Raw genomic sequence first — 56,912 nt, forward strand, 5'->3', positions numbered from 1 at the left:
CAGTCGGTCACGGGCCTGCCACACCCGCCAATAGGCCAGACGCAGCAGGAGGATGCCAGCCGCAGCAAGTGCCGGCAGTGCCGCCAGCACCGGTGGCACGGGAGTCAGATCAAGCAGGCCGGCCAGGACCAATGCCGCCAGGCCCAGGGATTCCAGCTGTCCCTGGGCTGCGGGACGTGGCAGGTCTTTGCGCTGTAACAGGCCCGAGGTGGCCGCCGCCGTGATGCGCCCGCCCATCAGGAACAGCATCAGGATGATCAGCCAGGCGACGGCACCCAGGGCGGTTTCGCTGAGCTGCGGCATGGCCAGCAGGCGCCCGGCCTGGAAGATGGCTTCCGCCACCAGCAAGAGGGCCAGGACGATGCCGGGAATGGCGGAACGTATACGCTTGGCCGCGCGCAGGAAGGGCAACCCGGCCTCGATGAACAGCAGGATCATGAGCGCGATGTTGGCCGTGGCCGAGAGCAACAGGCCTGCCAGGTCCGGAACGAGGACGGAGCAACGGGCGAGCAGCCAGAGGCCGGCGAACACACGGATTCGGCTGGGGCCGGCCCGGGTCATCAGGTATCCGCCCAGAATGGCCTGGGAATAGCCCAGCAGCATTTCGTGTCCGTGCCAGTAAGGTGCCCTCGGAAGTATGCCTCCCACCATATCCGCTACGCCGGGCAGGTAGACCGCGGCCTTCAAGGGCACGAAGACCAGGGCCCCAAGGGCGCCGAGCAGGAAGAGCAGCAGGAAATCAGTTCTGATGGGGCGCATAGCGAGAGGGGGCTGTTCCGCTGAAGGTGGCAAGCCCAGTGAGTATCAGGAAACGCCCAGAGGGGGACAAGGGCAGCTGATTGTCCACGGGCATCGTTTCAGGATAGGCAAGCCCTTCATTCGCAGGGGGACGTGCTGGATCACGCTGTGGTAGCTACTGAGCTTCCAGGACTTCAAGGATATGAAAAGGGGACCGCGCATGATGGAAACAGCGAAGGCGCTTGGACTTGGTTTGGCGGGATTGGCGCTGGGCTCTACCGTTTTCCTGGTCTCCGGAAAAGAGGCGCTGGCGGAGGCCAGCGGACCGGATGCCTGGCGTGTCGTGGATGTCGCGCCTGGCGATACGCTCAATGCCCGTATGGGGCCGGGCACGGACTATGACGTGATCGGCGAATTCGCCCATGATGCACGCGGCCTGCAGCAGGTGACCTGCGTGCCCCTGGTGCCGCCGGGGCTGTTCTTTGAAATGAGCGAGGCCGAACGCGCCGCCCTGCCGCCGCGCTGGTGCCTGATGGAGAATGAAGATTACAGCACACGCGGCTGGGTGGCCCAGCGTTACCTTGCGGAGGATTCTGCGGTCATCGATGAAGAGGCGGCGGACCAGGCGCCCGATCCGACTCAGGAGGCCGAACGCCTCGTCCAGCGGCTCTACCGCGATCATCTGGAGTCCTTATCCGGAAATATGACCAGCCCGCTGGCCCCGTCGCGCGCCGATCAGTTCTTCACGGCACCACTCGCGGATCGCATTGCCAACGAGGGCCTTCAGGCCGACCCGCTGTTCGACGCCCAGGACAGCGATATCACAGACCTCAGCATTGCCCTCGACGAGGACCGCCCCATGTTCCGCGGCCTCATCACCGTCAACGCCGACTTCCGCAATTTTGGCGAACAGCGCCGAGCGGTCGTGCGCCTGCGTTATGAGGACGGTGCCCCACGTGTCATTCGCATCGAGCATGAGAAATGGGCGTTCGAGTAGGAACTGCAGATAATCTGAGAGTGTCCACTCTCTCGACCTTTAAGGCCGCGCGACCGGCATAGTTCCCAACCAAACGGCGTATCACCAATGAGTGCATTCATTGGCAATTGACAGCCGTTAAATAGGTTGATATCAACCTTATAAATTGAAGCAGAGAGGCTGCTGGTATGCGGGGACGCAAGCTTTTGGCCGTCGTGGCTGTGGACCTGGCGCTATCCTTCGGGGCGGCGCCGGTGTTTGCCGAAGGGCCGGAGCCCGGGCGCACGGGGCAGATCGCCGTTAACGGCGTCGAATACTACTATGAAACTCACGGCGAGGGCGAGCCCCTGTTGCTGCTGCACGGTGGGCTGGGGACCTTCGAGATGTTCACGCCGATCCTGCCGGAGCTGACCGAGAGCCGGCAGGTCATCGGGGTCGACCTCTATGGCCACGGCCGTACGCAGCTGGTGGACGGACGGCCCATGGACCTGACGGAAATGGGTCGGGACATGGCCGCGCTGGTAGAAGGCCTGGGCTACGAGCGCGTCGACGTCATGGGCTATTCCCTGGGCGGCGGTGTGGCAGGGCAGATGGCGGCCCAGCAGCCCGAGCGTGTGCGGCGCCTGGTGGTGCTGTCCGCGCCCTTCGAGCGGGCCGGCTTCCACGACGGCATCCAGGCCCAGATGGAGCAGATCGGCGCCCACCAGGCCGAGGCCATGAAGGGCACGCCCATGTACCAGGCCTATGCCAACGTGGCGCCGGACGTGACGGCCTTCCCCGACCTGCTGGATGCAGTGGGCGATCTGCTGAGCCAGCCGGATTCCTTCACGCTGGATGTCGAGGCGCTGGAGCCGCCGGTGATGTTGGTCTACGGCGACGGCGACATGATCCGCCTGGAGCACATGGTCGAATTTTACAAGCGCCTGGGCGGCGGGCAGCGCGATGCCGGCTGGGAGCGTGCACACATGCCGGAAAACAGCCTGGCCATCCTGCCGAACCTGACCCACTACGAGCTGTTCGGCGCGCCCGCCATGGTCCGCACCGTCCTACCGTTCCTGAATGGCGAGAAACCTGATCTGAGCTGGGCAAACGCGCAGGAGGCCGCACAATGAATGCGGTCGGGCGCCTCTGTCTTCCACGGCACGGCCAAATCAAAAAGCACGGTCACCTAAAAGGGCATGGCCATCCCCAAACGAAGAGGAAAAGCAAATGAGCTATATCGACGGATTCGTCCTGGCTGTGCCCACGGCCAACCGCGAGACCTTTCGCGAGCATGCCGAGACCGCCGGGCATGTCTTCAAGGAATATGGCGCGCTGAAGGTCATGGAGTGCTGGGGCGATGACGTTCCGGATGGTGAAGTCACCTCGTTCCCCATGGCCGTGAAACGCAAGGAAGACGAGACGGTGGTCTTTGGCTGGATTATCTGGCCCTCGCAGGCCGTGCGCGACGAGGCGATGCCCAAGGTCATGGAGGACTCGCGCCTGCAGATGGATGCGAACCCCATGCCCTTCGATGGCAAGCGCATGATCTACGGCGGCTTCACGCCGGTGGTCGACCTGTGATCCGGACGCCATACCTGCAAGAGAGGAAACGCCATGGCTGACATCGATTCAAAGACCTGTTCCGAGGAGAACGCAGGTGCCGTTCCCGGCGCCATCTATCTCAACCTGCCGGTCGCCGACCTGGGGCGCAGCCGCCGCTTCTTCGAGGCGCTGGGCTATCGCTTCAACGAGCCCTTCAGCAACGACGAGGTGGCCTGCCTGATCCTCTCGGACCAGATCCGCGCCATGTTGCACCTGCCGGCCAGCCTGAAGCGCTTCACGAAGAAGGACATCGCCGACGCACACAGCGCGACCGAAGTTCTGCTGGCTCTGCAGCTGGACAGCAGGGCGGCGGTGGATGCCCTGATGGACAGGGCGCTGGCGGCCGGCGCAGCGGAACCCCGTGCCCCCGAGGAGCACGGCTACATGTACGGCCGCACCTTCGAGGATCCCGACGGACACATCTGGGAAGCCTTCTGGATGGACCCGGCGCATAGCCCGCGGTGAACGAGGACAGGAAAAGGACCAGCCCATGACACCACAGCAGACAATCGTGCCCTGCCTCTGGTTCGACGACCAGGCCGAAGCGGCGGCAGAGTTCTACACCTCGCTGTTTCCCGACTCCGCCATCGAGGAAACCACCCGCTACAACCGCACGGTGGCCGAGATCGCCGGACGTCCGGAAGGCTCGGTCATGACCGTGGGTTTCCGCCTGGCCGGCTGCGCCTTCACCGGGCTGAACGGCGGGCCGATGTTTCGCTTCACGCCGGCCATCTCGCTGTTCGTCAGCTGTGCGGATGTGGAGCAGGCTCGGTCCCTGTTTGACCGGCTGTCGGAGGGCGGCACGGTCCTGATGCCCTTCCAGGCCTATCCTTTCAGCGAGGGCTATGGCTGGGTGGCGGACCGCTTCGGCCTGACCTGGCAGGTCAACGGTGCGCCGCGCGAGCAGACGATCGCGCTTAGCCTGCTGTTCACGGGCGCGCAGTGCGGTCGGGCCGAGGAGGCCATGAACCACTACACCACGCTCTTTCCGAACTCCGGCATTGACGACATCTGGCGCTATGAAGACGGGGAGGGGCCGGACGCAGCGGGTACGCTGAAGCAGGCCGTTTTTACGCTGGCCGGGCAGGAATTCCGGGTCATGGACTCGGCGCTGGATCACGCCTTCACCTTCACCGAGGCCCTCTCCCTGCAGGTTCTCTGCGACAGCCAGTCGGAGGTCGATCGTTACTGGGAACAGTTGGGTGCGGGCGGAGATCCCGACGCCCAGCACTGCGGCTGGCTGAAGGACCGCTTCGGTGTTTCCTGGCAGGTGGTGCCGAGGATGCTGCCGCGCCTGTTGCGGGAGGGGGATGCGGAGCAGGTCGAGCAGGTGAGCGGTGCAATGCTGCAAATGAAGAAACTGGACATTTCCGGCCTGGAACAGGCCCATGCGGGAGAACGAGCATGATCACGCTTACGACCTACAGCTGGGTGCCGCCCTTTGCCCAGGGGCTGGTACGAGACATGCGCGTGCGCTGGGCGCTGGAGGAAGCCGGACTGCCCTATCGCACGCGCCTGATCGGCCTGGACCAGCGGGACAGCCCTGAGCACTTGGCTCGCCAGCCCTTCGCCCAGGTGCCGGCCTATGAGGACGAGTCCGTCAACCTGTTCGAATCTGGCGCCATCGTCCTGCACATCGGCGCGCGCAGCGAGGCCCTGCTGCCAACGGATCCGGCCGCGCGGGCCCGGGCCATCACCTGGCTGTTCGCTGCGATCAATACCCTGGAGCCGGCAATCCAGCCGTTGGCCGAGCTCGACCTGTTCCATGCCGAAGAGGATTGGGCGCGCCAGCACCGGCCGGAAGCGGAAAAGGCCGCTCGGCGCCGCCTGGACCAACTGGCCGCCTGGCTGGGTGATCAGGAGTATCTGGAAAACCGCTTCACGCTCGGCGACCTGATGACGGCCTGCGTGCTGCAGATCCTGCGCGGCACCGCGCTGGTCGAGGAGCAGCCGCGGCTGGCGGCCTATCTGGCCCGCTGCGAGGCCCGTCCGGCCTATCGCCGGGCGCTTAGCGATCACATGGCGGTCTTCGAAGAAAGCGAAGCAGAGGTAGCTGGCATCTCCTGAAGCACGGCGAGGCCTGTGATTATTTGGAGCGCCAGCCGCGCAATGTGTCGGTGATGGCGCGTGCGGCGTGCTTGATGGCCGGTCCGATCTGTTTGCGCGCCTCTTCTTCCGACCAGTAACTGACCGCGGTGGTCATGCTGATGGCCGCCACCAGGCGACCGTCGTGATCCAGTATCGGAGCGGAAACGGAGATTTCGCCGTCAGCGGCTTCCTCGTTGACCAGGGCATAGCCATCGCGCCGGATGATCTGCAGGCGCTCCTCCAGGGCGGCCGGGTCGGTGACGGTCCATGCGGTCATGGCTTTCAATGGCGTGTCATGGAGCCGTCTGCGCTGTTCGTCCGGAGGCAGCATGGCCAGCATGGCCAGGCCGGTGGAGGTGGCATGGGCCGGCATGCGGCGGCCAATCATGGAGGTCGGATTGATCCGGCGTGCCCCCGGCATGCGGATCAGCAGCATGGCCTCCAGCCCGTCGAGAATGGAAACGTTGACGGTTTCCTGCCATTCGTCGCGCAGGGCGACCACGACGGGGATCGCGGCCTCGTAGAGCGGGCTGGACTGCAGATAGCGATAGGTGGAATCCAGCGCCTTGGGCGTCAGGCGGTAACGCCGGGTCTGCGCGTCCTTCGCCAGGTAGCCCATCTCGGTCAGCGTATGGACCGCGCGCTGCACTGTGGGCACCGCCAGGCCGGTGGCGTTGGCAATCTCGCTGAGCCCCATGGCCTCCCAGCCGTTGGAGAAGACCTCGAGCACGTGCAGCCCGCGGGCCAGGGCGGTGATGAAGAGTGGATTCCGCTCCGTGCTGGCCTGTGGCGAAGGGGGAGGGGAGTCCGCGATGGGGTCTTGGGCGATGTCGTTGGCCATGGAGCTACCGGTCCTGTGGTCCGTTGTCTTCCCATTCCGCGCGAAAACGTCATGGTTGATTCTTTTTCAAGGCGGTTTCATACTTATAAGTGATAACTAATTATCGTACAACGATAAGATAAGAAGAGAACAAGAATTACATATCGGTTCATCTGAACAGGAGGATAGGACATGAGATCCCGTCTGCTTATGGCTTCGGCCTTTGTCGTGTCCTTTGCGGCTGCCCCGGCAGCGGCTGAGGACCTGACGATCGCCCTGGCCTCGGAACCCACTTCCGTCGACCCCCACTACCATAACCTGACGCCGAACAACGCGCTGACGCGGCATATCTTCGAGCCGCTGATCAAGCAGGACGAAAACCAGTCCCTGGAGCCGGGCCTGGCCACCGAATGGGGCGTGACGGACGATCCCCTGGTCTGGGAATTCAAGTTGCGCGAGGACGTGACCTTCCATGATGGTACGCCCTTCACGGCGGAAGACGTGGCCTTCACCATCGAACGGGCGCCGGACGTGCCGAACAGTCCCTCGAGCTTCAGCCTCTACATCAATGACATCAGTGAGGTCGAGATCGTCGACGACCATACGGTGCGCTTCCATACCGAGGAGCCCGTGCCCCTGATGGCCAACAACCTGTCCACGATCGCCATCATCAGCAAGAAGAACGCGGAAGGTGCTTCCACCGAGGACTTCAACAGCGGTGAGGCGACCGTCGGTACGGGACCCTATCAGTTCGCCAGCTACACGCCCGGTGAAGAGGTCGAGATGGAGGCCTATGACGGCTACTGGGGGGATGAGCCACAGTGGGACAGCCTGACCTTCCGACCGATCACCAGTGCCTCGGCCCGGGTCGCCGGCCTGCTGTCCGGCGATATCGACGTGGTCGAAGCCGTGCCCACCAATGACGTGGCCTCTCTGGAAGAAAACGAGGACGTCTCGATCTGGCAGGGCATCTCCAACCGCGTGATCTACATCCACCTGGACAGCGATCGCGAGGTGACGCCTCAGATCACCGCCAAGGACGGCAGCGAGATCGAGAATCCTCTGCGCGACAGTCGGGTGCGCAAAGCCCTGTCCCTTGCCCTCGACCGCGAGTCGATCGTCGAGGACGTGATGGAGGGCATTGCCATACCGGCCGGGCAGCTGCTGCCCGAGGGCTTCTTCGGCGTCTCCGAGGACATCGAGGTTCCGGAATACCAGCCCGAGCGCGCAAAGGAACTGCTGGCCGAGGCCGGCTATGAAGATGGCTTCAAGATGACAGTCCACGGGCCGGCCGGACGCTACATCAATGACGAGCAGGTCTTGCAGGCAGCGGCACAGATGTGGAGCCGCATCGGCATCGAGACCGAGGTCGAGACCATTCCGGTTTCCGTCTATTTCGGTCGTGCCTCTGACCTCGAGTTCTCGGTGATGCTGGTCGGCTGGGGCGCCGGTTCCGGCGAGGCCTCCTCGCCTCTGCGTGCGCTTCTGGCAACCTACGAGCCGGATGCCGGGTTCGGGGCCACGAACCGCGGGCGTTACTCCAATGAGGAGATGGACAGCCTGCTCAAGGAGGCCCTGGTGACAGTGGACAACGACAAGCGTCAGGACCTGCTGGCAGAGGCCACGGAAATTGCCATGGAGGACGTCGGGCTGATTCCCGTGCACTTCCAGGTCAACACCTGGGGCACACGCGACGGCCTGAAGTATATCCCGCGGACCGACGAGTACACGCTCGGCACATCCGTGCGTCCAACTGACTGAAGCGTATAAACGGATGGTCCCGGCATCCTCATTGCCCCGCTGGCAAGGTGATGCCGGGACGACCGTCTTGAGGAGAGCCGTGGAATGACGGTCTTCATAATCCGTCGCCTGCTTCAGAGCTTCTTTGTGCTGGTGGCCATGACGGTGATCGTGTTCGTGGCCGTCTATGCCATCGGCAATCCGGTGGATATCCTGATCGCGCCCGATGCCACCCAGGCCGAGCGTACGGCAGCGATCGCCCGGCTGGGTCTCGACCAGCCGCTTCATCAGCAATACATCTCGTTTGTCGGCAACCTGCTGCAGGGCGACGTGGGACGTTCGTTCGTTTTCAACGTGCCCGCCTTCACGCTGGTGCTGAGCCGTCTGCCGGCTACGCTTGAACTCGCCCTCTTTGCGCTGTCCCTGTCCATTCTGATCGGCATTCCGCTGGGTCTCTGGGCCGGTCTCAAGCCGCAAAGCATCGCCGGGCATTCCATCATGGTGGGCTCGATCTTTGGCTTCAGCCTGCCCAACTTCTGGCAGGGGCTGATGCTGATCCTGCTGTTTGCCGTCCTGCTGGGCTGGTTGCCGTCAGGCGGGCGCGGAGAGCCCGGTGAATTCCTGGGCATGCAGTCCACGCTGTTTTCCCTGGACGGCTGGTCGCACCTGATCTTGCCCTCGATCAACCTGGCGCTTTTCAAGACGGCCCTGATCATCCGCCTGACCCGGGCCAGCGTGCTGGAGGCCATCCAACTGGATTTCGTGAAGTTCGCCCGCGCCAAGGGCCTGCGTGAAGGCCGGATCGTCGGTGTGCATATCCTGAAGGTCATCATGATTCCGGTCATCACCATCATCGGACTGGAGTTCGGCACCCTGATTGCCTTTGCGGTGGTGACCGAGACGGTCTTCGCCTGGCCGGGGATCGGCAAGCTGATCATCGATTCCATCTTCGTGCTCGATCGACCGGTTATCGTTTCCTATCTGATCGTCATCGTGCTGACCTTCATCACGATCAACCTGATCGTCGATGTCCTCTATTCCGTCTTCGACCCACGGGTCCGGCTGCAGGATCTGGGCGCATGACCATTCAGGAAACCCAGGTCCAGGATGAGGTCGTACCCCCCGCAAAGGACACGCCGTTCCGGCGCACGCTGCGGGAGTTCGCCGCCAGCCGCGTGGCCGTGGTCGGGGCAGTCGTCCTGCTGCTGATCATATTCGCCGCGGTCTTTGCGCCCTGGATCGCGCCCCAGAACCCCTATGACCTGAATGAGATCCGGGTGGAGCACAGTCGCCTGGAGCCCGGCGCGGCCGGACGCGCCGATCCGGAGAGTCAATCTCTGCCCGTGCCGATTTCCGGCGAGGGTGAGTCCGGCAGGGAAACCCTGGAGTTGAGCGGCTCTGTTCCCTTCGAAAGCGCTGAGGCTTCCTGGGAGTGGGTGGCGCCCGAACGCGTGGCCGTTAGCCTGGACCTGCAGCCGGAGCAGAACCTGAAGACCCTGGAGCAGGAACTGAGAGTGGAAGGGCTGCCGCGCGGCGCAGAACTCTCGGTGGGCGAAAAGCACGACTTCCGGAATTTCTGGCTGGTGGCGCCTGACGAGATCACGGCGTTCGAGGTTCAGTTGCCGGAGGGCCATGAAGGCGGCTTCGAGCTGGAGATTCGTGCCCAGCAGGCCGAGGGCGAAATCGAGCAGGTCTACTGGCTGGGCACCGACGGGCAGGGCCGCGACATGTTCTCGGCCATCCTCTATGGCCTGCGCATCAGCATCTCCGTGGGGGTCTTCAGTGGTGCGCTGGCCCTGACGATTGGCCTGGTGGTGGGGCTGACCGCCGCCTACGCCGGTGGGCGGATCGATGCCCTGATCATGCGCATCGTCGACCTGCAGCTCAGCTTCCCGGCCATCCTGGTGGCACTGCTGCTGCTGGCGATCCTGGGGCGCGGACCGGACAAGGTGATCCTGGCCCTGGTCATCGCCCAGTGGGCCTACTACGCGCGCACCGCCCGCTCGGCCGGCCTGGTGGAGCGCAGCAAGGAGTACATCGAGGCGGCGCGCTGCCTGGCACTCAGCCGTTGGCGCATCGTTTTGCGCCATATGCTGCCCAACTGCATCCCGCCGATGATTGTCGTGGGCACGGTGCAGGTGGCCAACGCCATCGCCCTGGAGGCGACGCTCAGCTTCCTGGGGCTGGGCATGCCGCAGACAGAGCCTTCGCTGGGACTGCTGATCTCCAACGGCTTCGACTACCTACTGTCGGGACGTTACTGGATCAGCGTGTTCCCGGGCATTGCCCTGCTGGTCACCATCGTGGCCATCAACCTGGTGGGCGACCGCCTGCGCGAGGTCCTGAACCCGAGGATGCGCCGTGATGAGTGAACCGATCCTCCAGGTCGACAGACTCCAGACCCATTTCGAAACTCACTCGCGACCGGTGAAGGCCGTGGACGGGGTGAACTTCACTGTGCGTGCCGGCGAAATCCTGGGCCTGGTCGGCGAAAGCGGCTCCGGCAAGTCCGTGACCGGTTTCTCGATCATGGGCCTGGTCGATCATCCGGGGCGTGTGGTGGGCGGCTCCATCCGCTTTGACGGGCAGGAGCTGGTGGGCCTGGCGGGAGAGCAGTTGCGCCGCTATCGCGGGCGCCGCATCTCCATGATCTTCCAGGATCCCATGATGACCCTGAACCCGGTCCTGCGCATCGACACCCAGATGGTGGAAACCTTGCAGGCCCATCAGGACATCTCGCGCGAAGCGGCGCTGGAGCGCTGCCGCGAGTCCCTGAAGATGGTGGGCATTTCGGCGCCTGAGGCGCGCTTGCGGAACTATCCGCACCAGCTGTCCGGCGGTATGCGCCAGCGCGTCGCCATTGCCATCGCCCTGCTGAACGATCCCGAACTGATCATCGCCGACGAGCCGACCACGGCTCTGGACGTGACCATCCAGTCGCAGATCCTGGCGGAGGTCCAGCGCCTGGTGGAGCAGAAGGGTGTGGCCATGATCCTGATCACTCACGATCTTTCCGTGGTGGCGGGCCTGGCCGACCGCATCGCCGTGATGTATGCCGGCCGGATCGTGGAGCAGGGACCTTCGGACGAGATAATCAGCGCGCCACGGCATCCCTATACGTCGGGCCTTATTGCTTCGGTGCCGTCGCGCAACCAGCGCCACCAGCGGCTGCGCCAGATTCCCGGGATGACGCCTTCCATGACCCACTTGCCGGAAGGCTGTCCCTTTCACCCGCGCTGTCCCAAGGCGCAGGACCTCTGCCGCAGCGAACCCGAGGATACCTGGGAGGGGCCCCGTTCCTGGCGGTGCCACTTTCCGGTTGGCAAGGACGAAAGTATCTGGTCATGACTGCAGCCGAGCCCCTGATCACGCTCGAGACGGTTTCGAAACGCTTCACGCGCAAGCTGGATGTGGCGGAACGCGTGGCACGCGGCTTCGGGGCAAGGATTCAGGAACAGACCGTACATGCGGTGGACCGGGTCAACCTGACCGTCCACAAGGGGGAAGTCGTCGGCCTGGTCGGCGAGAGCGGCTGCGGAAAATCCACGCTGGGCCGCATAGTGGCGGGTCTGCACAAGCCGTCGGAAGGTCGCTTCCTTTACAAGGGCGTTCCTGTGGAGCAACTGCAGAGGCGTGATGCGGCCCACCTGGCGCTGGCCATCCAGATGATTTTCCAGGACCCCATGGCCTCGCTCAACCCGCGCCTGAAGGCCGGGCAGATCATCGGCGAGGCGGTGGGCGCGCACAAGCTGGTGCCGCGCGCCGAACAGAAGGACTACGTTGCGCAGATGATGCAGCGCGTGGGCCTGGATCCGGACTATCGTGCGCGCTATCCGCACCAGTTCTCCGGCGGGCAGCGCCAGCGCATCGGGATCGCGCGCGCGCTTGCCGTGAAGCCGGAAATGCTGGTCTGCGACGAGTCCGTGGCCGCCCTGGACGTTTCGATCCAGGCCCAGGTGCTCAACCTCTTCATGGAACTGCAGCAGGACTTCGGCCTGACCTATCTGTTCATCAGCCACGACCTGGGTGTGGTCGAGCATCTCTCGGATCGCGTGGTCATCATGTACCTCGGACGAGTTGTGGAGCAGGCCCCCACGGCGGAACTGTTTGCCGCGCCCAACCATCCCTACACCCAGGCCTTGCTGGAGGACGTGCCGCGGCTGGAAGCCGGCAAGCGCCGCTTCCACCCCATCAAGGGGGAGATCCCGTCTCCCATGGACCCGCCGCCGGGCTGTCATTTCCATCCGCGCTGTCCCCACGCCTTCGACCGCTGCCGTGTGGAACAACCGGCCCTGGAGGAAATCGCACCGGGACACTTTTCCGCCTGTCATCTCAACAGCACACCAAGGCCAGAACAGTCATGACCCCCACCACACAAGCGCCATCCGACCAGAGTTCTTCGGGCGACACCCCGGTCCAGGGGACGGATCGCCCTTCCCCGGATGCCGTCGAGTGGCTGCGCCGGCTGATCGGCTTTCCCACCGTCAGCCGGGACTCCAACCTGGCCCTGATCGAGCATGTGAAGGACTATCTCGCAGCCCACGGCATCGCCTGCCGCGTGTTGCCGAACGCGGAGGGCAACAAGGCCAATCTCTGGGCGCGCATCGGCCCGGACCGGCCGGGTGGTGTGGCGCTCAGCGGACACACCGACGTGGTGCCGATCGACGGCCAGGACTGGGGCAGTGACCCCTTCGTCATGGAGGAACGCGACGGGACCCTGGTGGGGCGAGGGACGGCCGACATGAAGGGCTTCCTTGCATGCTGTTTGGCACTGGTGCCGCGCATGCAGGCGGCGCCGCTGGCCCGGCCCATCGACCTTTGCTTCTCCTATGACGAGGAAGTTGGCTGTCGGGGCGTCGACGGTCTGATCGAATACATCGCCACGCTGGAGAACAGGCCCGGGCTTTGCCTGGTCGGCGAGCCCACGGGCATGGACGTGGTGACCGGCCACAAGGGCAAGCTGGCGGTGGAGTGCGTGGTAAAGGGCAGTGTCGCGCATTCGAGCCTGGCGCCACGCGCAGCCAATGCCGTGCAAACCGCCGCACGACTGGTGGCGCGGATTGCCGACATGGCCGACGCGGTGGAGCGCGAAGGGCCCTTCGATCCCCGCTATGACGTGGAGCACACGACAATCCACGTGGGCCAGCTGCAGGGTGGGCAGGCGTTGAACATCGTGCCGGACCACTGTTCCTTCGTCTTCGAGTTCCGGTACCTGCCCATCGACGATCCCTTCGCGAAGCTGGAGGAGCTCAAGGCCTATGGCCGCGAACTGGAGGCCGCCATGCAGGCCAAGGCGCCGGAGGCGGCCGTCACCTGGAACCAGCTGTTCTCCTTTCCCGGCCTGGACATGGATGAGGACGACGAGGCCGTTACCTTCATGAAGGGGCTGGCCGCCACCAACAGCACGCGTCGCGTGGCCTATGGCACGGAAGGGGGCAAGTTCCAGCAGCACGCCGGCATTCCGACGGTGATCTGCGGGCCCGGCCACATTGACCAGGCCCACAAGGCGAACGAGTTCGCCGCGCTGTCCCAGTTGGCGGCGATGGAGCAGTTGCTGGACCGTCTGGTCGAGCGGCTGTGCAAGCAGGCCTGAGCGTGTAGGCTGCGGGTCAGTACATCAGCCTGGAGGAGGACAAGATCATGGCGCAGGACGACCAGACCTGGGAAGCGGGCGAACGCAGGCGCCTGCAGCTGCTGACCTGGCCGGATATCGAGGAGTACCTGCAGACCTCGCGCAGCATCCTGATTCCCATCGGCTCCACCGAGCAGCACGGGCCCACGGGCCTTCTGGGCACCGACGCACTCTGTCCGGAAGTGCTGTCCCGCGGTGTCGCCGCACGTACCGGTGCCCTGATCGCGCCGACGCTGTCCATCGGCATGGCGCAGCACCACCTGGGCTTTCCGGGCAGTATTTCACTGCGCCCAAGCACGCTGATCGCCGTAGTCCGTGACGTGGTCACCTCTCTGGCCAGCCAGGGTTTCGAGCGCTTCTTCTTCGTGAACGGCCACGGCGGCAATATCGCCACCCTGCAAGCGGCCTTCTCGGAGATTCATGCGGACGTCTCCTATGGCGTGCAAAGTAACCGCGCCTCCCTGCAGTTCCAGCTGCACAGCTGGTGGATGCTGCCTTCGGTGCGTGCGCGTAGTGCCGAGCTGTTCGGCGAAGCCGAGGGCTCGCACGTGACCTGTAGCGAGGTCTCGCTGACGCACTATGCCCATGGCCCCCACATGAAGTCGCGTCCGCTCTCGCCGAAGATTGCGCCCAAGGGGCCCATCGGCGATGCCCGAGACTTCCGTTCGCGCTTCCCCGACGGCCGCATCGGCTCGGACCCCACGCTCGCCAACGCCGAGGCCGGCGAGACGCTGTACGAGGCCGCGCTGGAAGATCTTTGCGGAGCGTGGGAGAATTTTACGCGAACGAGTGAATAACCGGCCCTATAGGGGGGTGCTTCGAGGAAGTCACCCCGTTTCGCGTACGACGTGGACGGTACAGGCTGAATGTCTCACGACACGTGCGGCTGTGGAGCCGAGGAGGAAATCGCCGAAGCCCGGCTTGTGAGAGGCGATCACGATAAGATCGGCGTTCTTCTGCTTTGCAGCGGCCAGGATTTCGCTGGGGGCGTGTCCCGTCCTGACCATGATGTTCTCTGAAAGGCCATTATCCCGGGCAATCTTTTTCAATTGATTGCGGACTTCATCATCACGCTCGTCGCGGATGCTTTGCGGGACCTGGGACCGGACATAAGCCGGAATGTCCTCTATCACGTTGAGCAGAAGGATCTCAGCGTCTTCAGCGGCAAGAACACGCGCAGCCGAGACCATGGGCTGAATCCTTTCGCTGTGAGACAGATCGACTGGGATAATGACGGATTTGTACATGGAAGACTCCTTATCTGCTGCGCCCCTGATCCTCGGTTTGAGTCATGGCCAGGCTGTTCCATTGCTATACCACTATATGATATCCATCCAAGGGCTGTGAAACCTTTTGAAGTATTGTTTGCTGGTCCGCTTGTTCTGGGGCCGGCCACGTGAAGGGATGACAGTTGTCTTCAGGTCCTGGGAGGGGCGTTTTCGGCAAGCACCTCGCGCAGCTTTTCGGCCAATGCCTGACGGCGGTAGGGTTTGGTCAGCAGGTGTACCCCCGGGTCGACCTGGCCATGATGGACAATGGCGCTGTCTGTGTAGCCGGAGGTGAAGAGCACAGGCAGATTCGGGTGGAGTTCCCGGGCTTTCTCTGCCAATTCGCCTCCGTTCAGGCCGCCGGGCATGATGACATCGGTGAATAGAAGATCCAGATCTGCTTCACGCTCCAGGATTTTTAGCGCCTGCGTTCCGTTTTCCGCGCTGACAACCCGATAACCAAGGCTTTCCAATTGCCCTATGACGTGGCCGCGGACAAGGTCGTCATCCTCAACCACAAGGATGCGTTCGGGGCCGCCGGTTATCTCATCGGTTTCGGTTGAAGCCCTTTCGTTCTCGGGATCGCTGAACCCGCGCGGCAAATAGAGTTTCACCGTGGTGCCCTGACCTTCTTCGGAATAGATGACGGCCTGCCCCCGGGATTGCCGGGCGAAGCCGTAGACCATGCTGAGGCCCAGTCCGCTGCCCTTGCCGGTTTCCTTGGTCGTGAAGAAGGGATCGAAAGCGCGCGCTACGACATCTGAAGGCATGCCGTTGCCGGTATCGGATATGGCGAGCATGACATAGGGCCCTGGGGGAATCCGCTCATCCCCCTGGCCATAACCCTTATCCAGATGGACGTTCTGCACCTCGATTGTCAGGTGCCCTCGCTCCGGCATGGCGTCACGGGCGTTGATGCAGAGGTTGAGCACAGCGCTTTCCAGTTGAACCGGGTCAACGAGAGCTTTCCACACGGTGTTCCCGGCCAGAATGTCGATCTGTATATGTTCGCCCAATGTGCGGCGCAGCAGGCCGCTCATGTCCTGGACAAGGCTGGCCACATCCGTTGGTTCCGGCGACAAGGGCTGCTGTCTGGCGAAGGCCAGGAGATGCTGGGTCAAATCGGCACTGCGCTCGGCAGCCGTCTGGGTCATTTCGACAAGTGGATGCAGTTCGTGGTCTTTTGGCAGGGCTGCCGTCATGGCCTCCGTATTTCCGAGGATAACGGTCAGGAGGTTGTTGAAGTCATGTGCGACTCCGCCCGTCAACTCGCCAATGGCCTTCAGTCTTTCGGATTGCGACAGGCGCTCGGAAAGGCGCCGGTTCTCCAGCATGCGTCCGATATGGGAGGCCACAGCCTGGACCATTTCCCCTTCTTCGCTGGAGAAGAGCTCGTTCTGGCCAAAGCCGGTATGCCGAATCTCGCGGTAACCGACCTCCACTATGCCCATGACCTGGTCGTTGGATTCTATGGTGCCGCGAAGTGAATGCGCCGGTTGGGACCAGCCGGGGCTTTTATAGTGGTTTTCCTCGAGTTCTATCCGAGCCACCGAGATATCGGTATGCAGAAGACTTTCCGGCAGCACCTCGACAATCTGCTCACAGACAGTCTCGATGGGCTGTAGAGGATCAGAGGTGACCTCCAGAACGCGATAAAGACAGCGCAATTCCTTGATGCGTTCGCGCAATTGCATCTGGTGATGCTTGCGTTCCGTGACGTCGGACATTCCTCCCACAAGCCGTATCGGCGTTCCCTCCGAATCCGGGATCAGGCTGGCATGGTCCTCCACGTGCAGGGTTTCTCCGTCCTTGCGCAGGAGACGATATTCGCTTTCCCAGAATTTCTGCCTGTCACGGATAGCCTGCTGGACGTCATACTGGACTCTGGCCCTGTCGTCGGAATGCAGCCACTGCCCCCACTTTTCCGGTGTGTCGAGATCCTCCGGGGAGCAGCCGAGCAGTTTCTGTACGTCCGGGCTCCACCAAAGCCTGCCGGTGCGAAGATCCCAATCCCAGAGAACGTCGGAGACTGCCGAGGAAATGGCCTGGAAGCGCTGTTCACTCTCGCGCAGGGCAAGTTCAGCCTGTTTGCGGCGCGTGACGTCCCGGGCCGTACCCATGACACGCAAAACCTGCCCTTGCGCATCCCGGATCATGGTGCCCTTGTCTGAGATCCAGCATAGGCTGCCATCAGGGCGGATCACGCGATATTCTGAAGTGAACCCTTCGTTTGCTTGGCCCCGCAGGGTATGCGCAACGTGATCGCGATCCTCCTCATGAATGGCTTCCAGCCAGAGCATGGGATCCTCGTAGACACTTTCACGCGAGCGACCCCATATGGTCTCGAATGCAGGGCTGATGTAGTGGAGCACGTCCCCTGCCGGATTGCTGATCCAGAATACCTCCTCGATGTTCTCGGCCAGTTCGCGGAATTTCTCCTCGCTCTTGCGCAAAGCTTCAAGGGCACGTGTCCGCTCGATCATCACAGAGGTCAGGTTGGACAGGCGGTCAATCAGGTCCAGGTCCGAGGTGTTGGGTGCGCGCGGTTCGCGGTAGTAGAGGGAGAAGGAAGCCAGTATTCTACCGTTTGCGCTCCGGATCGGTGTTGACCAGCAGGCCCGTAATCCATTTGCCAGTGCCAGGGGGCGGAAGTCGGCCCAGAGCGGGTCATTTTCTATGTCCGTGACGATGACACGCTCGCCCAGATACATGGCCGTTCCGCAGGATCCGACCGAAGGGCCAATCTCCACTCCGTCCAGTGTCTGGATATAACTCCCAGGCAGGCTGGGAGCCGCCCCGGGCCGGACATGATGCTCATCATCATCGAGTAAGATGATGGAGGCCAGAGTGCCGGGCATGAGTGATTCCACGCGCAGGAGCATATTCTCCATCACCGCGTTCAGCTCGGTGCCCTCAGACACCTGCTGTAGAATCTCCTTTTCCAGTTGGGTGGCCCTGCGAAACCTGTCTTTTTGCGTGACGTCCCGGAAAGAGACCACCGCTCCAGTGACGGCATCGCGCTCGTCAATCAGCGGTGCCACTGTAAAGTCCACAGTTACAGGCCGATTGTCCCGCCGGAAAAAGACTTCGCCTTCGCTGCGCCGTGATACAGCGTCTTCCAGTGTCTTGTAGATCGGGCAGTCTTCTTCCGGATAGGGCGAGCCATCCATGCGGCTGTGGTGGACCAGTCTATGGGAGTGCTGTCCCACCATTGCGCTGTCCTCCCATCCCAGCAGTGTGAATGCAGCCGGATTCTGTTTCAGAACGAATCCCCCTGCATCCAGGACCAGAACGGCATCGGCAATGGAATTCAGGATCAACTCGCTGGTGCGGCGTTCCTTCTGCAGCGTCTCCCGGACTTCATGCTGACGCGTGACATCAATCATCAAGCCATGCAGCCAGGTCTTTCCCTGGTTCTCATAGAAGGAGACAAGGTCGTGCAGCCAGATCGTGCGGCCGTCCGCGGCGATCATGCGGTATTCCAGTTGGTAGCTTTGTCCCTTGCTGATTTCACTCTTGCTCAGCGCGAGTATGTGCTCGGCGTCTTCGGGGTGAAGGTGCCGTACCCAGAAGTCAGGCTCGTCGGTCCACTGCTCGCGTGGGTAACCCAGAATGTCCTCAATCTTCGCGCTTACGAAGGTGTACTGCAAGCTGTCGGGGTCGGCTTCCCAGACCACGCCGTCAATAGAGGCAATCAGGTCTTCAAGCTGCCGCTGGTGCAGGGCTCCATTCTCCTGATCCGTCATCCCGGTCGCCCTTATTCCGTGCCTGAAAAAGACTGCAGCAGGCCCGCTCGTACCACAATCTGATTCTTATTCATTTTCCGGCAGCCTGTCAGCTTTTGGCGGCAGTAATGAGCATGGTAAGCAAGTATCAGACCCCAGCAGGCGGCATTCAGATATTTCTGCCATCACTTGCTTCTATTACAGGATAATCCTGTTATGCTCCCGAAAGGTCAGGTGACACTGTCAGTGTAGTGCGTGGCAATGTCCCTGATTCTCCCCTTTGCTTTTTGGCACGTCATAAAGCAACTCGATCAATGAAATAAGGCGTGGGCGAGGGGATAGGAAAAAACAACAGGAGGCTTGAATGAGAAAGAAATTGCAGGGGCTGGTTGGCGGTACGGCATTCGCCGTTGTTGGCGCACTGGGCCTGAATGCGGCGAACGCCGAGGCGCTTGTGGCCGGAGTGGAGGCATCCTTCCCGCCCTGGGCCTATGTGGAGGATGGCGAATACAAGGGCATAGCCATTGATGCGATGCGCGCTATTGCCGAAGACCAGGACATGGAGGTCGAGTTCAAGGATCTTCCATGGCCTTCCCTGATCCCGGCGCTGGCCAAGGGGCGCATCGACCTGCTGGTGACTGGCCTGAACATCACCGAGGAACGCAACGAGGTTCTCGATTTCTCGATTCCCTGGTGGGAGAATGATGACGAGGTTCTGGTGGCCGAGGACTCGGACCTGAACGTGGTCACGGCACTTTGCTGCGGGGCCACCGTGGGCGCCCAGGGCGGTGCCACACAGTATCAGTGGCTGGAAGACAACCTGGAAGCCAATGAGGACGTGGACGTCACGTTGCGCAGTTATGAGGACTATGTGACCGCCATCGAGGATATGGGGACTGGGCGCCTGGATGCCGTGGTCACCTCCACCGATACGGCCGAGGATTTCATCGCCAAGGACCGGCCGGTGAAGATCGTCGGAACGATCCAGCAGAACCAGCCGCAGGCGCTGGCGGTCCAGAAAGGCGATCCCAACGAGATCCTAGGCAAGCTGAACGCCGGTATCATGAACATCTACGAATCCGGTCAGTGGACCGAGATCGTGAAAGAGTACTCTCCGCAGTCCACAATCCGGAGCATTCCGACGACAATGCCGGACTACGTGGATGCCTACGAGGAGCCGATACCCGGCTATTCCGACTGAGACCCCTGCGGCGGAGCCATGGCTCCGCCGCATTCCCATCTGTAAATTCCTCCGGATCCCGGCATGATCGTCGAAATCATCATAAGCCAGATGCCGTACCTGTTGCACGGTCTCTGGGTGGCCCTGCAGTTGCTGGCCTGTCTGCTGGCGCTGGGCCTTGTACTGGGTTTGTCGCTCGCACTGCTCGAGGTCTATGGCCACTGGACCCTGCGCTGGCTGGGCATCCTGTTCGAGCGGATCTTTCGCGGTATTCCCGCGATCGTCCTGTTGCTGCTGTTCTATTACGGGGTCACCGACTTCGTGGAGATCGGCTCTTTCATGGCAGCGGTGCTGGCGCTCGGACTGCGCTCGGCTGCCTATCAGTCACAGATATTCCGGGGCTGCATCCTGTCGGTGCCGCCGGGCCAGATGCAGGCCGCGCGCGCCATGGGCATGTCCAAGATGAAGGCGGTGCGGGATATTGTCCTGCCGCAGGCCCTGCGCCTGTCCATCGGGCCCTGGACCAACGAATTCTCCAGCGAGATGAAGGCCACCTCACTGGCCTACGTCATCGGTGTGGTCGAACTGACACGCCAGGCGAAGTACATCATCTCCAGCACCCAGGGTAATATCCTGATCGTCTTTGCGGTGGTTGCGGCGCTCTACTTCATTTTCAACCGGCTGGGAAACTGGGGTCTCTACAAGCTGGAAAAGAAGCTGGCCGTGCCGGGATTCGAACAGAGAGGGGACGCCTGAAATGCTCCTCAAGGTCGAGAACATTCACAAGCGCTACGACGAGACCGAGGTCCTCAAGGGCGTGTCGCTCGAGATGGAAACAGGGCAATCGAAGGTTATCATGGGGCCCTCGGGCACGGGCAAATCCACCCTGCTGCGCTGCATCAACTACCTGACACCTCCGGATGAAGGCCGGGTCCTGGTCGAGGGCACGGAGATCACCTCGCGCAATCTCAACAGGATGCGCGAGAAGCTGGCCTTCGTCTTCCAGGACTTCAATCTCTTCACCCACCTGCGCGCGGTGGACAATGTGGCCATCGGTCCGCGCAAGATCCGGGGCATGAGCAGACGCGCCGCCCACGAGCTGGCCATGCGCGAGCTGGAACGGGTGGGTCTTTCCGAGCGTTCCCATGCCTATCCGGCGGAGCTCTCCGGTGGCCAGCAGCAGCGCGTTTCCATTGCCCGTGCCCTGGCCATGGAACCGAAGATCATCCTGTTCGACGAACCGACGAGCGCCCTGGATCCGGAGCTGACCGGCGAGGTGATCGCGGTCATGAAGCAGTTGGCAAGCGAGGGCATGACCATGCTGCTGGTCAGTCACGAGGTCGGTTTCGCCCGCCAGGCGGCGGACGAGATCATCTTCATGGATGGCGGCCATATCCTGGAGCAGGGACCGCCCGCCCAGCTGTTCGACGCGCCGCAGCATGAGCGCACACGCCAGTTTCTCAGCCGGATTGGCCAGGGTGGGGAGGCCGCATGAGCGAATTCTACGCCTTCGCCGTCGAGCACCTGCCCTACATCCTGGAGGGCCTGCCGATCACGCTTGGCCTCTGGGTGCTGGCCATGACCATCGGGGCGGCATTCGGTCTGGTTCTGGCCTGGGCGCGGCTTTACGGCAATACACTTGTCTATGGGGCCGCCACGGTCTATGTGGAGCTGTTCCGCGGCACGCCCATGCTGGTGCAGATGCTGTTCATCTATCTGGGCCTGCCGGAAGTCGGAATTGTCTTCGACCCCTTTACGGCGGCCGTCATCGCCATCGGCCTCAACACCTCGGCCTACCAGGCAGAGTATTTTCGCGGCGCCATCCGCTCCATTCCCAGGGGGCAGATGCAGGCCGCCCGGGCCATGGGCATGACCCCGCTGCAGGGCCTGCGCTGGATCGTGCTGCCCCAGGCCCTGCGCCGGGTCATTCCCCAGTGGTCCAACGAGGCGATCCTGGAGCTGAAGTACACCTCGATCGCCTATGCCATCGGCGTCTCGGAGATCACCGCCCGTGCCGAGAAGGTCGGCTACGAGACATTCATGTTCTTCGAGGTCTTCCTGCTGCTGGCGCTGGTTTATATCGTGCTGACCGGAACGGTCGCACAGGTGCTGCTATACCTGGAAAAGCGCACGGCAGTGCCGGGATTGTAATAAACTGAGGCTATCAACCTGCTAACCTCCTGCCCTTGATCCCCTGGACCCTGCCACTTGAACGCCATATCGAGACGTTTAGGTTAGTTTGAGACACAGAGGGTGCGCTGATAGCAACCCGAGCCTGCACCAGAGGATGGGCTTTCAAAGGGCCTGCCGCATCGCCGCGCAGTTCCGGGATCGAGGCGCAGTCCTGAACGATAATCGAACGGGCGGCTTCATATTCATGGTTTCAATGCTCCGTTATCTTTTCGCTGCCGGTCTTGCGATGGTGGCCGGAACGACTGCCCTGGCCCAGGAAGACCGGGCCGTGGTGGTCGTGAAGACAACGGAACGCGCCGATATCATCGAGCAGGTTCCCCTGACCGGTACGGTCACGTCCCCGCGGGTATCTCCCGTCTCCAGCGAGATTGCGGGCCGGGTCTCCAGAATGCATGTGGAGGGCGGCAGTCATGTCGAAAAGGGAGAGGCACTGGTGGAGCTGGATGGCGAGTTTGCCAGGCTGACCCTACGCCAGGCCGAGGCCGCCGCGCGGGAGGCGCAGGCTGCGCTGGTCGATGCACAGCGTCGCCTGAACGTCGCCCAGCGTCTGGTCGGTCAGCGGGCTGTTTCAGAGACTGAATTGCGCACGCGCGAGACTGAGGTCGAGACCGATAGGGCCGTCCTGGAAGGCTTGCAGGCGGAACGGGAGGAGCAGGCGTTGCGGCTCGAACGGCATGAAATCACCGCTCCCTTCTCAGGCGTGATTTCAAGGCGCATGACCGAAGTCGGGGCCTGGGTTGCTCCTGGAGCCGCAGTGGTCGAACTGGTGGCCATGGATGGATTGCGCATCGACGTGCCCGTGCCGCAGGATGACTTCCCGCGCCTTGCGGAGGATATGGAGATATCGGTGGACTTCGAGGCAATACCCGGAGAGGCCTTCAAGGCGCGCCTGGAGAGCAGCATTCCGGTTGCCGATCCCAGTGCCCGGACCTTTACCGCCCGTGTGGTTCTGGAGGACGGGCAAGTGACGCTCACCCCGGGCATGTCGGCCCGCGTGACGCTGCATTTGGCAACCGGCGAGCGGGATCCGGTCATCCCGCGTGATGCGCTGATCCGATATCCGGACGGTCGCACGGCGGTCTGGACCGTCGAAGACGGGGAGGACGGTTTGCGTGCCTCGGAGCGCCTGGTGGAGACAGGTCTGGCCTTCGACGGACAGCTGCAGATCCGCGAGGGCCTGGAGGCCGGAGAACGCGTCGTCGTCGAGGGCAATGAAGGCCTGCGTCCGGGTCAGGCTGTGCGCCTGGACGAGGATACCCCGTGACGGTCGACTTGCAGACGATAGTCGGCAGCAAGCCTTCGGGGGCCTGACTCATGTTCGAAGGTATCGTGCGGCGGGGGACGCTGATGACAGTGATCCTGCTGATCCTCTGCGTGATCGGGGTGGTCGCGGCCTTGCGTATCCCGGTCCAGATGATCCCCGATCTGGAGGTACGCACGATCACTGTCCGCACGAACTGGCCGGCCGCGACACCGCAGGACGTCGAAAAGGATATCGTGATCGAGCAGGAGGAGTACCTGAGCTCGATACCCGGACTTGAGCGGATGGTCTCCACGGTGTCCAGCGGGCGGGCCGAGGTCGAGCTGGAATTCCCCTATGACATTGATATCACCGAAACACTGATCCGCGTGAACAACGCGTTGAGCCAGGTGCCGTCCTATCCTCAGAATGTGGACCAGCCCCGCGTCTTTGCGACCTCCTTCTCCGACAACGCCTTCATGTATTTCCGCGTGGCGCCCCTGCCTGGCAATCCGCGCGGCCTCGATATGAACATGATGGGCGATTTCATCGATGACAATGTACGCAATCGCCTGGAACGGGTTGCCGGTGTTTCGCAGGCCGAATTCCGGGGCGGGGAACGGCAGGTCCAGATATTGGTGGAACCTGACCGTCTGGCGGGTCGGGATCTCAGCCTGATCGATCTGCGCGATGCGATCACTTCGCGCAACCGCGACGTCTCCGGCGGGGAACTGGAAAGCGGAAAGCGCAGGTACCTGTTGCGGACAGTGGGACGTTATGCGGATATCGAGGCACTGGAAGCCACGATCCTGGATCGGCGGGGCGATTCCATTCTTCGCCTTTCAGATGTGGCGAAAATCCGTCTCGGTCATTTCGAACCGGGGGAGGTCAACCTGGTCGACGGTGAGGCGGTTCTGGGTCTCTCCATACGGCGGGAAGCCGGGTCCAACGTCATCGAGATCAAGCGCGCGGTGATGGAGGAGCTCGAGGCGATCAATGCGGATGTGCTGGAACCCGCCGGTATGCGGTTGTCACTGACGAATGACGACGTCCGCTATGTCGAGGACTCGGTGACCAATGTCTGGATCAACCTGATTCTTGGCGCCTGCCTTGCCACATTGGTGATGTATGCCTTCCTGCGGTCCTTCCGCAGCACCCTCGTGGGCGTGATCGGCATTCCCGTCTGTACCATCGCTGCCTTCCTGGGGCTCCTGCTTGCAGGCCGGACCATTAACGTCATCTCCCTTGCGGGCGTGGCCTTTGCCATCGGCATGACCCTCGACAACAGCATCGTGGTTCTGGAAAGCATCGACATGGCGCGCCGGCGGGGCCTGGATCGATTCCGCGCAGCCGTGGAAGGTGTGCGGGAGGTCTGGCCCGCGGTGGTGGCCTCGACCCTGACCACGGTGCTCGTCTTCACGCCGATCGTCTTCATCACGGAGGAGGCCGGTCAACTCTATTCCGACGTTGCGATCGCCATCTCGGCCTCGATCCTGACCTCGATGCTGGTGGCGATCACCATCATTCCGACACTGGGGGCAAGGATCCTGACCGTAGGGGCCGATACAGGAAAGAGGCCGGAAGCTGAATCTAGTGGACTTTCGGGCAGGCAACACAACTTTGTTCTGCGCTCTGTTGAATGGATTATCGCACGCCCCCTGCGGCGGGCCGTCTGCATGATCGTTACGCTGGCGGTCAGCGGATTCATCATTTTCGCTCTGACACCGCCGGCCGAATACCTGCCTGAAGGCGAAGAAGCCAAGACCTTCGCGACCATGAACGCCCCGCCGGGCTATAACCTCTCGACGATGACCGGAATCGCACGGGAGTTGGAGGAAAGACTGCGTCCCTATCAGAATGCAGAGCCGGGGGACTACGAGGCCGGCCGCATCCCGGTTCCGGCCCTGGGTCAATTCAGCATCTCTGCCCAGCCTCAGTCTGTTCGAATCATTGCGACAACGAAGGACCCCGGGCAGATCGAGGCACTGATGGACGAGCTGTCCCGGATCTACGAGGCCTATCCGGGCATGCGCTCGTTTGTCTCCAGGGGCTCTATCATCACCAGCAACGAGGGCGGAACGCGCAGCGTCAACCTGGACATCTCGGGTCCAGAGCTTCAGGGAATCTATCAGGTTGCTGAAGCCGCCTATCGCCAGGCCGAACAGGTGTTCGAAAATCCACGAATTCAGACCAACCCCGCCACGCTCTCGCTCTCCCAGCCAATGATCCAGGTCCATCCGGACTGGGACCGCGCCTCCGAAATGGGTTTCGATGCCGAGCAATTGGGCTTCAGCGTGGCCGCCCTGAATGACGGAGCCTTTGTCGACGAGTTCTTCAGCCAGGACGACAAGATCGATATCTATCTCTATAGCCAGACTGGGCAGGATGCGACGCCCGATCGTCTTGGCCAGTTGCCGCTCTACACGCCGCAAGGTACGACAATACCTCTCTCCTCGATCGCCCGCATCGAGGAGACGGTGGATACGAGTTCAATTCGCCGGGTCAACGGCAATCGGACGGTTACGCTGAACATCATTCCGCCGCGTTCCGTCCCCCTGGAAGCAGGTGTCGCGCTTGTGGAGCAGGAGGTTGTGGGGCAGTTGCGTGCGGCCGGAGAGATTCCGGGAAGTATCTCCCTGGATATTTCCGGTGCGGCTGACCAGCTGGAGGCCACGCAGGACGCCTTGATTGAGAACTATGCCGTAGCCGTGGTTATTGTCTACCTTCTGCTGGTGGCGATATTCACCCACTGGGGCTATCCGCTGCTGATCATGACAACGATTCCGCTCGGGATCGCCGGCGGAATCGTCGGGCTGGCGCTGATGAACCTTGTCGGCGGTATGCTGCCGGCTATCGGGCTGTCGGAGATCAGTCAGCCTTTCGACATGATCTCCATGCTGGGCTTCCTGATCCTCATGGGCACGGTGGTGAACAATCCCATCCTGCTGGTTCATCGCGCCATGGAGAACATGCGCAAGGCCGGAAGCAAACCGCAGGAGGCCGTCTCCGAGGCGGTCGCTTCTCGACTGCGGCCGATCGCCATGTCCAGCATCACCACGATCTTCGGACTGGCACCCCTGGTCTTTGCACCCGGGTCGGGCAGTGAGCTCTACCGCGGCGTCGGGGCCATCGTGCTGTTCGGCATCATGGGGGCTGCCGTTGTTTCCCTGACCTTCCTGCCGGCCCTGACGGTCTTTGTTCTCAACTGGAGCCACCGCAAGACAACGTAATGGAGTATTGAGAGATGCTTTGGGCGATGGGGCGGTGTCTCAACCTTCTCACAAGCGGCAAGGGGTCTTTTGGTGATATGCTGTCTCTGAACTGAACGCACTCCTTGCCTCCGGCATGAGGAGGGTCCAATGCAGGAACGACCATCTGGCGAGCGGACGCATTGGACACCTGTGTTGCGTATCCTGGGTGCGGCGCTGGCCGTCTGCTTGCTGCTGGTCGGGTCCGTTGCTTCTTCCGCCCCGCTTGCGTCCTGCGAAGGGGTGGGAGAAGAGATTCGTAATCACTACGAAAGCCGCCTCGACAGACTTTCCCTCAGCAAGCAAAGGCATTTTTCGCAGCGCCTCTATCGAATTACCGGAAACGAGGAGTACATCCCATGGAACCTGCCTTACGCCAGGCAGCTTCTCGGGGAACTGCGGGTCGACATAGCAGGGCTGAACGTGCCGGGCTATGCGCTCGTGCGCAGCCGGCAGGTGGTAGAGGATTACGGGACGCGCACGGAGAAGCAGCGGGCTCGCAAGAAGATGCTGGGGGAATGGGGCGAGATCGCCTATGCCAAGAACTTGGCCTTCCGTTTGGTCCAGGCGAGATACTATGGCCTGCTGGATGAAGCTTTCCTGCCCGGTTATGAGCGGGCGCTGGATTACTTGGCCTCCCTGGATTTCCAGTCGTTCCTGACCGATCCGGAGGTGCTCAGGGTTTATTCCGCTCAAGTGGCCAATCAGCTCTATTACCTGCACGAACTTGGAGTGGCAGATTATAGAGAACAGGTTATGGCGGCTTTCCGGGGACGCTATCCGTCATCGCGGGACGCTGAGTTGAGCAAGGCCGAGTACAGGAACAAGATCTACGGCATGACCCATTTCGTCATCGCCGCCAGCCGCTATTACCAACAGCCTGTCGATAGCGCGGAGTTTTCCTGGGTGCTCAAGGAGTTCGAGGTAAATCTCGAGCGTATTCTCCAGCGGACCAAGGAGGACATCTATACCGAAGTTGCGCTCAGTTTCCTGTTGGCGGAGATGAGCGGCCATGAAGCGGTGGAGCGTATCAAACTGGAGCTTGCCGAGAGCTACGATCCCCACGTACGCATGATTCCCTCTGAGGAAGGAGTGATCAAGGGCCTGGCCGCCGGCGAGCACCGCAATGTTCTGGCGATCATGCTGTTTTGTTGGCCCGATCAGCTTCACGCCGGCCCGGACCTGTCCGGGTTACTTCCTCATCAGTCTGAATAATCCGAATGGGACTCAGTCAGCTTCCCCGCCGACCAGATGGTCCAGGGGCAGGGTGTGGCGGGTGATCGGGGACTTGATGACGATGTAGCTGAAGTACTTCTCGATCCCGATCTTGCGGTCCAGCAGGTTTTCCATCAGCTGCTGATAATCCGACACGCTGCGAGCCACGAACTTCAGCAGGTAATCATAGCCGCCGCTGACCAGGTGGCATTCCATGAGTTCCGGGACCTGGCGGATTCCGGCCTCGAAGCGCACGAAGTCCTCGCGCCGATGATCGCGCAGGGTCACCTCGGTAAAGACGGTAATGCAGTCGGCCAAGCGTGACAGGGCAATCTGTGCGCCGTAGCCGGAAATGTACCCTGAAGACTCCAGCCGTTTGACGCGCTGCAAGCAGGGACTCTGGGAGAGCCCGACCGCATCGGCGAGCGCGGCGTTGGTCATGCGCCCGTTGTCCTGGAGCTGTACCAGGATCTTCAGATCGATGCGGTCGAGTTTTCCGGTTCGGCTCATACTGTCAAAAGAGACAAGGACTCAGCCCCGAAGCTCTTCCTGATGGGCCTTCACGAGATCCGCCATGCTGTTGAAGGTAAAGGCACAGCTGGGCATCTTGCTTGGGGTCATGGTGGCTCCGAAGCCTTCCTTGTCGTGGCGTCGGTAGATCCAGCAGGAAGTCAGGTCGTTGTTGTCGGCCGGAACATGGTCGTGGAACATGCTCTCTGCCGTGTGCAGGATGTCCTTCTTCTCGATACCGAGGCGACCCAGCTGCTCCAGCATGTAGTCGAAGTTGCGCTGGTTGGGCTTGTAGGAGCCCATGTCCTCGGCGGTGTATATGGCGTCAAAATCGACCTGCAGCTTGCGTCGCGCGCCCTCGAAGGAGGCGTTGTCGACGTTGGACAGGATGACCAGCTTGTAGTACCGCTTCAGGTATTGCAGGGCGCCGGCGCTGTCCTCGAATGTCGGCCAGTCGGGCACCGAATTTCCATAGGACATGCATTCGTCCCAGGACACGTTCAGGCCCCATTCCTCGGCCAGGCGCTTGTAGACCACGGCCAGAAGCTCCGGATATTTCTTGGCCGGAGTCTGTTTCTGGGCATGGGATTCATGAAAGGCATGCGCCTCCAGGATCTCGTTGTGGCTGGGTTTCTTCTCCAGCCGGTCGACCAGCGGCTTCGTGCCGGCGATCATGGCACTCTCCCAATCGACCAGGGTGCCATAGCAGTCGAACGTGAGTACCTTGAAATCAGTCAATCGCATCTCTTACCTCCGGTATGTCCAGGATGTCGTTGAGGGTCTTGGTCAGGCGTTCGGCCATCAGGTCCACCTCGTCCAAAGTGATGGACAGGGGCGGGGCCAGCCCGATGATGTCGTCGGCAAAGGCACGGAAGATCACGCCGTTGGCATAGCCGTGTTTGGCCAGATACTTGGAAAGGCCAAGTTCCGGGGCCGGCTTCGTCTTCTCGGCCTTGTCGGTAACCAGTTCAATGCCCGCCAGCAGCCCGCGGGAGCGCACGTCTCCGACCAGCGGGTGGTCCGCAAGTTCCGTCAGTCTCTGGGCGAAGCGCTCGGCACTGCGCTGCCCGTTGGCGAGAATGCCGCCCTCGGTGTAGAGCCGCAGGACTTCCAGGCCCACGGCCGCAGAGACGGGATGGCCGGAATAGGTGAAACCGTGTCCCACAGGGGCATTCGTTTTCGCGTTGTCGGCGATGGCCCGATAGAAGGGTTCCGAAAGCAGGACCGCGCCCATGGGCGAATATCCGGCCGTCAGCCCCTTGGCCAGCGTCATGATGTCCGGGGTGACCTCTTCGCCCTCGCAGGCAAACATGGGACCGGTACGCCCGAAGCCCGTGATCACTTCGTCGGCGATGAAGAGGATGTCCAGACGGTGGCAGGTATCGCGCATGGCCTTGAGCCACCCTGTTGGGGGCACGATAACGCCGCCGGAGCCCTGAATCGGTTCCGCAATGAAGGCCGCAACCTTGTCGGCACCCAACTCCTCCACCTTGGCTTCCAGTTCGGCGATGCTGTCCCGGATGACCCTGTCCGGGTCTCCGCCTTCGGGGTGGCGATAGGGGTAAGGGGAAGAGATGTAATGCTGCCAGGGCAGCGGCAGGTCGAAGCCCTCGTGGAAGACGGGCAGGGCAGTCAGGCCCGAGCCCACGGAGGAAGAGCCGTGATAGCCGCGCTTGAGCGAGATGAAGTGCTTCTTCTCCGGCTGGCCGGTGAAGTTGTAGTAGGCGCGCACCAGCTTGACGGCGGAATCCACGGCGTCGGACCCGCCCAGGGTGAAGAAGGCGTGGTTCAGGTCGCCCGGAGCCAACTCGGCCAGGCGTGCCGCCAGGCGAATGGCCGGTTCGCTGGAGAAGTGGAAATAGCCCGTGGCGTAGGGCAAGCGCCGCATCTGTTCGGCGGCGACCTCGACGATGCTCTCGTGACCGTAGCCGACATTGACACACCAGAGACCGGCAAAGGCGTCCAGGGACTCATGCCCTGCGCTGTCTGTAACAAAGACGCCTTGGGCCTTCTGCAGGACTGTCGCGCCGGTTTCCTCATGGCCGCGCCAGGATATGACTGGATGGACCAGATGGTCTCGGTCGAGTTCGATCAGGGAATTGGAGAGCATCGGGAAATCTCCTTCTGTGATATCGGCCAAGCATAGGCCAACAATGCAAAACAGTTTGCTGAAGTCGGGTGCGCAAAACGCAGCCTCTGTGCTTCAACGCACCCTTCTCCGCATCTCTTGCCGTTCAGTCTGAACCGGCCCCTAGATTGAATCTTCGGGTATCTCGGTCGCGTGGATTCCGCGTGTCGAAGGGGAAAGCGCGGCCAAGGTCTGGGAGACGCGATTGCGAAACAAGGTGTTGTGCTCTCCTGCCAGTTCTTCTGCCTTTTCAGCCTCGCGATTTCGGATGGCCTCGAATATCTGGCGATGATCTTCCACTGTACGCTCCAGATGGGGCTTGAGGGGTGGAATCTCGCCGTAGTGTTCGCTGTAGCAGACGCGGATGATGCGCAGGCCCTCGCACATCACGCGATTGTAGGCGTGCTCCAGGAAGGGGTTCCGCGCTGCCGCCGCAATGGCAAGGTGAAAGCGGTGGTTGGCTTCCGTCAGGTTGAGGCTGGCCTCATCCGCTGCGTGGACCTCGAAGCTCTTCAGCTCCTTCTCGATCTGGGTGAGGTCCTCGGGTTCGTGGCGAATGGCGGCCAGCTTGGTGATGGCCCGCTGAATCAGGTCCAGGGCCTCGAAGAAACTGCGCAAATTGGCCAGGTCCAGGGGCGCGACGCGTGCTCCGCGTCCTCGCTGGATCGTCACCAAACCCTCTGAAGCCAGGCGAATCAGCGCTTCGCGTACGGGGGTCCTGGAGAGATGCAGTAAAGCGACCAGGTGGCCTTCCTCCAATTCCATACTTGGCGGAAACTCAAGGCTAAGGATACGTCGACGAATTTCCGAGTAGGCCCTTTCAGCGCCGCCAAGGGAATTTCCGCCGTTCTTCCCTTCGGATGCTGCGTTTTTCTCCTTCGAACTCAATGTCCTCTACCTCCCAAGCATCACTGTGCCCGACTATCCGGGAATCGAGCCATTCCGTCCAGTGACAGGCCTTCTTGACGTTGTGTATACTTGAAGTATATGGTTTGTCACCAGAACGCGAAAGCAACAAAACAAGGGGAAAGCCCCATGGAGATGGATGAGCCTTCCACGAACTGGGTGGTCGGTGTTGATGTCGGTGGGACCTTCACGGATTTCTATGCCTTCGAGCGATCCAGCAAGACAATTCGTGTGCACAAGACGCCCTCAACGCCGGACAATCCTGCCAACGCTATTATAGCGGGACTGGAGCATCTTGGCGAAAGCGGTTCTGTTCCCCTGGAAGCTGTAACGCGACTTGCCCATGGAACGACGGTTGCAACAAACGCACTGATCCAGCGCAAGGGCGGTACCGTGGCCGTGGTGACGACACGGGGCTTTCGCGACCTCCTGGAAATCGGACGTCAGGTTCGCCCGAAGATGTATGACCTGAAAGCCGATTATCCGCCTCCTTTGGCCAATCGCGAACACCGCTTCGAGATTACAGAGCGCATTGGTGCAGAAGGTGAAATCATCACACCCCTGGATGAGTCTGAAATCGATGCGCTGGTGGAGCAAATCCGCGCCATCAATGCCCAGGCCTGTGCCGTATGCCTGCTCTTCTCCTATGCGAATGCCGAGCATGAACAACGCATCGGAGAAATCCTTCGGGCACGGCTGCCGGATGTCGCCATTTCCCTTTCCAGTGAGGTGCAGCCCGAATTCCGAGAGTTCGAGCGTTTCTCGACCACATTGCTGAATACCTACCTGCAGCCCGTGCTGAATAGCTACATGAACCATCTCGAGAACGAGTTGGCGCGGCTGTCTCCCGATGCACATGTCGGCATCAATCAGTCCAGTGGTGGCCTGATGTCCATCGAGCGAGCGCGCTCCTTCCCGATTCGCACCGCGCTTTCGGGTCCGGCGGCGGGGGCCATGGGGGCCATTCATGTGGCAGAGCTGGCCGAACGCCCGGATATCATCACGCTGGACATGGGGGGAACGAGCGCAGACGTAGCCCTGATCCGCAACTATGAAGCAGGTCTTTCCTTTGAACGTGACGTGGCTGGCTTTCCCGTCCGTCTGCCGATGGTGGATATCAATACCGTCGGTGCGGGGGGAGGCTCGATCGCCTGGTTCGACCGTGATGGCCTGGTCAAGGTGGGGCCGCTCAGTGCCGGCGCTGTCCCGGGACCTGCCTGTTACAGCCGAGGGGGAACGGAGCCTACAGTCACCGATGCCAATGCGGTCCTCGGACGCCTGTCCGTACGCGGGCTTCTGGATGGCGCAATGACCCTCGACGTCGAGGCGTCACGGAAGGTCATCCAGCCACTTGCAGACCAGATGGGTTTCAGCGTCGAAAAGACCGCCCAGGGCATGCTGGGGATTGTCACGGCCAATATGGTTCGCGCGATTCGTGCCATTTCCGTGGAGCGCGGCCATGATCCGCGCGACTGTACTCTGATGCCATTCGGCGGTGCCGGACCCCTGCATGCAAATGCCGTGGCAAAGGCTTTGGGCGTGAGCGAGGTTATCGTGCCGCTTTCGCCGGGCATTCTCTGCGCACAGGGGCTGGTGGTTGCCGATCTGAAAGAGGATTTCGTGCGCAGCCATCGTGCGCCTCTGACACAGGAGAGCCTGGCTGCACTCCAGGATATCCTTGATGATCTTGTCGAGGAAGCGCAGCGCTGGTTCGAGCATGAACAGATTGCCCCTAAACAAAGACGCATACAGCTTAGCCTGGATATGCGCTATATCGGTCAGAACTTTGAATTGCGCGTTCCAATCGATATTGACGAAAGCAATCCGAAACTGCCGGATGCCGAACAATTGCATAAGGCCTTCTTCCGAGCTCATGAGGCCAATTATGGCTTCCACAATCCCGATGATCCCGTGGAAGCCGTGAACCTGCGCATGACCGCACGTGGGGAACTGCCCTCACTGCCGATTCCGCCCGTGCCGGAAGGGGCCTCGAGTTCCCCCGACCCCGTGGAGCGTCGTCCCGTCTGGTTCGAGGCGGAAGAAGCCGTGGAAACACCTGTCTATCGCCGCACGGACCTGGCGCCCGGTTGCCGTATCGAAGGCCCGGCCGTGATCGACCAGTTCGACGCCACATTGCTTGTCTATCCTGGTGACGTGGCCCGCGTTGACGATAGCCTCAGTCTGATCCTGGAGCTTGCCAAATGACCACAGACAGCCTTGCTTCGGATGCCGTCCGGCGCGAATTGGACCCGATCACACTTGAGATCATCTCCAATGCCTTGCGTTCCGTGGCCGATGAAATGTTCGCGGCCCTGATGCGCAGCGCCTATTCCACGAACATCAAGGAGCGGCATGATCACTCCACGGCGTTCTGCGACCGGGCGGGTCGCCTGATCGTCCAGGCGGATCAGTCCTTGCCGATCCACATAGCCTCAATGACAGGCCTCATGCAGACGCTGCTGAGCAAGTATGACCTGTCGGAGATCGAGGAGGGGGATGTGTTCGTAGCCAATGACCCTCACGTGGCCGGCGGCACGCATCTTCCCGACATCAATCTGGCCGAGCCGGTTTTCGTCGAGGGCGAGTTGCTGGGATTCATCTGCAACATCGCTCACCATGCTGACGTCGGCGGCATGGCACCGGGTTCCATGGCCGGCGGCATGTCCGAAATCTACCAGGAGGGCTTGCGCATTCCCCTGATCCGGCTGTTCCGAAAGGGTGAGCTGCAGCGCGATCTCTTCGACCTGATGCTGCTGAATGTGCGTATTCCCGAGGAACGGCGCGGCGACTACTATGCCCAGATCGCGGCCTGCCGGCTGGGCGTGCGGCGCATGAAGGAGATTGCGGGGCGCTACTCTTGCGAGATGCTCAATGCGGCCTTCGACGAGATTGTAAGCCGCACGGAATTTCGCATGCGTGAGGTTCTCAAGGAAATCCCCGATGGTGTCTATTCCTTCGAGGATGTCATGGACGACGACGGCGTAGGCACAACGGATATTCCCATCCGTCTGACCATCACGGCGAAGGGCGGGGAGTTGACCTTCGATTTCCGCGAGACGGCACCTCAGGTAGCGGGAAACATCAATCTGCCCCGCAATGCCAGCCAGGCGGCAGTGGTTTACGCCCTGAAGGCCCTGCTGGACCCAGAGGTCCCTAACAATCAGGGCATCCTGAATTGCTGCGAGATCCTGACGAAGGAAGGGACGCTTCTGCATTGTGTCTTCCCGGCACCGGTGGCCGCGCGGGCCAACACTTCACAGCGCGTTGTGGATGTCATCATTGGCGCGCTGGCTGACGCGCTGCCCGATCGTGTGGTGGGTGCCGCGAATGGGGCAAATACCACGGCGGTCTTCGCTGGCGTGGATCCGCGCACGCAGCAGCATTACCTCTATTTCGAAACACTTGGAGGCGGCTTTGGCGGACGCGCAGATCGCGACGGCAAGGACGGTGTCCAGGTTCATATCACCAACACCTCGAACCTGCCGATCGAGGCAATCGAGACAGAGTATCCTCTGCGGGTGGAAAGTTATGGTTTCGTCGAGGATTCCGGCGGTGCGGGGCGCTATCGCGGTGGATTGGGGCTGCGCCGGGTCATCCGGCCTGTCGGCCATGACTGCATTTTCAACGGGGCCGGCGAGCGTTTCACGCACCAGCCTTGGGGGGTGTTTGGGGGCCAGTCAGGCATGAGCGGGCGCTTCCAGCACGTCAACGAGGCCGGTGACGTCATGCTTCTGGATGTGAAGCCGTCGGGCATCAAGGTCAGTCGTGACGATGCGCTTGTTGTGGAGACACCTGGAAGTGGCGGCTATGGCGATCCCAAGACACGCGCGCCACAGCAGGTTCGTGAGGACCTCAGCAGTGGAAAATTCTCTGCGGAGTTCATAAGCCGTCACTATGGTGAGGTGAAGGAAACAGAAACCTGATCCGGATTTTTGATTGCGGATTTACCGAGGTCAGGAGAACAATAATCAAAACAAAGATGCAAAACTCAAAGCTGAGAACCGAAAGGGAGCTTCATCGAATGATCAACAAGACACTTACCTCCATACTGGCAGCAGGGGCCGTAACACTGGGGGCCCAGCAGGCCGCCGCCCAGAGCATGTCCCTGGATCTGGCGAACGAGTATCCACCTAGCTCGGTGCACGGCCAGTCTGCTGATATCTTTGCCGATACGCTTCAGCGCCTGTCTGGCGGAGATATCGAGATCAACCTGCATCACGGTGCCTCCCTGGGCTACAAGTCCGTAGACCAGTTTGACGCTGTGGGTGACGGGGCCCTTCCACTTGCCAGCAGCTTCATGGGCCCCTGGGCCGGTATCGATGAGCTGTTCCTCTTGTCCTCTCTACCCTTCCTTGCTTCGACACCGGAGCAGGTCTGGGATCTCTACCAGGCGGCGAAACCCTATTACGAGGAAGTGCTCGAAGAGAACAACCAGATCTTTCTCTTCGCCACGCCCTGGCCACCGAGCGGCCTTTGGGGCAACAAGGCCATAGATTCCATGGAGGCTCTCGAAGGTACCCGCATCCGCACCTATGATTCCAGCGGTACGGTCACGCTGCGTGAGGCGGGCGCGGAACCCATTCAGTTGAGCTGGGCCGATGTGGTCCCACAGCTGAGCACCGGTGGTATTGATGGTGTCCTGACTTCGGCTGACGGTGGTGCCTCGGCCAGTCTCTGGGAGCAGCAGTCCCATTTTACTGAAGTCAATTATGCCAGCCCACTGCAGGTGCTGCACATGAATCGCGACACCTATGAGTCTCTCAGTGACGAGCAGAAGGAAATGGTCGAGAAAGCTGCAGCCGCAGGTGAAGCCTATGGCTGGTGGGTGCTACCGCGCCGGCAGCAGGAGAACTATGCCAAAATGCGCGACAATGGCATGACAGTGATCGAGGATGTCTCCGACGACTATCTCAATAGCCTGAACGCGGCAGCTGAACCGGCTATCGAGGAATGGCGTTCCGGGATGGGTGAACGCGGAGAGGAAATTCTCGAAGCATACCAGGCACGTATCGACGAATAAGTCGAACTTGTGTGTTGCGGGCGGCCTTTCGCTAAAGAAGGCCGCCCCTTTTTTGCCTAAGGAAAGGGGAGCCCGGTGATGCGCTTTTTGCAGACCGCTATCTTCGGCCTTTCACGTGGGGCTGCAGCAATTGCTGCAATCCTTCTTGTCGGCATGGTGCTTCATATTCTGCTAGAGATTCTCCTGCGCGCCTTCTTCTCTACCTCGACCTATGTCCTGGACGAGTTCGTGGGATATGGCGTTGCGGCCGTAACCTTCTTCTCGCTCGGTTATGCACTTGAACACGGTGCTCTCATTCGTGTGAATATCCTGTTATCGCGTGCGCATGGTTGGGTTCGCCGCAGTCTCGAGATTCTGGCATCCTCGCTTACTCTCGTCTTGCTGACCTATTTCGCCTGGTTCTTCTGGATTCGTTTCGAACGAAACTGGGAGCGCGGTACCGTCAGCAGTTCGGTTGCGGAAGTGCCCATCTGGATTCCCGAAGGCATGGTGTTACTGGGGATTTTGCTGTTCTGGCTCCAGATGCTTGCCTATTTGTTACGCATGATTTTGGGACCTGCTGAGCAGGCAGTCCCCTTTGCTCAGACCTATCAGAATGAGCAGACGGTAGAGGCTGTTTCCGGCAAGGGCGATAAGGGGTAATTGGAATGGAAGCTCTGATCGCAGGCCTCGTCATTCTGCTGCTGATTTTCGTTTTTCTTGGGCTGGGCTTCTGGGTCTTCTCAGGCCTCTTCATGGTCAGTATCGGTGGGCTGGTTCTGTTGGAGGGGATGCCCCTGGACAGGATCGGCATCATTGCCACCAATATCATCTACAGCTACTCCTCGGCCTGGGAATTGGCGGCGATCCCGATGTTCATCTGGATGGGAGAGATCATCTTTCGAACCGACCTCTCGGATCGCCTGTTCCGCGGTCTCTCCCCCTTGGTGGATTTCATTCCCGGACGCCTGTTGCACACCAACATAATGGGCTGCACGCTGTTTGCTGCGGTCAGCGGTTCCAGCTCGGCAACCACGGCCACGGTAGGCAAGATTACCACCACCGAGCTGAGGCAAAGAGGATATGATACCAGCCTGACGATCGGGTCTCTTGCCGGGGCAGGCAGCTTGGGTCTGCTGATCCCCCCTTCGATTGTCATGATTATTTACGGGATATTGGCCGAAGTCTCGATTTCCAGGCTTTTTGCGGCGGGCATACTGCCCGGTCTCCTGGTGGCTGCAATCTATTCGTCTTATATCATGGTCCGTGCGGGAATTGACCCAGCTAAGGCGCCCCGCGGCGCCGAGCGGTACAGTCTGGGCGACAGGTTGTGGGGCCTCGTCAATCTTCTGCCTGTGTTCTTCCTGGTGATTATTGTTCTCGGTTCGATCTATTCCGGGATCGCAACGCCTTCGGAAGCTGCGGCCGTTGGTGTGGCTGGTGCCGTATTCGTGACTCTGGTCATGCGACAGTTGACCTGGACTGTCTTTATCGACTCCCTGAAAGGTGCGCTCAAAACCTCCTGCATGGTTTGCAGCATATTGATAGCTGCGGCATTCCTATCGACCGCAATGGGCTATCTGGGGATTCCACGAAACCTGGCTGAGGCGATTGCAGGTATGAACCTGTCTCCGGTCGCATTGATCCTGATCCTCTCCCTTTTCTACATCATGCTGGGTCTTTTCCTGGATGGGATTTCGATCATCGTGATGAGCCTGCCGGTCACTCTGCCGCTGGCGACAATGGCAGGATTCGATCCCGTCTGGTTCGGTGTCTACCTGGTGCTGATGACGGAATTGGCACAGGTCACACCGCCTGTTGGGTTCAACCTGTTCGTGATCCAGGGACTGACCGGGGAGTCCATCGGCAAGGTGGCCAAGGCGGCTTTCCCCTTCTTCCTGTTGATGTGTCTCTCCGTGGCCATCGTTACGATCTTCCCTGAAATTGCGCTCTGGCTGCCGGAGGTATTGTTCGGATGAGTGTTTTGTTGACCGAGTTGGCGCTTGCCTCTGAACAGTCGGGGCAGCCTGATGTCCTGTTCGAGACTGCAGACCGAGTGTTGCAGGAGCGATTCGGGCACAAGCTATTCACCCTCTTGGCCTTCCATCCGGACAGCGGTGAGGTGGAACGTCTCTACAGCAGCCGTCCCGATGCTTTCCCCCTGCAGGGCCGCAAGATGATGGGGCCCACTGAGTGGGGCGCGCGCGTCCTGCACAAAGGGGAGTCCTATCTCGGGCGGACGGTCGAGGACATTCGCTGGGCTTTTCCTGATCATGAACTGATCGCCAGCCTGGGTCTCGGTTGCATCCTGAACCGGCCGGTTGCCTGGAACGGAGACGTGCTGGGTGTGCTCAGCCTGCTTCAGGAAGGAGAGGGGCGTTACAGTGAAGAGGACCTGGAGGCCGCAACGCCTTATACGGCGCTGTTGCTGCCCGGCTACCTGCAACTCAAGACAGATCAGAATAAATGACTTCGGAGAGATGAGAAGATGACAGCGACGATCCTGGCGAACGCCAATGTACTGGACACTGAGGCAGGTGAACTGCTGGGCGAGCGCCATGTCCTGCTGCGCGATGGCAGAATTACGGAAATCTCGCAAAGTCCGCTGAAGGACAGCTCAGCAGAAACTTTGGACCTGAAGGGTCGTACGCTGATGCCCGGGCTTTGCGATGCTCACGTTCATGTAACGGCGATCACACCGGATTTCGCGCTTCTGAAGAAACTCTCGCCCTTCTATGTGGCCGGCCACTCCAACGATATTCTGCGCGGCATGCTGATGCGCGGCTTCACCACCGTGCGCGATGGGGGCGGCGCCGATTACGGCTTGGCCCATGCTGTGGACGAGGATGCGATCATCGGTCCGCGTGTTCTCTTCTGTGGCCAGGCGCTGTCCCAGACCGGTGGCCACGGAGATGTGCGGGGCCGTGGCGAGAATGCCCTGGACGAATGCTTCTGCTGTGCTGGCCTAGGGCGAATCTGCGACGGCGTGCCTGAGGTGCGGCGGGCGGCACGCGACGAGATCCGCAAGGGGGCCACGCACATCAAGATCATGGCGTCCGGCGGCGTTTCCTCGCCGACGGACCGGATCGACAGCACGCAGTTTTCTCTCGAGGAAATCGACGCCATCGTGGAGGAAGCCACCGCCGCCAACATCTATGTGATGGCCCATGCCTACACGGCCCGCGCCATCAACCGGCTGCTGAGCCGCGGCGTCCGGACCATCGAGCACGGCAACCTGATGGATGAGGAAAGTTGCGCGCTGTTCAAGAAACACGGCGGTTTCCTGACACCGACGCTGTCGACCTACAACGCTATCGCGAAGGAAGGCAAGGAAGCCGGTATGCCGGCGGAGCTCCAGGCCAAGGTTTTCGAAGTGGTCGAGTATGGTCTGTCAGCCCTGGAAATGGCTTACAAGACCGGCGTAAAGACGGTTTTTGGTACCGACCTGCTGGGGCAGATGCATCGTTATCAGCTGGGCGAGTTCGACCTGCGCAAGGACATCATGCCGGCCGCGGATCTGATCCGTTCGGCCACCTGCACGGCCGCCGAGGCCCTGCAGCGCAAAGGGGAATTCGGGGTCGTTCGCGAAGAGGCACGGGCCGACCTTCTGGTGGTCGATGGCAACCCGCTTGACGATATCAATGTCCTGACCGATCCGGACAACCGCCTGAAGGCCGTAATCAAGGAAGGCAAGTTCTACAAGAACGAACTGGCCTGAAATCCTGCAGGCAAGGAACGGCGCCCGCCAAAGATCTCGGGGGCGCCGTTTTTTCGTTCAGTCCTGCGCTTCGCCCATATCCGGCTGGGCGGCTGGACCGAACGTTTCTTCAAGCGCCAGTGAAATGGACAGCAAGTCCGCTTCGCTGTCGGCCGGGCACATAACCTGGAAGCCGATGGGCAGGCCGCCGTCCTGACGCGGAAGCGGAATGGTGGCGGCGCAGAGTTCCAGGTAGTTGCCCGGCTGCGTATTGCGCGTCATGGAAAGTGCGAAGGCCAGTCCGGTTTTGGGATCCGACAGGTCCGTAACCGGCAGGGCCTTTGATGCCGTTGTCGGACTGATCCAGCCATCCAGTCCGTCGAAGCGCGCGTGCGCGCTGACTATACTCTCCTCACGACGGTTCTCCAGGGCAACATGATCGATGGCCTTGACCTCGAGCGCGCCTTCGATGCGCCCGGCAATGACGGGATCGATCAAGTGCTTGTTGTCCAGGAACCGCTTGCGTCCCAGACTGGCCAGCAGGCTGACCGGCAGGGAAACGGGGAAATAATCCTCGCGCTCGGGTGCTTCGGGCAGCGTCATGTCCTGCAGCGCCACGCCCGTGCGGGACAACTGGTCCAGGGCCGTGTCCATGGCGTCGGCCACATCCGGCGCCAGGTCTTCGAAGAAATAATTCTCCGGACGTCCGAACAGAAGGGACGGCAGGCGTGCGGGCTGTGCCATCTGGCAGCGCGGATCCTCCTCAGGCATGCCCATGGCCTGGTTGAGGGCGGCAAAGGCGATGGCTGCATCGCGCGCCGTCCGGGTCAGTAGACCCAGGGTATCCAGGTGCGGCGCCAGGGCCAGGCTGCCGTCGTTGGACCAGAGGCCGAAGGTGGTTTTCAGTCCGAACAGGCCGTTGAGTGCGGCCGGCACCCGCACGGAGCCGCCGGTGTCCGAACCGATGGAAAAGGCGCAGAGGCCGGCAGCTGCCGCGACGCCAGAACCGGAACTGGAGCCCCCTGGCAGGCGATGAGTCTCCAGGTCCCAGGGGTTCCAGGGGGTGCCGCGGCTTTCCGAGACCCCTGTAATTCCCAGCGCGAATTCAACCATCTTGGTCTTGCCCAGGATGACGCAACCCGCCTGTCTCAGGGCGCGTACGAAGGGTCCTTCCTCCTGGCCCATCAGGTCCCGAAGCTCCAGCTTCGAACCGCCTGTCGTTGGCATCCCGTCAACGACCAGAAGGTCCTTGACTGCCACGGGCACACCCATCAGCGGCCCCAAGTCGAGCCCGGCTTCACGCAGCTGGTCCATGGCCTGGGCCGTTTTCAGAGCCTGTTCGGCGGCAATGTACTGATAGGAGCCGAGTTGGGGGTCCAACGTGGCAATACGTTCCAGGTAGGCACGGGTTACCGCTTCCGAGGTCATCTCGCCCTTGCGGAAGGCTGTCGCGAAGCCATCCAGGCCGAGTGGCGCAATGGGGTCGGCGGGCAAGTTGGTCATGGAGGAACCTTTCATCCAGTATGGCAGAAGCTTGACAGTCTCATGCCCCTCTGATTGTCTTTTTTCAAGCGCAGTCTAGTTGAACGATTATGGGGCGTCCCTTGTCCAGGGACGTTTGCGCCCAAACAAGAATTGAAACTGGGAGACAATCCAATGAAAAGAATACTGACCGCAGCTATTGCTGCGCCGCTAATGGGATTTGCCCTGCCTGCGGCGGCACAGGTAGAGATTGGCGTCGTCAACAGTCTGTCGGGCAACTTCGCCACCTTTGGCGAACGTTACCTGACCGGCATGGAAGTGGCGCTTGAAGAGGTCAATGCCAATGGCGGCATCAACGGCGAGGAACTCGAGCTGGTGATCCAGGACGACCGTTCCGAGGCACAGAGCGCACTGGCCGCTGTCGAGGACCTCGAGAACGAGGGCGTGCCCCTTATCATCGGCTCGTATGCCTCCTCCATTACCGGGCCAATGGCGCAGCTGATGACGCGCCAGGAAATGCCGCTGATCGTGCTTGGCAGTGCAGACAATTCGATCACCAAGCCGGGATCGGACTGGGTGTTCCGCGCCAAGCACAACTCGACAATCGTGGCCGGTACCTATTTCGACTACTTCGACTACCTGCGCGAAGAACACGGCGAGGATGACCTTCAGACCGTTGCCATGCTTTACGGCAATGCTGCCTGGCCGGTTTCCCTGGCGGAAACGGGCAAGGAGCTTGCCGAGGAGCGCGGATACGAAATTGTCGGAGATGAAGCCTACGACCAGGGCACCAGCGACTTCCGGCCCATCCTGAACAACTTCCGTGCCGAGGAACCCGATATCCTCTACGTCGTTGCCTATGCAGAGGATGGCGTGGCCATTACCCGCCAGATGCGTGAGGTCGGCCTTGATACCAAGGTTCTTGCCATCGATACGGCGGCCGCCCTGCCGAACTTCGTGGAGCAGGTGGGCGATTCCGCAGACTATGTCGCCACGGTGGTCAGCTGGAGCAAGGATGTCCAGTATCCGGGCATTGAGGATCTGACCAACCGGCTGCGCGAAGCCGCGGGTTCGGAACCTTCCTTCTATGAGGCGGAAGGTTATCTCGCATTGATGGTTGCGGCGGATGCCCTGCGCCGGGCGGACTCGCTCGATCGCGATGCCGTGCGCCAGGCCCTGGATGAAACCGATCTGGAAACACCGGTGACCACGGTGGCCTTCGATGATTTCGACGGCTTCAAGAACCAGAACCCGATCCGCAGCCTGATGCTGCAGATTCAGGATGGCGAGCACGTCACGGTTTTCCCGGAGGATCTGGCCGCCGAAGATCCGACCTATCCGAATCCCAGCTGGGATGATCGCTAACCACCGGCACGGCCTCTTCCCTCTGACGGGAGGGATCGTGTGCCCTATTGAGATGCGGTGGGCGGCATGACGTCAAGCGTCTGCCCACCGCATTTTCCTGCCTTCCGGAATCGCAGCGCATGGCTGAACTGGTTTCACTGCTCCAGAATCTATCGAACGGGCTGCTGATCGGCGGTGTCTATGCCATGATCGGCGTTGGTTTGACGCTGATCTTCGGTGTGATGCGGACGATCAACTTCGCCCATGGCGATTTCGTCGTGATGGGCATGTACACGGCCTTCGTCTTCAACATGATTCTCGGTTGGGACCCCTATTTCTCGTTGCTGGTGGCCCTGCCGGCCGGCTTCCTGATGGGTGTGCTCCTGGAACGCGTGGTACTGGCGCCAATCGTGGACAAGCCGCACGAGACCTCGCTGTTGGCCACGCTGGGCATTTCGTTGATCATCGGCAACGCTCTGTTGTTGATCTTCGGCGGGGAGTCCAAATCGGTCCATGTGGACTATGCCTCCATGGCCCTGTCGCTTGGTGAAGTGAAGATATCGGTCATCCTGTTGATCGCCGGTGGCGTCACGGCGCTGGTGATCGGCGGCCTCTACCTGTTGCTGCATTACACGGAATTCGGACGGTCCATACGGGCCACGGCCGAAAACCGCCTGGGAGCAGAGCTTGTGGGCATCAACACACGGCGCATTCAGGGGGCGGTCTTCGGCCTGGGGATGATGTTGGCCATGACGGCCGGCGTTGCCCTGATACCCCTGCTGTTTGCGACGCCAACCGCAACGGGGCCCATATTGACCCTGAAGGCCTTTGTCGTGATTGTCCTCGGCGGCCTGGGACGGGTCGGCGCCGCCGTTGCAGGCGGTCTGGTCCTGGGTATGGTCGAAGTCATGGGCGCGGCCTATATCGCATCCGCCTATCGTGACGCCTATGGCCTGCTCTTCTTCCTGATCATCCTGCTGTTCAAGCCGGAGGGTCTCTTTGGACGCTCGGTGAAACGCGTATGATACGTCATCTGATTGGTTTGCTTGTCCTGCTGGTTGCCGGCCTGGTGTATCCTTGGATCTTTCCCAGTGCCTTGACCGTCGGTGTCACGATTCTGCTGTTCGCCGGCTGGGCAACGGCCTGGGATATTCTGGGCGGTTGGGCCGGGCAGGTCAGCCTGGGCCATGCCTCCTTTGTCGGGATCGGGGCCTATTTTGTTGCCATTGGCGCAACCGAATACGCCCTGGCGCCCTGGTGGTCCATTCTCATGGCCATTGCGGTTGCCGCACTGCTTTCCCTGGCTTGGGGGAGGTTGACCTTCAAGCTGCATGGTCCCTACTTCACCCTTTCGACGATTGCCATTGCCGAGATCCTGCGTCTGATTGCCATCAACGAAGATTGGCTGACAGGCGGCGCAACGGGTGTCTTCATCGACTGGATGCCCACCCCTTTCGGGATCGACCTTTTCGCGCGGGAGGCGCAGTACTACCTGGCGCTCGTTTTTGCCGTCGGGGTGATGGCCACGATCATCTGGATCTCGCGCAGCCGCTTTGGCTATCAGCTGCGCGCCGTGCGGGAGGATGAGAACTCGGCCATGGCGGCTGGCATCGATCCCACGCGCACCAAATTGAAGGCCTTCATGCTTTCTGCGTCTCTTACGGCCGTGGGCGGGGGAATCTATGGAATGATGCTCTCGTTCCTGGAACCGCACATCCTGTTCTATCTGCTGCTGTCGGTACAGATTGCTCTTACCGGCATCATTGGTGGACGGGGGACCATCTGGGGGCCTCTGGTTGGTGCCGTGCTCCTGGTTTCAGCCGGCGAGATTTTCCGGACCAGCTTTGCCGAGGCCAACTTGTTGATCTACGGGATCCTGATCCTGCTGGTCATTCTGTTCCTGCCCAGCGGCATCATTGGCGAGTTCAACCGGCGCCTGACAAGGAGGCTCTATGCCAGACGCGCTCAAGGCTGAGGGGATTACGGTCCGCTTCGGCGGCGTGGTGGCGGTGGACAATGTCTCCCTGTCGCTGCAACCAAAGGGGATCCTGGGCCTGATCGGCCCCAACGGGGCCGGGAAGACCACGCTTTTCAATGCGGTCACCGGGTTTGTCCCGATGGACAGTGGCAAGGTGCGCTTCTTCGATCGCGATGTCAGCTCAGAGCCGCCTTACAAGCGGGCCCAGGCAGGCATGGGACGGACGTTCCAGACCGAACGCCCCTTCGAGGAACTGACGGTGCTTGAGAATGTGCTGGTTTCCGCCTTTCTGAAGGAGCCCCGGCGCAAGGACGCCGAGAAACTGGCCATGGAGATGCTGAAACGTGTTGAACTGGACGATCGCTACGACCAGCCGGCCGGGGACCTGAACCTTGCGCGCCGGCGCCGGCTTGAGCTTGCCAAGGCCCTGGCGATCCAGCCCAGGGTCCTGTTCCTGGACGAGGTCATGGCCGGGCTCAACCCGCCCGCCTTGCGCGAGATGATCGGCCTTGTCCGCAGGCTCAGCCAGGAGGGGCTGGCCATCCTGATGGTGGAGCACATCATGGAAGCCATCATCGAGCTGTCCGACCACGTCATCGTGCTTGCGAGCGGCCAGAAGATCGCCGAGGGCACGCCTCAGGAGGTCACCAGCAACACGCAGGTCATCGAAGCCTATCTGGGAACGGAATGATGTCGCAGCCCATCCTCACTGTCGCGCATGTTGACCTAGGCTATGGCAGCCTGAAGGTCGTCTTCGATTTCTCCCTGCAAGTCGCAGAAGGCGAACTGGTGGGCCTTGTCGGTGGCAATGGCAGTGGGAAATCCACGGTCCTGCGCGCCATTTCGGGCATGATCCGGCCCTGGAGTGGCCAGATCCTCTTCGATGGCAAAGAGGTCTCCGGTGCCAAGCCGCACCAGATGGCCATGCGCGGCCTGGCGCATGTGCCCATGGGGCGTCAGTTGTTTCCCAACATGTCGGTTCACGAGAACCTGATGCTGGGCGCCTATCTGCCGGAGGCGCGGGCCAGGCGTGAGGAAAGCCTTGCGCAAGTCCATGAGCTGTTCCCGGACCTGGCCAAGTACGCGCGTTCGCCTGCCGGCGAGCTGTCCGGCGGCCAGCAGCAGATGGTGGCAATTGCCAGAGCCCTGATGCTGCGGCCGAAGATGCTGATCATGGACGAGCCCAGCTTGGGCCTCTCGCCTATCCTGGTGAAGGAAGTCATGGCCTCAATCAGGCGTGTGTCCCAGACGGGCCTGCCCATCCTGCTGGTCGAGCAGAACGTGAAGCAGGTGCTGGCCGTCAGCGATCGGGCCTATGTCCTGGAAAACGGCAAGCAGGTCCTGGACGGACCCTCCAGGGATCTGGAGGGCGACCCCATGATCAAGAAGGCCTATCTGGGGCTCTGAACCAAGCAGTAGATGGTTCCCTGGGTGGCGACTTCACGCTTCCGCACAGTCGATGCAGCGCGGGACCGTGGGGTCCAGTTCCAGGCGTTTGGGCGCGATCTCCTCACCACAGGCCACGCAATAACCGAACTCATCCTCCTCGATGCGCTTGAGGGCGGCGTCGATCTTGCGCAGGCGGTTTTGGCGGCGCTGTTCCGAGGCCTTGGCCATGGCCTGGACCTGCATGGCGTCCATGCGCGACAGCCGGCCCACAGATTGCTGATCCAGTTCCACGGGTCGCCGGTCGGCGCTGGTGCTTTCGGCTTGCTGCCGCAAGTCTTCACGCTCCTGCAACAGGCGCTGATGATAGTCTTCCACTTCAATCATGCTGGCAGGCTAGCCCAGCCCGGCGGCAAGGAAAAGCCCCGCCAGGCGGATGCTGGCGGGGCCTGTTCGTCGCGGGTACGCGCCTGTCTTCAGAAGGTCAGGTTGGCGCCCAGAAAGACCGTACGTCCACGTTCGTTGAAGGTATAATCATCGTCGGGATCGTCGGTGCGCGTGTCGAAGATGTTGGTGACACCACCGCGCAGCTCGAAACTGTCGGTGAAGCGGTGGTTGATGCCGATGTCAAAGAGGGCATAGCCCGGAATGTCATCGCCCTTGCCGCTGCGATCATAGGTGCGCTGCTGGCCGGTGTATTCGCCACGCATAAAGGCCGTGGTCCGGTCGTTGATGAACCAGTCGAAGCGTCCATTGATCGTGTGGCGCGGGCGGTTGGAAAGCAGCTTGTCGGTTTCCCGATTGCGCGCATCCAGGAAGGTGTAGTTCGCCGTGACGCGGCCGAAGTCGAAGATGTCGTGGTTGGCGGTCACCTCGATGCCCCGGATGCGGGCTTCTTCGATATTGATGGGATGGTAAGTGCCACCGTCGCCTTGACGCGGTATGTCGATCAGGTCGTCCACGTCATTCTGAAAGACTGTCAGGGATGTACCCCAAGCAGGTTTGTCGTATGCAATCGACAACTCATAATTCGTGCTTGTCTCAGGCTCAAGGTCTGGATTGCCTTCAATGGTACAGGCGCCCCTGCAGCTTGTAACAACCGAGTCCTGACTGAGCTGTCTGAGTGTTGGGGCCTTGAAGCCGGTACTGATTCCTCCCTTCAAAGTAAGGGCATCCATTGGCCTGTAAACCAGGTACCCACGGGGTGTCAGATGCGTTCCGAAATACTTGTTGTTGTCCAGGCGCGCGCCTAGCAGGAGGGATAGTTTTTCGGTGATCATGATATCGTCCTGCAGGTAGACGGCCTGCTGGTGTGTGCTTGCTCCGCCGCTATCGAATTCTCCGGGTGCTTCAAGGTCGACCCAGCGTGCTTCACCGCCAATAGTGAAGTAGTGCCTGCCCCAGGGAGCAGAGATATTGCCTTCAAGAGTGTAGTTGTTCTGAACCAGCTTGTCCTCACCGCTGGTCGGTTCGCTGCGTTCCCAGTAGGCGCGCAGTTCACTTTGCCCCCAATCCCAATCACCGCGATGTGTGAAGGATGCATCATCACGGATCACTGTGGAATCCATCTCGTCATAGCTGTTGAAATAGAACTTTCCATGGCGGCGTTGATAGCTGCGCCCGTATTCTGCCTCCACAGTATTTTCTTCATCGGGAGTCCAGGTCAGACGTACACGACCACTATGGTCCTGCCGTCCTTCCAGAGTTGTCAGGTTCTTCCGGTTGATGTCCGTGCCGGAAATGGTTTCGTTGTCGTAGGCTTTCCAGATTTCCCTCTTGCTCAGGCCACCAAGTACTGTAAGCCCAAGCTTTCCAGGAACAATCGGACCGCTCAGGTAGAGGCTGCTGCGATACTCCTGTCCTCCGTCTCCTTCCAACGGGCTCTGGATCTGGGTATCAATGCTGCCGCGCCATTCCTGGGCGTCCGGTTTGGTAATGATGTTGATGACACCGCCCAGGGCATCCGAGCCATAGAGGGAGGACATGCCGCCGCGAACCACCTCGATGCGCTCAATGGCCTCCACCGGCAACAGTCCGAGGTCATAATCGTTGTGGCGGAACACAGCCTCGCGGGAATTCACCCGCTTTCCATCCAGCAGGATCAGGGTGTAGCTGGAATCCATGCCGCGAATGCTGACTTCCCTTCGACCCTGGCTGCCAGCAGTCAGGCTGATCCCGGGCAGGTGACGCACGGCATCGCTGACGTCACCGACCGGGGCGGTCTTCAGCTCCTCGCCCGTCACCACGCTGATCGAGGCCGGGGCATCCGAGATGTTCTGTTCCGAGCGGGTGGCCGTGACAACGATGGGCTCCAGGGTCGCCTCGCTGTCCGTCTCCTGCGCCTGGGCCAGCGGGATCATGGCGGTAGGCAGGAACGCCAGCGCGGGCAGGAGGGCCCGGAGAACAGTGAGTCGCAAATGCGGATAAGTCGCTTTCTCAATCAATGAAACTTCCCCTCTAGGTGTGACTGCCGATTGCAGGGAAGCTGAACAGAATCCACCCCTGTCCCTGACCCGCTTTCATGAGCACGGCGGGATCGAGATTACGCTGTGGCTGATGTCCCCTGCCATCTGCAGCGATAGGCTGTGCGGGGAGCTATAACGGCTCTATTGGTGCAAATGCAACTGACTCTTAATAAAAGGGCAACAGGGCTGCGTCACGCGCATGGCTGACCGACAGGGATTTAGCGGCCGGACCCACTTGGGACACCAGGTGGTTCATTCCCCATCGCCGTCGCGGTCGGGACCATCGGCTTCGGTGGATATCTCGCCACGATGCTGGTTGCCCTGTTGCTTACGATTGCTGTCTTCCTGGCTCACCTCTGCTGGCTTCTGCGGTGGTCCCTGCCGCGGATCCGTGCCTGAACGGTGCAGGTAGATGTCCTGTTGCGGGAAGGGCATCTGGATGCCGTTTTCGCGGAAGCTATCGTCGATGGCGAAGTGCAAATCCGTCTTTACGTCCAGGTAGCGATCGGTTTCCCGGATATAGCAGCGCAGTTCGAATTCGAGAGCCGATTCGCCAAAGGCGTTGAAGAGGACGTAAGGTTCGGGAAACGCCAGGATATCGTCAATATCTTTGGTGCTGTCGAGCAGTAGCTGCTGGACCTTCCGGGTGTCCTCACCGTAGTAGATGCGTAGCGGAATGATGATGCGCGCGATGCGGTTCTTGTGGGTCCAGTTGGTGACCGGCGAGGCGATCAGATCCGAGTTGGGCACGATGACCGCGGAGCGATCGAAGGTCTCGATTTCCGTGGAGCGCACCGAGATGTGGCGCACCATGCCTTCGTTGGGGCCCACCACCACCCAGTCGCCCACCTTGATGGGCCGTTCGATCAACAGCAGCAGGCCGGCCACGAAGTTCTCCACCACGGTGCGCAGGCCAAAGCCGATTCCGACCGACAGGGCGCCGGCCACCAGGGCCAGGTTCGACAGGCTGATGCCCAGGGTCGCGATGGCCAGGATCAGGGCTACGATCACGCCTATGTAGCTGATGCCGGCTGAGATGGAGTTTCGAATCCCGTAATCCAGGTAGGTGTTCGGCAGCATCTTTTCCGACAGCCAGCGGCGGACCAGGCCCGAAGCAAAAAGACCGAGGGTCAGGACCAGGATGGCAAAGAGGATGTCGACAAGCGAGATGGTGACTTCGCCAAGCTTGAATCCGGTCAGCAGCTGTTCGGCCCAGAGCGTCACGATGGTGGACGGCACGCCGTAGACAAGCAGCAGGAGATAGAGCGTCGGCAGGATCAGCAGGACGTCGATCACCAGCCCGCCCCAGAACAGCGTCAGCTGGTGTCGGGTTTCATCCTCGGGTTCATCGGAACGCCTGCGATGCGCCAGCCTGAGAAGGTGCGCCAGTGCCTCGCGGAAGACCAGGCGCAGCAGCAGCAGGAAGCCGACTAGTACCCCGGTCACGATGATGCGGGTCTGCAGGAATTCCGCCAGCCGGCTGTAGCCCGCCAGCGCCAGGAAGGGCGTGGCGGAGACGATCATGATCAGCAGGAAGCGGCCCGCATTCCAGCTGGATGAACCGAATCCTTCCTCGGGGTTGGTCCAGTAACGGTTGGGCGTCAGCGAGAGCAGCAGGATGGCAATCACCGTATTGTCCAACAGGACGAAGCTGGAGCGCAGAGCGGGCGTAAAGGCTTCGGCCTCGATGGCGGCGGTCTGCAGGGCTGCTGTGGCGGAGAAGATCGCGGCAACCAGGAAGATGCGATTGTAGAGGACCTGGGCTCCCAAGGCCGTGACCGGCATGATGCGCCAGGCCGGCCGCCGGGGGGATAGCGCAGCCCGCGCCATGCCGGTCACCAGGATGAAGCCGGTGACGGCGGCCGCCAGGATATAGAGCAGCGTTGCGAAATAGCCGGTCAGGACCTGCTGCAGGTAGAGGATGGTGATGGCAATCGAGATGGCCAGCGCCGGGAAGATGGCCCGGGCCACGCCATCGGACACGGTGGCCACGATCCGGCGCGAATAGCCCGGATCCTCTTCTTCCGGATCGCGGCCGAAGCGCCGGGTCAGCCAATAGCGGATGGGCCAGGCGACCAGGAAGGCCAGGGTCGGAATCCCGAAGAGGTAGAGATAGGGCAGGAGGCCTTGCGTCCCGAACTTGGCAGTTTCCTCGGCCCATTCAACGGGGGCGGCCGTTATCTGGCCAAGGAAAGCCACCGCATCCTGCGCCGCCTGCTGCCAGACGCTGGGCCAGATGGGCGCGGGCGTGCGGGTCAGCACCTCCTCCTGCAGGCGCTGTCGCTCGCGGCTGGCGATGTCCTGAAGGAATTCGTTGGAGCGCACACGGACCAGAGCCGCCTGCCGCACGCGGGCGCGGATGGTGCTGCTGCGTTCGTTCAGGTCTTCCCGCGTCTGCTGGATTTCCGGGTTTTCCGGAGGTGCATCCTCGCCAGGGGGCTCGCCCAGGCTTTCCAACTGGTCTTCCAGCGGGGACAGCCGGCTTTCGGCTTCCTTCTGCCGGGTTTCGGATTCCGACTGGATCTCGCGCAGCTTGCCCTTCAGCGCTTCTTCTTCCTGGGGTGAGATGTCGCCCTGCTGGCGCAGTTTCCGCTCGGCCTCCTGCAGGACGCTTTCCCACCTGTTGAACTGGTTGTCGAACGAGGGTTCGCCTCCAGGACCCTGGGCTGATGCAGCCAAGGAAAGCAGCAGCGTCAAAAGGAAAGGAAGGAGCAGGCCTGTACGCATTGCGGTCCGTTCGGCTTTCATTCAGGCAATGGCCAAGAGGTAGTGCCCATCTTTGTCAGAAACAGGGCGCTTTTTCCATGAAATACAACTCGTTGCCGTCTGCCCGATATGCGCACGAGGGCAGGCGGCTTTCATCAATAGGTCACGAAACTGCTGTAGAAGATCTGCCCGGGTTTTCGGACAGGTTCGGGCATGACGTCTTTACAGTTCCACGAACAGGTTCACGCGCAGCGCGGAAAAGCGGGTCAGGCTGTACTCGATGGGCTTGCCCCTGGCGTCCACGTTGATGCTTTCCACCGTCAGGACCGGTTGGTTGCGTGGTTGCTGAAGGTGCCGGGCTTCGTCGTCGGCCGGCAGCGCAGCACCGATCCGGCTGTTCTTGCGGAAGTAATCCTCGACCCCCTGGGCCGCCAGGGCCTTCGTGATCGAGTCCGTCTTCTCATACTCCTCCAGCATCCGCGGAAGCCGTGCCTGCGAGAAGTAGTGGGCAGCGATGCTGACGGGCTTGTCATCCACCACGCCCACGCGTTCGATCAGGAAGACCGGCGTGCCGGCACGGATGGACAGGCCGCGGGCGACCTCGGCCTCGGCAGGCAGGGAGAGCGCGCGCAGGGTATGTCCGCCCGGATGGCGCTGCAGGCGCAGGATGTTCTCGGTAAAGCGCGTGCGCCGGCCGACGGGGTAATCCACCATCTGTTCCTGGACATAGGTGCCGCGCCCCTGTTCCACGCGCACGGCGCCGCTTTCCTGAAGGGCGCCCACGGCCCGGCGCAGGGTGTGGCGGTTCACCTTGAAGCGTTCCGCCAGTTCGGCTTCATTGGGCAGGCGTTCGCCCGGCTTGTAGATGCCGCGGGCAATATCCTCCTGGAGTTTCTGCTGTATCTGTCGCCACAGGGCGACACCGTTGCCTCGGTTCATGCGATGGGTCCGTCTCGGTGCCGGGGAGCGTCTGCGTCCGGCATGTCTGCAGCCATATAGAGTACCGTCTTTCCTGCGAGTCGCAGGACTGTTGTTTGAACAACCCGGCCCGGGCTGGCAAGCCCTGATGGATAGGGAAAGAGCTGATGAGTGAACGTTATGCCGTCTATTTTACCCCGCCCAATGGCAGCGCCTTGCGGCGCTTCGGCGGGCAATGGCTAGGATACGATCCCCATGACGGCGAGATTCCGTGCGCGGCGGAGGCTTTCGGGCTGGACAGGGATGATCTGGAGGACCTGACCGGCACGCCGCGCGTTTACGGCTTCCATGCCACCCTCAAGCCGCCGTTCCGTCTGGTTGGAAACGGTGATCCATCGGCGCTGCACGCGGCGGCCGCCGCACTGGCACAGCAGTTCCAGGTCTTTCCAATGCCCCGCCTCAGGCTTTCGCGCCTGGGCGATTTCCTGGCACTGGTTCCCGAGGTCCCCGAGCCCCGCCTGGACGACATCGCCGGTGCCTGCGTGAGGCAGCTGGACGCCTTTCGCGCCGAACCGCACCCCGAGGACCTGGCGCGCCGGCGCGCGGCGGGCCTGAGCGACCGACAGGAGGAGCTGCTCCAGCGCTGGGGTTATCCCTACGTTTTCGACGAGTTCCGCTTCCACATGACGCTGACCCGCACCCTGGACGAGGAGGAGCATGCGCGCGTCGAGCCAGTCTTGGCAGGGGCGTTGCAGCCGGTCCTTGCCCAGCCCCTGGCCTTCGATGCTCTCAGCCTGATGCGGCAGTGGAATGCGCGAGAGCCCTTCGTGGAGATCGCGCGCCTGCCGCTTTCTGAAACTCAGGCATGAGCGGGCGGATCAGGAGGAAGAGGGAGCATCATGACGCAAGATGAACGGATCGTCGACGAGATCATTGCGATCTATGGGCAGGGCGGGGACAGCCGCTATTCCGACGAAGCGATCAGCCAGCTGGAGCATGCCTTGCAGTCTGCGCAGCTTGCCGAAGACGAGGGCGCGAGCGATGCCCTGATCGGGGCAAGTCTGCTGCATGACATCGGCCATCTGCTCCATGACCTTGGCCGTTATCCGGCGGCGCGCGGGGTCGATGACCGCCACGAGAGCCTCGGGGGCATCTGGCTCGATCGACGCTTCAGCAGCGATGTTTCCGGACCGGTCAAGCTGCATGTGGCGGCCAAGCAGTATCTCTGTGCCGTCGATCCGCAGTACTGGTCGGGATTGTCCGAGGCATCGAGGACCAGTCTCGAGCTCCAGGGCGGTATCTTCCCCAAGGAAAGGGCGCAGCGTTTCATAGAGAGCCGTCATGGCGGCGATGCGGTCAGTTTGCGACGCTGGGACGACCGCGCCAAGGAGGTGGGGCGGCGGACCCCTGACCTCGAGCACTACCGGCCTCTGCTGCGGGGCTTGGTCAGCTGCTGAGCCGATGCTGGGCTTCGGGCGTGTCTAGCTTTGCCAGCTCGGCGATGAAGCGGTCGATGGCATCCTGCAGGGCGCCATCGTTGACGATCTCCACCACGTCGGGCCCATCGGGCATTCCAAACAGACTGCGCTCCAGGCGGCGGTCTATGTCCGCGTCCATCTCGCGTCCGCGCTCTGCCAGCCGTTGGCGCAGCACTGCCCGGCTGGCGGTGACGAGGCAAACCTGCAGGCGGGGATACTGACGGCGCGCCTGTTCGATGACGCTGCGAGAGACGTTCACCACCACGTGGTGTCCCTGCGCCAGCTCGGTCTCGATGCTGCGAAGAATGCCGTAGTGATGGCCGTGCGCCCGCCAGTGCAGGGCGAAGGCGTCAGAAGCCCGCAGGCGGCCGAAGACCTCCGGCGTCACATAGTTGCTGATTTCCGCACTGCTGTCGTCCTGCCGGGTGATGACACGCTGCGGAAAGACGAAACGCGAGGCCGGAAGCTGTTGCCGGGCGGCTTCGATCAAGCTGTCTTTTCCGGCGCCGCTGGGACCGGCCACCAGAACCAGCGTGCCGCCGGTCACTGGCGGGCTGTCAGCCAACGCGCTGCCCCTCGCGCCAGACGGCCAGCGGCCGCTGCAGGCCTTTGCGAACCTGTACGCGCACGAGGTCGGCCCGCTTGCCGGGCGCGATGACGCCGCGGTCATCCAGGCCAACCCTGTGCGCCGGGATGGCGCTGACCTTGGCGATGGCCTCGGGCAGGCTGAGCGCGTTGTCTCCGTCGCTGAGCATGAAGGCACCCTGCAACAGGCTGGAGGGGACATAGTCGCTGGAGATGATGTCCAGCATGCCGCCATCGGCCAGCTCGCGCGCAGAGATATTGCCGGAATGCGAGCCGCCGCGCACCAGGTTGGGTCCGCCCATCATCACGGACAGCCCGGCCTGCCGCGAGGCTTCGGCAGCCTCCCGGGTGGTGGGGAACTCGGCGATCACCATGCCGTCTCGCGCGGCTTCGTCGACATGGGCGCCGGTAGCGTCGTCGTGGCTGGCCAGCGGGATGCCGCGCGTCTGTGCCAGGGCGACGACGTGTCGGCGGTTGCCCTCGCTGTGGCGTTCCTGGTCGGCCTTGCGCCGGGCGATGAAGTCCTGCAGTTCCGTGTCGTTGAGCCCGTACTTGCCCTGATAGTACTCGGCGTACTTGTCCAGGCGTACGAACTGTCGCTGGCCCGGCGTGTGATCCATGACCGAAACCAGGCGCAGCAGTGCGTGCTCGAAGCTATGCTCGGTCATCTCGACGAGACCGGGATAGCTGACCTCGCAGCGCAGGTGCAGGTAATGATCGGCCTTGAACAGGCCGTCCCGGCGCGCCGCCTCCAGGCCGGATAGGGTATCCTGCAGCAATTCCAGGCGCTGGCTGTCTTCCTTCACGTCGCCCAGGGCGATGGCATCGAAGACGGTTGTGATGCCCGAGGCGGTGATCTGGGCGTCGTGGGCGGTGATGGCCGGCAGGGTGGGCCAGCGGGTGCCGGGCCGGGGCACCATGTGCTTCTCCAGGCTGTCGGTATGAAGCTCCACCAGGCCCGGGATCAGGTAGTCACCCTCCAGGTCCTCGGCCCCGGGCGCCCGGCTGGGGCCACGGTCCAACGCGGCGATCCGGCCGTCGCGCAGGCTCAACGAACCCTCGAAGACCTCGTCTTCGGTCACGATCTTCGCGTTGGTGAGAATGGTCTCGTTCATGCGGCTGCCTTCTGTGCACTGAGGGAGAACAGGCGGTCGGCCACGCGGCCGCGGACCTCCGCGTCGTGGAAGATGCCGACGACGGCGGCGCCGGCGGCTCGTGCCTCCAGGATCAATTCGATCACGGTATCGCGGTTGGCCTCGTCCAGGGAAGCCGTGGGTTCGTCCAGCAGCAGGATCGGCCGGGGCAGGGCGAAGCCGCGGGCGATGTTGACGCGCTGCTGCTCACCGCCGGAGAAGGTGGCGGGCGCCAACTCCCAAAGCGCCTGGGGTATGCGCAGGCGCTCCAGCAGTTCGGCGGCGCGGGTGCGGGCGCTCTCCTCCGGTGTGCCGGTCTGAATCAGTGGTTCGGCCACGATGTCCAGGGTTGCCACGCGCGGGATGACGCGCAGGAACTGGGTGACGAAAGTCAGGCTGTGGCGCCGCACCTCGACGATGCGGCCCGGATGGGCGTTCGTGATGTCCACCTCCGTCCCGTCGTGGCGCACCAGCACGCGGCCGGCGGTGGGTTTGTAGTTGGCGTAGAGACAGCGCATCAGGCTGCTCTTGCCGGAGCCGGAAGGGCCATGGAGGGCGACGCATTCGCCGGCTTCGGCGGCGAAGTCCACGCCGTTGAGCACGGGCAGGGACTTGCCCCCCTGGTTGTGCAGGGTGAAGGTCTTGGAAAGGCCCTCGCTGTGGATCATGACGGTCATCGGATTTCCTCAGGCTTGCAGGACCGAAGAGACGAGCAGTTGGGTATAGGCGTGCTGCGGATCGTCGAGCAGCTGGTCCGTCAGCCCGGCCTCTACGATCTCGCCGTGACGCATGATAACCAGGCGGTGCGCCAGCAGGCGGGCGACAGCCAGGTCGTGGGTCACGATGATCGCGGCCAGGTCCAGTTGCGCGACCAGCCCGCCCAGCAGGTCCAACAGGCGCGCCTGAACCGAGACGTCCAGGCCGCCTGTTGGCTCGTCCATGAACACCAGGCGCGGTCCGGTCACCAGGTTGCGGGCGATCTGCAGGCGCTGCTGCATGCCGCCGGAGAAGGTCTGCGGCAGGTCGTCGACCCGCTCCCCATCGATCTCCACCTTGCCCAGCCAGTCCAGTGCCGTGGCGCGCAGTCCGCCGTAGTTGCGCTGTCCCAGGGCCATCAGGCGCTCACCGACGTTGGCCCCGGCGCTGACGCCCATGCGCAGGCCGTCGCGCGGGTTCTGCTCGACGATGCCCCACTGGCTGCGCATCAGCTGGCGCCGCGCGGACTCGTCCAGGGCATAGAGGTCGTGCGCCAGCCCATCGTCGCTGCGGCAGGTCACCCGCCCTGCGCTGGGTGCCAGGCGGCCCGAGAGGACCTTCAGCAGGGTGGTCTTGCCCGAGCCCGATTCCCCGGCGATACAGAGGACCTCTCCTGGAAAGACCTCCAGTGAGATGTCGTCGCAGGCGCGCAGCGCGCCGAAGTTGTGGGTGATGCCCTCCGCTTTCAGGAGCGGAGCCTGTTGGCCATCCTGCATTATCGGTTTTCCTTCCCGCCTGTCTGACCCAACAGTCCCGCCGGCGGGGCCTGGTGGCCGCGATGGCCGGCGTCCCGG

The 56,912-nt window shown here is 61.8% G+C and carries 52 protein-coding genes (2 of these 52 only partly in view); 34 read left to right on the forward strand and 18 right to left on the reverse strand.

Features of this window, described 5'->3' with window-relative positions:
• Positions 1–759 carry the 5' portion of an NnrS family protein gene (locus BP38_RS0116160; protein WP_026988576.1) on the reverse strand. 381 nt of this gene lie to the left of the window's left edge, so 759 of the gene's 1,140 nt are visible here — the first part of the coding sequence; the start codon lies at positions 757–759; its stop codon lies beyond the left edge, outside the window.
• Positions 760–958: 199 nt separating this feature from the next.
• Here BP38_RS0116160 and BP38_RS0116165 point away from each other — a divergent pair, with 199 nt between their 5' ends.
• The 6 genes from BP38_RS0116165 (at position 959) to BP38_RS0116190 (ending at position 5,365) form a co-directional block, all read left to right on the forward strand.
• Positions 959–1,735 (forward strand): SH3 domain-containing protein, encoded by a 777-nt coding sequence (locus BP38_RS0116165; protein WP_026988577.1) that lies wholly within the window; start codon positions 959–961, stop codon positions 1,733–1,735.
• Between the two features lie 167 nt (positions 1,736–1,902).
• Positions 1,903–2,826 (forward strand): alpha/beta fold hydrolase, encoded by a 924-nt coding sequence (locus BP38_RS0116170; RefSeq protein WP_026988578.1) that lies wholly within the window; start codon positions 1,903–1,905, stop codon positions 2,824–2,826.
• 97 nt (positions 2,827–2,923) lie between these two features.
• Positions 2,924–3,277: a DUF1428 domain-containing protein gene (locus BP38_RS0116175; RefSeq protein ID WP_026988579.1), complete on the forward strand. Its 354-nt coding sequence runs from the start codon at positions 2,924–2,926 to the stop codon at positions 3,275–3,277.
• 33 nt (positions 3,278–3,310) lie between these two features.
• Complete coding sequence (locus tag BP38_RS0116180) at positions 3,311–3,763, forward strand: VOC family protein (RefSeq protein WP_051609466.1); 453 nt, start codon at positions 3,311–3,313, stop codon at positions 3,761–3,763.
• Positions 3,764–3,788: 25 nt separating this feature from the next.
• Complete coding sequence (locus BP38_RS0116185; RefSeq protein ID WP_026988581.1) at positions 3,789–4,706, forward strand: VOC family protein; 918 nt, start codon at positions 3,789–3,791, stop codon at positions 4,704–4,706.
• A complete protein-coding gene (locus BP38_RS0116190) occupies positions 4,703–5,365 on the forward strand; it encodes a glutathione S-transferase family protein (protein ID WP_026988582.1) in 663 nt (220 codons plus the stop codon). Before BP38_RS0116185 ends, BP38_RS0116190 begins: the two co-directional genes overlap by 4 nt.
• Positions 5,366–5,384: 19 nt before the next feature.
• Here BP38_RS0116190 and BP38_RS0116195 read toward each other — a convergent pair whose 3' ends face one another.
• The gene (locus BP38_RS0116195; RefSeq protein ID WP_026988583.1) at positions 5,385–6,227 is read right to left on the reverse strand and encodes an IclR family transcriptional regulator; all 843 of its coding nucleotides are present in this window, start codon (positions 6,225–6,227) and stop codon (positions 5,385–5,387) included.
• Between the two features lie 171 nt (positions 6,228–6,398).
• Between BP38_RS0116195 and BP38_RS0116200 the strand changes: the two genes are divergently transcribed.
• The 7 genes from BP38_RS0116200 (at position 6,399) to BP38_RS0116230 (ending at position 14,375) form a co-directional block, all read left to right on the forward strand.
• Entirely contained in the window at positions 6,399–7,967 is a 1,569-nt protein-coding gene (locus BP38_RS0116200; protein ID WP_026988584.1) for an ABC transporter substrate-binding protein, read from the forward strand.
• Between the two features lie 84 nt (positions 7,968–8,051).
• A complete protein-coding gene (locus BP38_RS0116205) occupies positions 8,052–9,029 on the forward strand; it encodes an ABC transporter permease (protein ID WP_026988585.1) in 978 nt (325 codons plus the stop codon).
• The gene (locus BP38_RS23410) at positions 9,026–10,318 is read left to right on the forward strand and encodes an ABC transporter permease (RefSeq protein ID WP_081816740.1); all 1,293 of its coding nucleotides are present in this window, start codon (positions 9,026–9,028) and stop codon (positions 10,316–10,318) included. The genes BP38_RS0116205 and BP38_RS23410 overlap by 4 nt, the downstream gene beginning before the upstream one ends.
• Positions 10,311–11,294 (forward strand): ABC transporter ATP-binding protein, encoded by a 984-nt coding sequence (locus BP38_RS0116215; protein WP_026988587.1) that lies wholly within the window; start codon positions 10,311–10,313, stop codon positions 11,292–11,294. The genes BP38_RS23410 and BP38_RS0116215 overlap by 8 nt, the downstream gene beginning before the upstream one ends.
• A complete protein-coding gene (locus tag BP38_RS0116220; protein ID WP_026988588.1) occupies positions 11,291–12,310 on the forward strand; it encodes an ABC transporter ATP-binding protein in 1,020 nt (339 codons plus the stop codon). The genes BP38_RS0116215 and BP38_RS0116220 overlap by 4 nt, the downstream gene beginning before the upstream one ends.
• Positions 12,307–13,539: an acetylornithine deacetylase gene (gene argE, locus BP38_RS0116225; RefSeq protein ID WP_081816741.1), complete on the forward strand. Its 1,233-nt coding sequence runs from the start codon at positions 12,307–12,309 to the stop codon at positions 13,537–13,539. Before BP38_RS0116220 ends, argE begins: the two co-directional genes overlap by 4 nt.
• Positions 13,540–13,586: 47 nt before the next feature.
• Positions 13,587–14,375, forward strand: a complete 789-nt coding sequence (locus BP38_RS0116230) for a creatininase family protein (protein WP_051609467.1) — start codon at positions 13,587–13,589, stop codon at positions 14,373–14,375.
• A gap of 30 nt (positions 14,376–14,405) precedes the next feature.
• On the opposite strand, the gene BP38_RS0116235 is transcribed toward BP38_RS0116230, so the two are convergent.
• A complete protein-coding gene (locus tag BP38_RS0116235; RefSeq protein WP_026988591.1) occupies positions 14,406–14,825 on the reverse strand; it encodes a universal stress protein in 420 nt (139 codons plus the stop codon).
• Positions 14,826–14,995: 170 nt separating this feature from the next.
• Positions 14,996–18,592 (reverse strand): PAS domain-containing protein, encoded by a 3,597-nt coding sequence (locus BP38_RS21945; protein ID WP_051609468.1) that lies wholly within the window; start codon positions 18,590–18,592, stop codon positions 14,996–14,998.
• A 343-nt stretch (positions 18,593–18,935) separates the two neighbouring features.
• Here BP38_RS21945 and BP38_RS21140 point away from each other — a divergent pair, with 343 nt between their 5' ends.
• The 7 genes from BP38_RS21140 to BP38_RS21145 all read left to right on the forward strand — a co-directional run bounded on the left by BP38_RS21140 (position 18,936) and on the right by BP38_RS21145 (position 27,647).
• Positions 18,936–19,772: a transporter substrate-binding domain-containing protein gene (locus BP38_RS21140; protein ID WP_051609469.1), complete on the forward strand. Its 837-nt coding sequence runs from the start codon at positions 18,936–18,938 to the stop codon at positions 19,770–19,772.
• A gap of 63 nt (positions 19,773–19,835) precedes the next feature.
• The gene (locus tag BP38_RS0116250; RefSeq protein WP_026988592.1) at positions 19,836–20,507 is read left to right on the forward strand and encodes an amino acid ABC transporter permease; all 672 of its coding nucleotides are present in this window, start codon (positions 19,836–19,838) and stop codon (positions 20,505–20,507) included.
• A 1-nt stretch (position 20,508) separates the two neighbouring features.
• Entirely contained in the window at positions 20,509–21,246 is a 738-nt protein-coding gene (locus BP38_RS0116255) for an amino acid ABC transporter ATP-binding protein (protein WP_026988593.1), read from the forward strand.
• Positions 21,243–21,902: an amino acid ABC transporter permease gene (locus BP38_RS0116260; RefSeq protein WP_026988594.1), complete on the forward strand. Its 660-nt coding sequence runs from the start codon at positions 21,243–21,245 to the stop codon at positions 21,900–21,902. Before BP38_RS0116255 ends, BP38_RS0116260 begins: the two co-directional genes overlap by 4 nt.
• A gap of 226 nt (positions 21,903–22,128) precedes the next feature.
• Positions 22,129–23,208 carry an efflux RND transporter periplasmic adaptor subunit gene (locus tag BP38_RS0116265; protein WP_162175178.1) on the forward strand — a complete coding sequence of 360 codons (1,080 nt, stop codon included), beginning with the start codon at positions 22,129–22,131 and terminating at the stop codon, positions 23,206–23,208.
• Between the two features lie 50 nt (positions 23,209–23,258).
• Positions 23,259–26,414, forward strand: coding sequence for an efflux RND transporter permease subunit (locus tag BP38_RS0116270; RefSeq protein WP_026988596.1), 3,156 nt, complete (start codon positions 23,259–23,261; stop codon positions 26,412–26,414).
• Between the two features lie 129 nt (positions 26,415–26,543).
• Complete coding sequence (locus tag BP38_RS21145) at positions 26,544–27,647, forward strand: DUF3541 domain-containing protein (protein ID WP_081816742.1); 1,104 nt, start codon at positions 26,544–26,546, stop codon at positions 27,645–27,647.
• A gap of 12 nt (positions 27,648–27,659) precedes the next feature.
• Here BP38_RS21145 and BP38_RS0116280 read toward each other — a convergent pair whose 3' ends face one another.
• The 4 genes from BP38_RS0116280 to BP38_RS21150 all read right to left on the reverse strand — a co-directional run bounded on the left by BP38_RS0116280 (position 27,660) and on the right by BP38_RS21150 (position 31,173).
• Positions 27,660–28,157 carry an Lrp/AsnC family transcriptional regulator gene (locus BP38_RS0116280; RefSeq protein ID WP_026988597.1) on the reverse strand — a complete coding sequence of 166 codons (498 nt, stop codon included), beginning with the start codon at positions 28,155–28,157 and terminating at the stop codon, positions 27,660–27,662.
• Between the two features lie 21 nt (positions 28,158–28,178).
• A complete protein-coding gene (locus BP38_RS0116285) occupies positions 28,179–28,895 on the reverse strand; it encodes a haloacid dehalogenase type II (protein WP_437124000.1) in 717 nt (238 codons plus the stop codon).
• The gene (locus BP38_RS0116290) at positions 28,888–30,267 is read right to left on the reverse strand and encodes an aminotransferase class III-fold pyridoxal phosphate-dependent enzyme (protein WP_026988599.1); all 1,380 of its coding nucleotides are present in this window, start codon (positions 30,265–30,267) and stop codon (positions 28,888–28,890) included. The genes BP38_RS0116285 and BP38_RS0116290 overlap by 8 nt, the downstream gene beginning before the upstream one ends.
• Before the next feature lie 141 nt (positions 30,268–30,408).
• A complete protein-coding gene (locus BP38_RS21150) occupies positions 30,409–31,173 on the reverse strand; it encodes a GntR family transcriptional regulator (protein WP_081816743.1) in 765 nt (254 codons plus the stop codon).
• 147 nt (positions 31,174–31,320) lie between these two features.
• On the opposite strand from BP38_RS21150, the gene BP38_RS0116300 reads away from it, so the two are divergent.
• The 7 genes from BP38_RS0116300 (at position 31,321) to BP38_RS0116330 (ending at position 39,908) form a co-directional block, all read left to right on the forward strand.
• Positions 31,321–33,396 (forward strand): hydantoinase/oxoprolinase family protein, encoded by a 2,076-nt coding sequence (locus BP38_RS0116300; protein ID WP_026988600.1) that lies wholly within the window; start codon positions 31,321–31,323, stop codon positions 33,394–33,396.
• The gene (locus BP38_RS0116305; RefSeq protein ID WP_035725631.1) at positions 33,393–35,114 is read left to right on the forward strand and encodes a hydantoinase B/oxoprolinase family protein; all 1,722 of its coding nucleotides are present in this window, start codon (positions 33,393–33,395) and stop codon (positions 35,112–35,114) included. The genes BP38_RS0116300 and BP38_RS0116305 overlap by 4 nt, the downstream gene beginning before the upstream one ends.
• Before the next feature lie 98 nt (positions 35,115–35,212).
• Complete coding sequence (locus BP38_RS0116310; RefSeq protein ID WP_026988602.1) at positions 35,213–36,211, forward strand: TRAP transporter substrate-binding protein; 999 nt, start codon at positions 35,213–35,215, stop codon at positions 36,209–36,211.
• Between the two features lie 78 nt (positions 36,212–36,289).
• Positions 36,290–36,853, forward strand: a complete 564-nt coding sequence (locus tag BP38_RS21155) for a TRAP transporter small permease subunit (RefSeq protein WP_081816744.1) — start codon at positions 36,290–36,292, stop codon at positions 36,851–36,853.
• A 5-nt stretch (positions 36,854–36,858) separates the two neighbouring features.
• Entirely contained in the window at positions 36,859–38,169 is a 1,311-nt protein-coding gene (locus BP38_RS0116320) for a TRAP transporter large permease (protein WP_026988603.1), read from the forward strand.
• Positions 38,166–38,660: a GAF domain-containing protein gene (locus BP38_RS21160; RefSeq protein ID WP_035725633.1), complete on the forward strand. Its 495-nt coding sequence runs from the start codon at positions 38,166–38,168 to the stop codon at positions 38,658–38,660. Before BP38_RS0116320 ends, BP38_RS21160 begins: the two co-directional genes overlap by 4 nt.
• Positions 38,661–38,678: 18 nt before the next feature.
• Complete coding sequence (locus tag BP38_RS0116330; RefSeq protein ID WP_026988604.1) at positions 38,679–39,908, forward strand: metal-dependent hydrolase family protein; 1,230 nt, start codon at positions 38,679–38,681, stop codon at positions 39,906–39,908.
• A gap of 57 nt (positions 39,909–39,965) precedes the next feature.
• Here BP38_RS0116330 and BP38_RS21165 read toward each other — a convergent pair whose 3' ends face one another.
• Positions 39,966–41,390: an amidase gene (locus BP38_RS21165; protein ID WP_035725656.1), complete on the reverse strand. Its 1,425-nt coding sequence runs from the start codon at positions 41,388–41,390 to the stop codon at positions 39,966–39,968.
• 153 nt (positions 41,391–41,543) lie between these two features.
• On the opposite strand from BP38_RS21165, the gene BP38_RS0116340 reads away from it, so the two are divergent.
• From BP38_RS0116340 to BP38_RS0116360, 5 genes are all read left to right on the forward strand, one after another.
• Entirely contained in the window at positions 41,544–42,734 is a 1,191-nt protein-coding gene (locus BP38_RS0116340; protein ID WP_026988605.1) for an ABC transporter substrate-binding protein, read from the forward strand.
• A gap of 119 nt (positions 42,735–42,853) precedes the next feature.
• Entirely contained in the window at positions 42,854–43,738 is an 885-nt protein-coding gene (locus BP38_RS0116345; protein WP_026988606.1) for a branched-chain amino acid ABC transporter permease, read from the forward strand.
• Entirely contained in the window at positions 43,735–44,688 is a 954-nt protein-coding gene (locus BP38_RS0116350) for a branched-chain amino acid ABC transporter permease (RefSeq protein WP_026988607.1), read from the forward strand. The genes BP38_RS0116345 and BP38_RS0116350 overlap by 4 nt, the downstream gene beginning before the upstream one ends.
• The gene (locus tag BP38_RS0116355) at positions 44,666–45,382 is read left to right on the forward strand and encodes an ABC transporter ATP-binding protein (protein WP_026988608.1); all 717 of its coding nucleotides are present in this window, start codon (positions 44,666–44,668) and stop codon (positions 45,380–45,382) included. Before BP38_RS0116350 ends, BP38_RS0116355 begins: the two co-directional genes overlap by 23 nt.
• Entirely contained in the window at positions 45,379–46,098 is a 720-nt protein-coding gene (locus tag BP38_RS0116360; RefSeq protein WP_026988609.1) for an ABC transporter ATP-binding protein, read from the forward strand. The genes BP38_RS0116355 and BP38_RS0116360 overlap by 4 nt, the downstream gene beginning before the upstream one ends.
• A 33-nt stretch (positions 46,099–46,131) precedes the next feature.
• On the opposite strand, the gene BP38_RS0116365 is transcribed toward BP38_RS0116360, so the two are convergent.
• The 4 genes from BP38_RS0116365 to phnF form a co-directional block, all read right to left on the reverse strand.
• Complete coding sequence (locus BP38_RS0116365) at positions 46,132–46,464, reverse strand: TraR/DksA family transcriptional regulator (RefSeq protein WP_026988610.1); 333 nt, start codon at positions 46,462–46,464, stop codon at positions 46,132–46,134.
• Positions 46,465–46,553: 89 nt separating this feature from the next.
• The gene (locus BP38_RS21170; protein WP_155992482.1) at positions 46,554–48,521 is read right to left on the reverse strand and encodes a TonB-dependent receptor domain-containing protein; all 1,968 of its coding nucleotides are present in this window, start codon (positions 48,519–48,521) and stop codon (positions 46,554–46,556) included.
• Between the two features lie 273 nt (positions 48,522–48,794).
• Positions 48,795–51,290, reverse strand: a complete 2,496-nt coding sequence (locus tag BP38_RS0116375; RefSeq protein ID WP_081816745.1) for a DUF3772 domain-containing protein — start codon at positions 51,288–51,290, stop codon at positions 48,795–48,797.
• Positions 51,291–51,470: 180 nt separating this feature from the next.
• On the reverse strand, positions 51,471–52,187 hold the full coding sequence (gene phnF / locus BP38_RS21175; RefSeq protein ID WP_035725636.1) for a phosphonate metabolism transcriptional regulator PhnF: 717 nt from the start codon (positions 52,185–52,187) through the stop codon (positions 51,471–51,473).
• Positions 52,188–52,333: 146 nt separating this feature from the next.
• Here phnF and BP38_RS0116385 point away from each other — a divergent pair, with 146 nt between their 5' ends.
• Together BP38_RS0116385 and BP38_RS0116390 are read left to right on the forward strand one after the other, a co-directional pair.
• Positions 52,334–53,035, forward strand: a complete 702-nt coding sequence (locus BP38_RS0116385; RefSeq protein ID WP_026988612.1) for a DUF1045 domain-containing protein — start codon at positions 52,334–52,336, stop codon at positions 53,033–53,035.
• A 30-nt stretch (positions 53,036–53,065) separates the two neighbouring features.
• On the forward strand, positions 53,066–53,623 hold the full coding sequence (locus BP38_RS0116390) for a phosphonate degradation HD-domain oxygenase (RefSeq protein ID WP_026988613.1): 558 nt from the start codon (positions 53,066–53,068) through the stop codon (positions 53,621–53,623).
• Here BP38_RS0116390 and phnN read toward each other — a convergent pair.
• The 5 genes in view from phnN to BP38_RS21185 are tightly spaced (at most 9 nt apart) and all read right to left on the reverse strand, a layout consistent with a single transcriptional unit that may run on beyond the window.
• Positions 53,613–54,209, reverse strand: coding sequence for a phosphonate metabolism protein/1,5-bisphosphokinase (PRPP-forming) PhnN (gene phnN, locus BP38_RS21180; protein WP_245602439.1), 597 nt, complete (start codon positions 54,207–54,209; stop codon positions 53,613–53,615). The genes BP38_RS0116390 and phnN overlap by 11 nt on opposite strands.
• A complete protein-coding gene (locus BP38_RS0116400; protein ID WP_026988614.1) occupies positions 54,202–55,344 on the reverse strand; it encodes an alpha-D-ribose 1-methylphosphonate 5-triphosphate diphosphatase in 1,143 nt (380 codons plus the stop codon). The genes phnN and BP38_RS0116400 overlap by 8 nt, the downstream gene beginning before the upstream one ends.
• The gene (gene phnL / locus BP38_RS0116405; RefSeq protein WP_026988615.1) at positions 55,341–56,039 is read right to left on the reverse strand and encodes a phosphonate C-P lyase system protein PhnL; all 699 of its coding nucleotides are present in this window, start codon (positions 56,037–56,039) and stop codon (positions 55,341–55,343) included. Before phnL ends, BP38_RS0116400 begins: the two co-directional genes overlap by 4 nt.
• Positions 56,040–56,048: 9 nt before the next feature.
• Complete coding sequence (phnK, locus tag BP38_RS0116410; RefSeq protein WP_035725638.1) at positions 56,049–56,834, reverse strand: phosphonate C-P lyase system protein PhnK; 786 nt, start codon at positions 56,832–56,834, stop codon at positions 56,049–56,051.
• Positions 56,834–56,912, reverse strand: partial view of an alpha-D-ribose 1-methylphosphonate 5-phosphate C-P-lyase PhnJ gene (locus tag BP38_RS21185; RefSeq protein ID WP_281174428.1) — the 3' end only. The gene runs 851 nt beyond the window's last position; the window shows 79 of its 930 coding nt (coding positions 852–930); its start codon lies beyond the right edge, outside the window; the stop codon is at positions 56,834–56,836. Before BP38_RS21185 ends, phnK begins: the two co-directional genes overlap by 1 nt.

The organism is Fodinicurvata fenggangensis DSM 21160 (assembly GCF_000686045.1).
Lineage (GTDB): Bacteria > Pseudomonadota > Alphaproteobacteria > Kiloniellales > DSM-21159 > Fodinicurvata > Fodinicurvata fenggangensis.

Excerpts from the sequence above, each read along its gene's own strand:
- BP38_RS0116165 (WP_026988577.1), top strand. The coding sequence starts at position 959 with ATGATGGAAACAGCGAAGGCGCTTGGACTTGGTTTGGCGGGATTGGCG.
- BP38_RS0116170 (WP_026988578.1), top strand. The coding sequence starts at position 1,903 with ATGCGGGGACGCAAGCTTTTGGCCGTCGTGGCTGTGGACCTGGCGCTA.
- BP38_RS0116175 (WP_026988579.1), top strand. The coding sequence starts at position 2,924 with ATGAGCTATATCGACGGATTCGTCCTGGCTGTGCCCACGGCCAACCGC.
- BP38_RS0116180 (WP_051609466.1), top strand. The coding sequence starts at position 3,311 with ATGGCTGACATCGATTCAAAGACCTGTTCCGAGGAGAACGCAGGTGCC.
- BP38_RS0116185 (WP_026988581.1), top strand. The coding sequence starts at position 3,789 with ATGACACCACAGCAGACAATCGTGCCCTGCCTCTGGTTCGACGACCAG.
- BP38_RS0116190 (WP_026988582.1), top strand. The coding sequence starts at position 4,703 with ATGATCACGCTTACGACCTACAGCTGGGTGCCGCCCTTTGCCCAGGGG.
- BP38_RS0116195 (WP_026988583.1), bottom strand. The coding sequence starts at position 6,227 with ATGGCCAACGACATCGCCCAAGACCCCATCGCGGACTCCCCTCCCCCT.
- BP38_RS0116200 (WP_026988584.1), top strand. The coding sequence starts at position 6,399 with ATGAGATCCCGTCTGCTTATGGCTTCGGCCTTTGTCGTGTCCTTTGCG.
- BP38_RS0116205 (WP_026988585.1), top strand. The coding sequence starts at position 8,052 with ATGACGGTCTTCATAATCCGTCGCCTGCTTCAGAGCTTCTTTGTGCTG.
- BP38_RS23410 (WP_081816740.1), top strand. The coding sequence starts at position 9,026 with ATGACCATTCAGGAAACCCAGGTCCAGGATGAGGTCGTACCCCCCGCA.
- BP38_RS0116215 (WP_026988587.1), top strand. The coding sequence starts at position 10,311 with ATGAGTGAACCGATCCTCCAGGTCGACAGACTCCAGACCCATTTCGAA.
- BP38_RS0116220 (WP_026988588.1), top strand. The coding sequence starts at position 11,291 with ATGACTGCAGCCGAGCCCCTGATCACGCTCGAGACGGTTTCGAAACGC.
- argE (WP_081816741.1), top strand. The coding sequence starts at position 12,307 with ATGACCCCCACCACACAAGCGCCATCCGACCAGAGTTCTTCGGGCGAC.
- BP38_RS0116230 (WP_051609467.1), top strand. The coding sequence starts at position 13,587 with ATGGCGCAGGACGACCAGACCTGGGAAGCGGGCGAACGCAGGCGCCTG.
- BP38_RS0116235 (WP_026988591.1), bottom strand. The coding sequence starts at position 14,825 with ATGTACAAATCCGTCATTATCCCAGTCGATCTGTCTCACAGCGAAAGG.
- BP38_RS21945 (WP_051609468.1), bottom strand. The coding sequence starts at position 18,592 with ATGACGGATCAGGAGAATGGAGCCCTGCACCAGCGGCAGCTTGAAGAC.
- BP38_RS21140 (WP_051609469.1), top strand. The coding sequence starts at position 18,936 with ATGAGAAAGAAATTGCAGGGGCTGGTTGGCGGTACGGCATTCGCCGTT.
- BP38_RS0116250 (WP_026988592.1), top strand. The coding sequence starts at position 19,836 with ATGATCGTCGAAATCATCATAAGCCAGATGCCGTACCTGTTGCACGGT.
- BP38_RS0116255 (WP_026988593.1), top strand. The coding sequence starts at position 20,509 with ATGCTCCTCAAGGTCGAGAACATTCACAAGCGCTACGACGAGACCGAG.
- BP38_RS0116260 (WP_026988594.1), top strand. The coding sequence starts at position 21,243 with ATGAGCGAATTCTACGCCTTCGCCGTCGAGCACCTGCCCTACATCCTG.
- BP38_RS0116265 (WP_162175178.1), top strand. The coding sequence starts at position 22,129 with ATGGTTTCAATGCTCCGTTATCTTTTCGCTGCCGGTCTTGCGATGGTG.
- BP38_RS0116270 (WP_026988596.1), top strand. The coding sequence starts at position 23,259 with ATGTTCGAAGGTATCGTGCGGCGGGGGACGCTGATGACAGTGATCCTG.
- BP38_RS21145 (WP_081816742.1), top strand. The coding sequence starts at position 26,544 with ATGCAGGAACGACCATCTGGCGAGCGGACGCATTGGACACCTGTGTTG.
- BP38_RS0116280 (WP_026988597.1), bottom strand. The coding sequence starts at position 28,157 with ATGAGCCGAACCGGAAAACTCGACCGCATCGATCTGAAGATCCTGGTA.
- BP38_RS0116290 (WP_026988599.1), bottom strand. The coding sequence starts at position 30,267 with ATGCTCTCCAATTCCCTGATCGAACTCGACCGAGACCATCTGGTCCAT.
- BP38_RS0116300 (WP_026988600.1), top strand. The coding sequence starts at position 31,321 with ATGGAGATGGATGAGCCTTCCACGAACTGGGTGGTCGGTGTTGATGTC.
- BP38_RS0116305 (WP_035725631.1), top strand. The coding sequence starts at position 33,393 with ATGACCACAGACAGCCTTGCTTCGGATGCCGTCCGGCGCGAATTGGAC.
- BP38_RS0116310 (WP_026988602.1), top strand. The coding sequence starts at position 35,213 with ATGATCAACAAGACACTTACCTCCATACTGGCAGCAGGGGCCGTAACA.
- BP38_RS21155 (WP_081816744.1), top strand. The coding sequence starts at position 36,290 with ATGCGCTTTTTGCAGACCGCTATCTTCGGCCTTTCACGTGGGGCTGCA.
- BP38_RS0116320 (WP_026988603.1), top strand. The coding sequence starts at position 36,859 with ATGGAAGCTCTGATCGCAGGCCTCGTCATTCTGCTGCTGATTTTCGTT.
- BP38_RS21160 (WP_035725633.1), top strand. The coding sequence starts at position 38,166 with ATGAGTGTTTTGTTGACCGAGTTGGCGCTTGCCTCTGAACAGTCGGGG.
- BP38_RS0116330 (WP_026988604.1), top strand. The coding sequence starts at position 38,679 with ATGACAGCGACGATCCTGGCGAACGCCAATGTACTGGACACTGAGGCA.
- BP38_RS21165 (WP_035725656.1), bottom strand. The coding sequence starts at position 41,390 with ATGACCAACTTGCCCGCCGACCCCATTGCGCCACTCGGCCTGGATGGC.
- BP38_RS0116340 (WP_026988605.1), top strand. The coding sequence starts at position 41,544 with ATGAAAAGAATACTGACCGCAGCTATTGCTGCGCCGCTAATGGGATTT.
- BP38_RS0116345 (WP_026988606.1), top strand. The coding sequence starts at position 42,854 with ATGGCTGAACTGGTTTCACTGCTCCAGAATCTATCGAACGGGCTGCTG.
- BP38_RS0116350 (WP_026988607.1), top strand. The coding sequence starts at position 43,735 with ATGATACGTCATCTGATTGGTTTGCTTGTCCTGCTGGTTGCCGGCCTG.
- BP38_RS0116355 (WP_026988608.1), top strand. The coding sequence starts at position 44,666 with ATGCCAGACGCGCTCAAGGCTGAGGGGATTACGGTCCGCTTCGGCGGC.
- BP38_RS0116360 (WP_026988609.1), top strand. The coding sequence starts at position 45,379 with ATGATGTCGCAGCCCATCCTCACTGTCGCGCATGTTGACCTAGGCTAT.
- BP38_RS0116365 (WP_026988610.1), bottom strand. The coding sequence starts at position 46,464 with ATGATTGAAGTGGAAGACTATCATCAGCGCCTGTTGCAGGAGCGTGAA.
- BP38_RS0116375 (WP_081816745.1), bottom strand. The coding sequence starts at position 51,290 with ATGAAAGCCGAACGGACCGCAATGCGTACAGGCCTGCTCCTTCCTTTC.
- phnF (WP_035725636.1), bottom strand. The coding sequence starts at position 52,187 with ATGAACCGAGGCAACGGTGTCGCCCTGTGGCGACAGATACAGCAGAAA.
- BP38_RS0116385 (WP_026988612.1), top strand. The coding sequence starts at position 52,334 with ATGAGTGAACGTTATGCCGTCTATTTTACCCCGCCCAATGGCAGCGCC.
- BP38_RS0116390 (WP_026988613.1), top strand. The coding sequence starts at position 53,066 with ATGACGCAAGATGAACGGATCGTCGACGAGATCATTGCGATCTATGGG.
- BP38_RS0116400 (WP_026988614.1), bottom strand. The coding sequence starts at position 55,344 with ATGAACGAGACCATTCTCACCAACGCGAAGATCGTGACCGAAGACGAG.
- phnL (WP_026988615.1), bottom strand. The coding sequence starts at position 56,039 with ATGACCGTCATGATCCACAGCGAGGGCCTTTCCAAGACCTTCACCCTG.
- phnK (WP_035725638.1), bottom strand. The coding sequence starts at position 56,834 with ATGCAGGATGGCCAACAGGCTCCGCTCCTGAAAGCGGAGGGCATCACC.